Below are 54,624 nucleotides of genomic sequence, written 5' to 3'. Positions count from 1 at the left end.
AGGCGGTCTGGATCTCCTTGCCGATGAAGTCGACGTAGCGTGGAGCCAGGAACTCCTTGATGTAGCGCAGGTAGCGTTCGAAGGTCTCCTTGGGCAGATGCTCCTGTTCGAGGCGCTGCTCGAGCACGTAGAGCAGGTGCACCGGGTTGGCGGCGATCTCGTGATTGTCGAAGTTGAACACCTTCGACAGGATCTTGAAGGCAAAGCGGGTGGAGAGCCCGTCCATGCCCTCGTCGACCCCCGCGGCATCGCGATACTCCTGGATCGACTTGGCCTTGGGATCGGTGTCCTTGAGGTTCTCACCGTCGTAGACCCGCATCTTGGAGTAGATGCTGGAGTTCTCCGGCTCCTTGAGCCGCGAGAGCACCGAGAACTGCGCCAGCATGCGCAGGGTATCGGGGGCACAGGGGGCCTGATTGAGCGAGGAGTGCTCGAGCAGCTTCTTGTAGATGTTGATCTCCTCGGTCACGCGCAGGCAGTACGGTACCTTTACGATGTAGACGCGATCGAGGAAGGCCTCGTTGTTGCGGTTGTTGCGGAACGCCTGCCACTCGCTCTCGTTGGAGTGAGCCAGCACGATGCCTTCGAAGGGGATCGCGCCCATGCCCTCGGTGGGGTTGTAGTTGCCCTCCTGGGTCGCCGTCAGCAGCGGGTGCAGCACCTTGATCGGTGCCTTGAACATTTCGATGAACTCCATCAACCCCTGGTTGGCCTTGCACAGGCCGCCGGAGAAGCTGTAGGCGTCCGGGTCATCCTGGGAGTAGAGCTCGAGTTGGCGAATGTCGACCTTGCCCACCAGCGAAGAGATGTCCTGGTTGTTCTCGTCGCCCGGCTCGGTCTTGGAGATGGCGATCTGGTTGAGCCGCGAGGGGTACAGACGCACCACCTTGAACTGCGAGATGTCGCCGCCGTACTCCTTGAGGCGCTTGGCCGCCCAGGGCGACATCACGCTCTTCACATAGCGCCGCGGGATGCCGTACTCCTTCTCCAGCAGCTCGCCGTCCTCCTCGGGAGAAAACAGCCCCAGCGGCGATTCGTACACCGGCGAGCCCTTGATGGCGTAGAACGGAATATGCTCCATCAGCAGCTTGAGCCGCTCCGCCAACGACGACTTGCCGCCACCCACCGGGCCGAGCAGATAGAGGATCTGCTTGCGCTCCTCGAGCCCCTGGGCGGCGTGGCGGAAGTAGGCCACGATCTGCTCGATCGCCTCTTCCATGCCGTAGAACTCGGAAAAGGCCGGGTAGCGTCGGATCACCTTGTTGGAAAAGATTCGGGAGAGCCGCGGATCCTTGGCGGTGTCGATCACCTCGGGTTCGCCGATGGCCTTCAGCATCCGCTCGGCGGCGCTGGCGTAGGCCATGGGGTCCTCACGACACAGCTCCAGGTACTCCTGCAGGGGGATTTCCTCCTGCTGGACACGAGAGAAGCGGTTCTGCACATGGTCGAAGATGCTCATCGAAGCCTCCTGTTTGCCTTACCCCCCCAGGCCATCCAATCGGGTGGCCGCCGCGGGTTACTCATCAGCCTAGTCACTTCGGGGCGCAGTGGGCGGCAAATAATCAACGCAAGGGTAGGATAACCATGAGAACGCAGGGCATGCCAAGGGTTCGATGACGGATCGAAAGATGCTTAAACGTTATTAGGACGCAGCCCACGATCGCCCGTATCGCCATCCCAAACGCATGGCAAAGGTCATGCCTCGATGGGGCAACAGGCGCCATACGCGGGCCAAGGCATACAAGAGCGAAGAATCATGAAGGCGAGCGACAGCGAGACGGCAGGCTGCCAGTCGGCGCATCGGACAAGCGCGACCGGCAGCCAATGGAGAAGCGGGTCTATCAGCTTAGCGGTTCGACCAGACTGAGCTGTCAACGCAGCGGCTACAGCCCTGCCGCCACGCGAGTGCCCTGATCGATGGCACGCTTGGCGTCGAGCTCGGCGGCCTCATCGGCGCCACCGATCAGATGCACCGCCACGCCGGCCTCCTTGAGTGGCTCGAGAAGTTCGCGCACAGGGTCCTGGCCGGCGCAGATCACCACGCTGTCGACTTCGAGCAGACGCGGCTCTCCGCCCAGACGGATGTGCAGGCCGTCGTCGTCGATGCCCATGTATTCGCAGCCCGCCAGCGTCTCCACGTTGCGGTGGCGCAGCGACATGCGGTGCACCCAGCCGGTGGACTTGCCCAGCCCCTTGCCGGGCTTGGAGGCCTTGCGCTGCAACAGGAAGACCTGCCGCGGCGTCTCCGGCCGCTCGGGCGCACGCAGGCCGCCGCGCTCGGCGACGCCGAGGTCGACGCCCCACTCGGCGCACCAGGCGTCACGATCGAGCGAGGGATGCCCCACGTGGGTCAGCAGCTCGGCCACGTCGAAGCCGATGCCGCCGGCACCGATGATCGCTACACGCCGTCCAACCCGCTCGGGGTGCTGGATCGCCATGGGGTAGCTCATCACTTTGGGATGTTCGATGCCCGGCAGCTCGAGTCGCCGCGGGCGCACGCCGGTGGCCAGAATCACCGCGTCGAAATCGCGCAGCGTCTGCACGTCGGCCTCGACGCCCAGCCTCACCGTGACGCCCAGCTTGTCGAGCATTACCTTGAAGTAGCGCAGCGTCTCGTCGAACTCCTCCTTGCCGGGGATCTTGCGCGCCAGGTTGAACTGACCGCCCAGCTCCCCGGTGCGCTCGAACAGCACCACGCGGTGGCCGCGGCGAGCCGCAGTGAGCGCCGCCGCCAGCCCCGCCGGACCGCCACCGACCACGGCGACGTCGCACGGCGCCTCGGCCGCCTCGATGACGAGTTCGGTCTCGTGGCAGGCCTGAGGGTTGACCAGGCAGGAAGTGAGCTTGCCCTGGAAGGTATGGTCCAGACACGCCTGGTTGCAGGCGATGCAGGTGTTGATCTCGTCGTCGCGCCCTTCGGCCGCCTTGGCGACCCAGGCCGGATCGGCGAGGAAGGGGCGTGCCATGGAGACCATGTCGGCATGGCCTTCGGCCAGCACGCGCTCGGCCACCTCCGGCATGTTGATGCGGTTGGTGGTGATCAGCGGTATGGCGAGTTCGGCCTTCATGCGCCGGGTGACCTCGGTGAAGGCCGCCCGCGGCACGCTGGTGACGATGGTGGGTACGCGGGCCTCGTGCCAGCCGATGCCGGTATTGATCAGGCTGGCGCCGGCAGCCTCGATGGCACGTCCCAGGGTCACCACCTCTTCCCAGGTGCTGCCCTCTTCCACCAGGTCGATCATCGACAGGCGGAAGATGATCAGGAAGTCGTCGCCCACCGCCTGACGAATGCGCGACACGATCTCGACGGCGAAACGCATGCGGTTGTCGAAAGCTCCGCCCCAGCGGTCGTCACGATGATTGGTGCGCAGGCACAGGAACTGATTGATCAGATAGCCCTCGGAGCCCATCACCTCGACGCCGTCGTAGCCTGCCTCCCGGGCCAGCGAGGCGCAGCGCACGTAGGCCTCGATCTGGCGTTCCACCTCGGCGTCGCTGAGCTCATGCGGCACGAAGGGGTTGATTGGCGCCTGGAGCGGTGACGGCGCGACCAGCTCGGGAGAGTAGGCGTAGCGGCCGGCATGCAGGATCTGCATGCAGATGCGCCCGCCCTCGGCATGCACGGCGTCGACCACGCCGCGATGATCGGCCACCTGCTCGGCGCGCTCCAGCGTGGCCGCCCCCTGGAATACCGCCCCTTCGGGGTTGGGCGCGATGCCGCCGGTGACGATCAAGCCGACACCGGCACGGGCACGTTCGGCATAAAACGCCGCCAGGCGGGCGAAGCCGTTCGGCGCCTCTTCCAGGTTGGTATGCATGGAGCCCATCAGCACGCGGTTGGGCAGTGTCAGATGGCCCACCTCGAGCGGACGAAAAAGATGAGGATAGCGCACGCCGAACTCCTCCTTGGGTCGAGTCACGGTCAATTTCAAACAACTGTATGATAGCTGAACGACAGGCGCAAAAGAAAAAGCGGCACATACGCCGAAGGGCGAAGCGAGCCTGGCACGCCGCGGGCAACAACCGCAGCGCTGCAAGCCAGCGTGGGCCGGCGGAGGGAGTATAGTCGATACGAAAAGGCCCCGAGCCTTGGGCTCGGGGCCTGAAATCGAATGGCGGACCGGACGGGACTCGAACCCGCGACCTCCGGCGTGACAGGCCGGCATTCTAACCGACTGAACTACCGGTCCGCGTGGTGGGTGATACCGGACTCGAACCAGTGACCCCCAGCATGTGAGGCTGGTGCTCTAACCAACTGAGCTAATCACCCACGCATATCGCAACTTGCGAAAACTGCAAAACAGGCATCATGGCGGACCGGACGGGACTCGAACCCGCGACCTCCGGCGTGACAGGCCGGCATTCTAACCGACTGAACTACCGGTCCACAGCTGATGAACTGCCTGGAAACGATGGCGGACCGGACGGGACTCGAACCCGCGACCTCCGGCGTGACAGGCCGGCATTCTAACCGACTGAACTACCGGTCCGCTGCTTGCTTCCTACGTGCCCAGGTTCTAGCCATCGACCCTGCTCGGGCGCGATGGTGGGTGGTACAGGGTTCGAACCTGTGACCCCCAGCTTGTAAGGCTGGTGCTCTCCCAGCTGAGCTAACCACCCCTGGTCACGTGGCGCTGAATTCTACAGAGATCCGCTGCCTTGTCAATGCCTTTGCGGCGCCACAGGGAAGCATGGGGGTTGCCACGGGGACGCTCGCGGCGCTGAATCCGGCTACACGCCGCATCATCCGTGAATTTGCCCACTGCGTCTAATGATGGGCTTTCATGAAAGCGGCAATCGTGGCGGCACCCTCTTCGATCAACGCCGCCTGGCTTCGACCCGATGAGCGTCGCGGCGTCCAGTCATGGTCACCATCGCTGAGCCAGTGCACCTTTACATGCTCGGGCAATGCGTAGCCCTCGACCTCTTCCCGCGTGCCGAACGGGTCGCGGGTGCCCTGCACCACCAGAGTGGGACACTCGATCGACGGCCAGTGCGACAGGCGCAGGCGCTCGGGCTTGCCGGGCGGATGAAAGGGGTAGCCGCACAGCACCAGGCCGGCCACTTCCTCGCTCGCTGCCAGCAGACTGGCCACGCGTCCGCCCATCGACTTGCCCCCGAGCCACAGAGTACCCCCTTCAGGCCGTGTCAGAATGTCGCACCACTGTGACAACTCCTCTACCAGGCGGTCTATACGCGGTGGTGGTATTCGCCTGCCTTCACGCTGCATCCGCTGCATGTAAGCGAACTCGATTGCCAGGGTTTGAACGCCATGGTGCGCGAGCATCTCGCGTATCCGGCTCATATATGGAGACTGCCGGCCAGCCCCCGCGCCATGGGCGATCAGCAGGCAACCGCCGCTGCCATCACCCTTCACTTCGAGTGGTCCTATCGCTTCCACGAACCAGCTCCCGAGGCGCTCTTTCGGCGTCCATTCACGCAGTCGAGCAGAATCGATGGGCAACGCCTCTTTCGGCAAAAAGTCCGACACGCGTCAAATTCCCATACCAGTTTCACCTATATCCTTGTTTCAGTCTGTCAGACGGCTGCGCTAGAATCCGCTCTGATTTCTGACCTGAATCACCCACCCGGGAGCACCGAGTGGCAGACGCCACCACGAGTTCTCGACACGCGTTCTATGGGAACCTGACATGAGCACAGCATTAGAACACCCGACCTACAACTACAAGGTAGTTCGGCAGTTTGCGATCATGACGGTGGTGTGGGGCATCGTGGGCATGCTCATCGGTGTCATTCTTGCCGCACAGCTGATCTGGCCGCAACTCAACCTCGATCTGCCTTGGACCAGCTTCGGCCGTCTGCGCCCGCTGCACACCAACGCCGTCATTTTTGCCTTCGGCGGTTCGGCGCTCTTCGCCACTTCCTACTACGTGGTACAGCGCACCTGCCAGACGCGCCTGTTCTCCGACAAGCTGGCGGCCTTCACCTTCTGGGGCTGGCAGGCGGTGATTCTGTCGGCAGTGGTCACGCTGCCGCTGGGCTACACCACCACCAAGGAGTACGCCGAGCTCGAGTGGCCGATCAACATCCTGATCGCCGTGGTCTGGGTCAGCTACGCCATTGTCTTCCTGATGACCGTCAAGCAGCGTAAGACCTCCCACATCTACGTGGCCAACTGGTTCTTTGCCGCCTTCATCCTGACCGTGGCCGTGCTGCATATCGTCAACAATGCGGCGATCCCGGTCACCTTGATGTACTCCACCTCGATCTACGCCGGCACCATCGACGCCATGGTCCAGTGGTGGTACGGCCACAACGCGGTGGGCTTCTTCCTGACCGCCGGCTTCCTCGGCATGATGTACTACTTCGTGCCCAAGCAGGCCGAACGCCCGATCTACTCCTACCGCCTGTCGATCGTGCACTTCTGGGCCCTGATCATGATCTACATGTGGGCCGGCCCGCACCACCTGCACTACACCGCGCTGCCCGACTGGGCGCAGTCGCTGGGCATGGTGATGTCGATCATCCTGCTCGCGCCTTCCTGGGGCGGCATGATCAACGGCATGATGACCCTCTCTGGCGCCTGGCATAAGCTGCGCACCGATCCGACTCTGCGCTTCCTGGTGGTGGCCCTGTCGTTCTACGGCATGTCCACCTTCGAAGGCCCGATGATGGCCATCAAGACGGTCAACGCCCTGTCTCACTATACCGACTGGACCATCGGCCACGTGCACGCCGGCGCTCTGGGCTGGGTGGCGATGATCACCATCGGCTCCATGTACCACCTGATTCCGCGCCTGTTCGGCCGCACCGAAATGCACTCGGTCGGACTGATCGCCGTGCACTTCTGGCTCTCCACCATCGGCACCGTACTCTACATCGCTTCAATGTGGGTCAACGGCATCCTGCAGGGCCTGATGTGGCGCGCCATCAACCCCGACGGCACCTTGATGTACACCTTCATGGAATCGGTCGAGGCCAGCGGCCCCGGCTATATCGTTCGCCTGATCGGCGGTCTGTTCTGGGTCGTGGGCATGCTGATCATGGCTTACAACGTCTTCATGACCATCAAGCGCAGCGAAGCCGTCACCCAGCAGCCGATTCCGCAGTCTGCCTGAGCAACCGGGGATACCGACGCCAATGAAACACGAGATTGTCGAAAAGAACGTAGGCCTGCTCGCTGTGCTGATCCTGGTGGTGATCAGTTTCGGCGGCCTGGCCGAAATCGTACCGCTGTTCTTCCAGAAGCAGACCACGGAGCCGGTGGACGGGCTGCGCCCGCTTACCGCCCTGGAGTTGGAGGGCCGTGACATCTATCGCCGCGAAGGCTGCGTCGGCTGTCACTCGCAGATGATCCGCCCGTTCCGCGCCGAGACCGAGCGCTACGGCCACTACAGCGTCGCTGGCGAATTCATCTACGAGCACAACTTCCTGTGGGGCTCCAAGCGCACCGGCCCGGATCTGGCTCGCGTCGGCGGCCGCTACAGCGACGACTGGCACCGTGCCCACATGTACAACCCGCGCGACGTGGTACCCGGCTCGATCATGCCGGCATACCCGTGGCTGTTCGAGCGCACCCTCGACGGCCGCGACACGCCGCGCAAGATGCAGGCGCTCCGCCGGCTGGGCGTGCCCTACACCGATGAGGACATCGAGGGCGCCACGCGTGAAGTACGCGGTCAGCAGGAGATCACCGCGCTGGTGGCCTATCTGCAACAGTTGGGGACCGTGCTCGAGGGCACGCGCTGATCATGGATACCGGCACCTTTCGCGGCATCATCACCGGCATTCTGATCATCGCCTTCCTGGGCATTACCTGGTGGGCCTACTCCCGGCGACGCAAGCCGGATTTCGACGAAGCGGCCAACCTGCCCTTCGCCGAGGACGACGAGCAAAGCAACCGTGACAGCAGCGCCTCGCAGCAGCGCTCCAATCGCGCGCAGGCAAGCGAAGCCGATTCCCGCCAAGACAGGGGAGACAAAAACACATGAGCAACTTCTGGGATGACTCCCTTTCCGGGTTCTGGAGTGCGTGGATCATCGTACTGACGCTGGGCTCCATCGCCTTCGCTTTCTGGATCCTATACGCCAACCGCAAGACCGACAAGGTGCCGGATGCCGATGGCAACGTGGAAACCACCGGTCATGCCGCCGACGAGATCGAGGAGTACGACAACCCGCTGCCGCGCTGGTGGTTCCAGCTCTACGTGGCCACGGTGATTTTCAGCCTTGGCTATCTGCTGCTCTATCCCGGCCTTGGCAACTTCACCGGTCTGCTGGGCTGGACGCAGGAGGGCCAGTGGGAGCAGGAAGTGGCCCGCGCCGAGGAGCGTTTCACGCCGATCTTCGCCCAGTATCAGGAGATTCCAATCCCCGAGCTGGCGCAGGACGCCGAGGCGATGCAGGTAGCCGAGCGCATCTACTTGAACAATTGCGCGGTGTGTCACGGCGCCAACGCCCGCGGCGGCTACGGCTTCCCCAACCTGACCAACGACGATTGGCTCTACGGTGGCGAACCCGAGCAGATCATGACCTCTCTGATTCGCGGTCGTAACGGCCTGATGCCCTCGTTCCAGAGCCTGGGTGAGGGCAACATCGAGCGAGTCACTCAGCACGTACTGTCGCTGTCAGGCCTGGAACACGATGCCGAACAGGCCGAGCAGGGCGCTGCGGTCTACGCTTCGGTGTGTGCCGCCTGTCATGGTCAGGAGGGCACCGGCAACACGGCCCTGGGCGCACCCAACCTGACCAACGACATCTGGCTCTACCAGGCGCCCGGTCAGAGCGTGGCCGACTCGGTCCGCCAGACGCTGCGCAACGGCCGCAACGGGCACATGCCGGCACAGGAGGCCTACATCGGCGAAGAGCGCGTTCACCTGGTGGCGGCTTACGTCTACAGCTTGCGCTTCCGCGACTGACGTTTCCCGCCCGGGCAGGCAGTGCGACCCACCGTCGCACTGCCCTGCCAAGTGACGGGCTCTCGATACAATGAAGCCACTTCATTGCCTTCCCCATACGGGCCGCCGTCGCCCGTCGCGAGTCCGAAATGAGCGATAAGATTCCCACGCGTGATGTGACCCCGGGTCCGGTGGGGCATCATATACCCCATGCCTCGGAACAACAGGCCACGGTGCAACAGGAGATGTACGCCAAGCGGCGCCACATCTACGTGCGCGAGATCAAGGGGCTGTTCCAACGAGTGCGCCGTGTCGCCAACTGGCTGTTGATGCTGGCCTTCTTTGGCCTGCCCTGGCTCACCTGGGGCGATCGACCGCTGATCTGGTTCGATCTGCCGGGGCGCGAATTCCACATCTTCGCCGCCACCTTCTACCCGCAGGAGTTCATTCTGTTATCGTGGCTGCTGATCATCTGCGCCTTCGGCCTGTTCTTCATCACCGTTTTCGCCGGCCGGGTGTGGTGCGGCTACACCTGCCCGCAGAGCGTGTGGACCTTCCTCTACATCTGGGTGGAGCACCGCCTGGAGGGTTCGCGCAATCGGCGCATCAAGCTCGACAACCAGCCGATGAACCTCGACAAGGCCTGGCGCAAGAGCGCCAAGCACGTCGTCTGGCTGGCCATCGCACTGGCCACCGGCGTCAGCTTCGTCGGCTATTTCACCCCCATCCGCGAGCTGGTGGTCGAACTGCCCACACTCGAGGCTCACGGCTGGTCCTACTTCTGGGTCGGCTTCTTCCTGGTCTTCACCTATCTCAATGCCGGCTGGCTGCGCGAGCAGGTATGCATCTACATGTGCCCCTACGCCCGCTTCCAGTCGGTGATGTTCGATGCAAATACACTGATCGTGTCCTACGACACGACACGCGGCGAACCCAGGGGCTCGCGCAAGAAGAGCCTTAGCCATGCCGAGGCGCGCGCGGCCGGCCACGGCGACTGCATCGACTGCGATCTGTGCGTGCAGGTCTGCCCTACCGGCATCGACATCCGCAAGGGCCTGCAATACGAATGCATCACCTGTGCCGCCTGTATCGATGCCTGCGACAGCGTGATGGATCGCATGAACTATCCGCGCGGGCTGATTCGCTATACCACCGAGAACGCTCTGGAAGGCAAGCGCTCCCATATCCTGCGTCCCCGCCTGCTGGGCTACTTGGCCGCGCTCACGGTGATGGTCGGCCTGTTCGTGTGGGCGCTGGGCGACCGCATGCCGCTCAACGTGGAGGTGGAGCGCGAGCGCGGCCAGCTCTACCAGATGACCCGTGACGGGCGCATCAGCAATGTCTATACCTTGACGGTACGTAACCTCGATGACCGCGACCACACCTACCGGCTGGAGGTGAGCGGCCTGCCCGATCTGGAGCTCGACACCGAGACGCTACGGGTAGCGGCCGGCACCACCCGGCTGTTTGCGGTACAGATCACCGCCGCCCCGGAGGTGCTGACACTGCCCAGCCATCCCATCCAGCTCAACCTTCGATCCCTTGACGACGAGCGCATTACGCTCGAACGCGATACCCGCTTCATCGGTGAAGCACGGAGATGACCATGACGACCCCTTCCCCCTGGTACAAGCAGTTCTGGCCGTGGTTCCTGCTCGGCCTGCTGTTCACCTCGATCTTCGGCAGTTCGACCCTGGCCGTGATGGCGATTCGTACCGCCGACGGCCTGGTGCAGGAGGATTACTACGAGCACGGTCGCGCCATCAACATGGTGCTGGCCAAGCAGCAGCGTGCCGAGGAGCTCGACCTGGTTGCCAATCTGCGTATCGATCCCATGACCAGCGACATCATCGTCCAGCTCGACGGTGCAGAGCGCCCCGAGCGACTCTACCTGAAGCTGATCTTCCCCACCGTGGGCGACCGCGATCAGGAGATCGTGCTGGAGCACGTGCGTGAAGGTCACTACCTGGGACAGGCACCTGACAACCTGCGCTACCGCTGGTACCTGCAGCTTCACCCCAGCGCGGAGCAGCCCGAATGGCGCCTGGTCGGCGAAGGCAGCTTCCCCAGCGACGAAGAGTTCGCGCTGACGCCCGGGCTGCCGTCGCGTGGTTAATCGCCTTATCTCGCCTTGCCAAGCGCCGACATGAGCCATTCAGCCAGCGCGGCCGATACCGCCGTCGACAGCTGCTACCACTGCGGCAGCCTGGTGCCCGCCGGGGCACCATGGTCGATCACGCTCGACGAGCGTGATCACCCGCTGTGCTGCCCCGGCTGCGAGGCGGTGGCCCATGCCATCGTCGACGGCGGACTTGGAAGCTACTACCGCTTTCGCACCGAGCTGCCCGAACGTCCCGACGAGCGCCAGGCGGTCAAGGCCGAGACCTGGGCGGTCTTCGACGACCCGGGCCTGCAGCGCCAGTTCGTCCACGCCGACGGCGACCAGGTCCATGCCACCCTGGCGGTGGACGGCATCACCTGCGCCGCCTGTGCCTGGCTGATCGAGCACCGCCTCAACGACCTGGAGGGCGTCACCTCCAGCGCCGTCAATCTGAGCCACCATCGCGTCCGCGTGGCCTGGGACCCGGCACGCCTCAAGCTCTCGCGCATCCTCGCCGAGATGGCCGCCATCGGTTACAGCGCCCAACCCTACGAACCGGATGCCGCCCAGCAGCGGCTGCAGTTCGAGGAGCGCATGAACATCCGCCGACTGATCGTGGCGGCGGTGGGCATGGCTCAGGTGATGATGTTCTCGATTCCCATCTATATGACCGCCCCCGGCGAGATCAGTGAGGACTTCTACGCCCTGTTCCACTGGCTGTCGTTCGCCCTGGCCACGCCGGTGGTGTTCTTCTCGGCCATGCCCTTCTTCCGCAATGCCGTACGCGACCTGCGCACCCGGGTGCTGGGCATGGACGTACCCGTTTCCATCGCCATCGGTGGGGCCTACCTTGCCAGCGGCTATGCAGTGATTGCCGACACCGGCGAGGTGTACTTCGATTCGGTGGCGATGTTCACCTTCTTTCTACTGTTCGGGCGCTACGTGGAAGCCCGCGCACGGCGCCGCAGCGGCCACACGGGCAACATCATGGCCGGTGCCCTGCCGCTTTCGGCGGTGCGCCTGGAGGCCAACGGCGAAGAGCGCATCCTGCCAGCCAGCGAGCTCGTCGCCGGCGACCGGGTGATCGTCAAGCCCGGCCACGGGGTGCCCGCCGACGGCGTCATCGAAGAGGGCGAGTCGAGCCTCGATGAGTCGATGCTCACCGGCGAATACCTGCCGGTGACCCGGCGCGCCGGCGACAGCGTTACCGGCGGCAGTCAGAACATCGAAAGCCCGCTGATGGTTCGCGTGACCCACGCCGGCAAGGACGCCCGAGTGGCCAGCATCGTCGACCTCACCGATCGCGCCTTTGCCAGCCGTCCGCGCCTGGCCCAGCTGGCCGCACGCATGTCGCATCTGTTCGTGCTGCGTCTGCTGGTGGTGACCGTGTGCGTGACCACCGCCTGGTGGTTCATCGACCCCAGCCGCATGCTGTGGGTGATGCTCTCGGTACTGGTGGTGACCTGCCCCTGCGCCCTGGCGCTGGCCACGCCCACCGCACTTACCGCGGGGCACGGCCAGCTGCGCCGCCGGGGTATATTGATCACCCGCGCTGACGCCATCGAGTCGCTGTCACAGGTCGACCGGGTGATCTTCGACAAGACCGGCACCCTGACCTGCGGCGAGATGCAGCTCATCGACACTCGCCCCCTGGACGCAATCACCGACGAGCGGGCCCGTACCATCGCCGCCACCCTGGAAGCCCATTCGGAGCACCCCATCGCCCGTGCCTTCCGCCCCTGGCGCCAGGCCACGGTGGATGCCAGCGACAGAACCAGCCGTACCGGTCAGGGGGTCGAGGGGGTGATAGACGGCAAGCGCTGGCGCCTGGGACGCGCCGACTTCGTTGCGCCGGGTCATGCCCTGCCCCTCCCGGGGGAAGGCCAGTGGCTGCTGCTCGGCGAAGAGGGTGAGCCCCGTGCCTGGTTCGCCCTGCGCGACAGGCTGCGTGAAGACGCGGCGGAAACCGTCGCCGTACTGAAGGCCCGCGGTATCCAGGTCGAGCTGCTCTCCGGCGATACCACCGAGGCCGTGCGCGCCATGGCTGAGCACTTGGGCATCGAGACCTGGCGGGCCGGCGCCAGCCCGGAAGGCAAGCTGGCACGCATTCGCGATTGCCAGGCAGCCGGCGAGAAGGTCGCGATGATCGGCGACGGCATCAACGACGTTCCGGTGCTGGCCGGCGCCGACGTGTCAATTGCCATGAACGGCGCCACCGACCTGGCCCGCACCAGCGCCGACGCCGTGTTGCTGAGCCCGCGCCTGTTGCGTATCGTCGAGGCGATCGAGATCGCCCGTGCCACCCGACGCATCATGCGCCAGAACATGATCTGGTCGGTGTGCTACAACTTCTCGGCGCTGCCGCTGGCCGCTATCGGTATCGTGCCGCCCTGGGTCGCGGCGCTGGGCATGTCGGGTAGCTCGCTGGTGGTGGTAGGCAATGCGCTGCGGCTCAACCGCTTCCGGCTACGCCCCGCTCCGCTGCCGGCTCCCGAAGCACGACTGGTGAACGCATGACCATTCTGTACCTGCTCATTCCGCTGTCGCTGATTCTGCTCGGCCTGGCCGTGTGGGCCTTCTTCTGGGCAGTGAAGAACGATCAGTTCGAGGATCTGGAGGGCCCCGCCCACCGCATCCTCTTCGATGAGGACGAGAACGACTTGTCGCCGGAGGAGCGAGAAAGGCGCCGCCAGGCCACGCGCCGCAAGCCGTCCGAAAAGGGTGACGACGGCCCGGCGGAACACTAATGGACCCGACAGGACTCGGCCTGCCGCCGCTGCTGGCGGCGTTCGTCTTCGGCCTGCTCGGCGGTGCGCACTGCATCGGCATGTGCGGCGGCATCATGAGCGCGCTGACCTTCGCCGTGCCCCCCAGCATGCGCAGCCCCGCCCGTCTCTCGGGGCTGCTGCTCGGCTACAACCTTGGCCGCATCCTGAGCTACATGGCCGCCGGCGCCCTGGTCGCCTCGCTCGGTACCCTGGTGGCGCTGACGCCGGCAGCCCGCGCGGGTCTGCAGGCACTCGCCGCCATCATGCTGATTCTGATGGCGCTCTACATTGCCAACTGGTGGAAAGGCCTGCTCAAGGTGGAGGCGCTCGGCCGCCATCTCTGGCGCTACCTGGAGCCCTTCGGCAAGCGCCTGATGCCCGTGGTGAAGGTGCCGCAGGCCATCGCACTGGGCGCCGTCTGGGGCTGGTTGCCGTGCGGGCTGGTCTATTCGATGCTGGCCTGGAGCCTGGCCACGGCCGATCCACTGTTCGGCGCTTCGCTGATGGCGGCCTTCGGCCTCGGCACCCTGCCCTCGCTGCTGGTGACCGGCTTCGCCGCGCGTCAGCTGAGCGCCCTGATCCGGCACCCGACAACCCGAGCCCTGGCCGCACTGACCATCATCGGCTTTGCCCTGTGGCAGATTTCCATGTTGCTGCCGCTGAGTGCGCCAGGTCACTGAAGCGGCTTCTCCGGCACGCCATTCTCACGTCATTTTGACGCAGCTCAACCCGGCCGCGAGAGGGTACGGCTAGCATTGTCCCTACAGTTCGTCTTGGGAGTGCCCTCATGTCCGTCCCCGCGCCGTCCTTGCCTCGAACGATGGCCGATCCCTTCATCTGGGACGCGGCCCTGCTGCGGCGCTACGACACCCATGGGCCTCGCTACACCTCGTACCCTACCGCCCTGTCGTTCAGCTCGGACTTTACCGAGCCGGACTATCAGGCGGCGCTGGCGCGCAGCAACGCCGACGGCAGGCCGCTGTCGCTCTACGTGCACATTCCGTTCTGTCGCAAGGCCTGCCACTACTGCGCCTGTCACAAGATCGCGACCAAGGCCACCAAGGTGGCAGACCCTTACATCTCTCGCCTGGATCGCGAGATGGTGCTGATCAAGCCGCATGTGGATACGCGACGGGAAGTCGCTCAGCTGCACTGGGGCGGCGGAACGCCAACCTTCCTGAGCCTGGATCAGATGAGCGATCTGATCGACCGCCTCGATGCCCGCTTCGGCCTTTCCAGCGCTCGCGACCGTGACTATGCCATCGAGATCGACCCACGCGAGGCCGACGTCTTCACCCTGCGTCACCTACAGGCTCTGGGGTTCAACCGACTCAGTCTGGGCGTGCAGGACCTCGATCCCCGGGTGCAGCGGGCCATCAATCGGGTCCAGCCGCGCATCCTGACCGAGGCGTTGATCGATGAAGCCGACCGCCTGGGTTTCCGCTCGCTCAACCTGGATCTCATCTACGGCCTGCCGTTCCAGACCCGCGACAGCTTCGCCGCCACGCTGGAACAGGTGATCGCCATGGCCCCGGCGCGGCTATCCGTCTTCAACTATGCCCATATGCCGGAGCGCTTCGCCGCCCAGCGCAACATCAACGCCGAGGACCTGCCCGGACCCGAGGAAAAACTGGCCATGCTGCGCATCACCATTGCCATGCTGACCGCTGCGGGTTATGTGCACATCGGCATGGACCACTTCGCCAGAGCCAGCGACAGTCTTGCCATCGCCCAGCGCGAAGGCACCCTTCAGCGCAACTTCCAGGGCTACTCGAGCCATGCACAGTGCGACCTGATCGGGCTTGGCGTGTCGGCGATCTCTTGCATCGACGACGTCTACTCGCAGAATCACACCACTCTCGCTGCCTACGAGCAAGCGCTGGACGCCAGTCACCTGCCCACAGCGCGAGGCATTCGCCTCTCCTTCGACGACCGTATCAGGCGGCACGCCATCGAGCGCCTGATGTGCGACATGGAACTCGACTTCGACGAGCTGAGTGAAACCTTCGGCATCGATGCGCCGCGCTATCTGGCGGATGCCCTGGCCCGGCTCGAGATGCCCCTGCATGACGGGCTGGTCGTCTGGGATGGACCTCGCCTGATCGCCACTCCTCTGGGCCGCTTGTTGATTCGGCACCTGGCCATGGCCTTCGATGCCAGGCTGCCACGGCAGCCCGACTGCCAGTACTCCCGAATCGTTTAAGTCAGAAGAATATTTAGCAAGTTCCGCAAGGTATTGCGGCCAAAGGTCGCAAGGGGCATTTTACCTGCACCAATAATGTTCCATAATGCCTCCATGACGATGATCAAGGAGGTGGAGCATGCCGGTAAACGCGGCCAATGCACTCGGCAAGCGGCGTTCGCTGCTGCATGAAACCCGTTGCCAGAACTGCAGCCTGAGTTCACTGTGCCTGCCTCTCGCTCTGGAACTCGAGGACATGGAGCAGTTCGATGCCATCATTCGGCGTCGCTCTCCGCTGAAGAAAGGTGAGTCCCTGTTCCGCCAGGGCAGCGCCTTCAGCAGCGTCTTCGCCGTTCGCTCCGGCAGTCTCAAGCAGGTCACCACCGAGGGCTCCGGCGAGGATCAGGTCACCAACTTCTATCTGCCCAGCGAGCTGGTCGGCCTCGATGGCATCGACGAGCAGACCTATCCCGGCAGCGTGATCGCGCTCGAGACCACTACGGTGTGCGAGATTCCCTTCGACCGACTCGACCATCTCTCCGAACAGCTGCCGGAGCTGCGTGGCCAGCTCTATCGCAGCATGAGCAAGGAGCTGCGCGACGACCGCAAGATGATGCGGCTGCTGTCGCGCAAGACCGCCGACCAGCGTCTAGCCAGCTTCTTCACCAGCCTGTCGGACCGCTTCCGTCGCCGCGGCTACTCGCCCTACAGCTTCCGTCTCTCCATGTCACGGGCCGATATCGGCAACTACCTGGGGCTGGCCGTGGAGACCGTGAGCCGCATTCTCGGCCGTTTCCAGCAGCAGGGGCTGGTCGAGGTGTCGGGGCGCGAAGTGAACATTCTCAATCTCGAGGCGTTGGTGGCCCAGGCCCAAGACGATCACTGAGCCCCAAGACATCCGCGAGCAAACGCAAACCGCCCGGCCTAGGCCGGGCGGTTTGCGTTTGAGCGGGCTATCGGCTCAGCCGTCGTTCGACACGTTCAGGGCATCGATGCGCCGCTCCTGCATCCTGGCCTGCTTGGCCTCGAGTCCCGCGAAGTCGAACAGCTCGCGGTCGGCCAGCTGCGACGGCGCCACGTTGGTCACCGCCTTGAACATGGTCTCTAGGCGCCCGGGGTGCTTGCGCTCCCACTCGGCCAGCATCTCCTTGACCACCTGGCGCTGCAGGTTGGGCTGGGAGCCGCACAGGTTGCAGGGGATGATGGGAAATTCCATCAGCCTGGCGAACTCGGCGATGTCCGCCTCGCGGCAGTAGGCCAGCGGCCGGATGACGATGTTCTTGCCATCGTCGGAGAGCAGCTTAGGCGGCATGGCCTTGAGGCTGCCGCCATAGAACATATTGAGGAACAGCGTCTCGAGAATGTCCTCGCGATGGTGACCAAGCGCCACCTTGGTCGCGCCGATCTCCTCGGCGAAGCCATACAGCGAGCCACGCCGCAGGCGCGAGCAGAGCGCGCAGGTGGTCTTGCCTTCCGGCGTCTTCTCCTTGACCACCGAATAGGTGTCGCGCTCGAGAATGTAGTACTCGACACCGAGGCCTTCCAGATACTCGGGCAGCACGTGCTCGGGAAAGCCGGGCTGTTTCTGGTCGAGATTCACCGCCACCAGCGAGAAGTTGACCGGCGCATTACGCTGCAGGTTGCGCAGGATCTCGAGCAGGGTATAGCTGTCCTTGCCGCCCGACAGGCAAACCATGACCCGGTCGCCTTCGTGGATCATGCCGTAATCGATGATGGCGTTGCCCACCTGACGCCGCAGGCGTTTCTGCAGCTTGTTGAATTCGCGGCGCTGCTTGGCATCGAGCGCGGCCAGCGGCGAACTCGCTTCGCTCACCTCATCGCGCTGTTGACGTGTGTCGTCATCGACGGTGGTGGGATCGAAAATCACGGCGTCTTGCATGGTCACGGGCTGCCAGAGCATGGTGAAGGATGGGTGGCAATCCTACCATCGACACCGTCCGAAGGCGACGCCACAGCGGTGATTCAGCGGCTCATGCCTCTTGCCGTTCAGGCATTCCAACCCGCTCCAGGCGCAGGTACATCAGCGCCGTGGTCACGGCATCACCGAGCGCGGTATTGCGCCCCATCACCGGCACGTCCAGCGCCGCCGCCACCGCCTCGAAACGCTGTGAGCGAGGCTCGGGCTCCATGACGCTGCGACGCAGTTGACGATGATACAGTTGCGCCACGTCGATACCGGTGTTGGGCAGGTCGAAGCCGAAGCGAGGTCGGATCTGACGGTTGAGGATCGCCAGATCGAAGTCGAGCCGCCACCCCAGCAGCGGGCGATTGCCGATGAAGTCGAGCAATTTCACCAGGGCCTCATCAAGGCTCTCGCCATCGTCGAGATCGACGCCGCGCAAGCCGTGCACGCGGATCGAGTCGCCGGTGAGCGTGGCCGGCCGTTTCAGGCGCAGGTCAAGGGACTCGCTGGTGAGCACCCTGTCGCCGCGTACCTTGACCGCCCCGATGGAGACGGGTTCGGCGGTACGCGTATCGACGCCGGTGGTTTCGCAGTCGATGGCCACCAGTTCGTCGCCGGTATAGGGATGGAACAGCCAGCCGTACTCGCCGTCGGCATGACGGCGGCGGTCGTTGGCACGACGCAGGGCGCGAAACATGGAAACCTCCTGTTGTCCTCGGCTGCGCAACGTCCTCAGGTGTATTCGAGGTGATAGCGTTGCGACAGGCTCTGTTTGAAGTCCTTGACGATATGCAATGCCTCACGCAGCAGGTCACGCTCCAGCGACGACAGCTGCTGGACCACCACGCGGTCGGGGCTCTTGCTGTTGGGTTCGCCGTCGAGACGCTCGAGCTGTTGCTTCAGGCGCAGCTCGGTGAACAGCGACAGCGCCTCGGCGAGATCCTCGGCGACCCGCGCCTCCAGCCGTCCGTCCGCGGCCAAGGCCTCGAGCCGCTCGAGCGTCGAGGTCGGCTGGATGCGTCGCTCCAGCGCCATGGTGCGTACGCCGTGAACGATCGGAAAGATGCCGCCCTTCTTGATGTCGATCCCGTGCTGCGGCTTCTTCAACGAACCGAACAGGGTCAACGGGGTGGAGAAACGCAGTGCCGTACGCGCGAAGTAGGAGAGCAGCAGCTCATCTCGGGAGCACTGCTCGAAGAGCGACTGACGCACGCGGTCGAGCAGCGCGGGGTTGCCGGCCACCGAGTGGGAGTCGAGCATGATGGCCAGCTTCATCAGGCTGTCGCCGTCGCGCTTTTCAGCCCAGCGCGCGATGCGTTCGCGCCACTGAGAGACGCTACCCACCCACTCCGGGTTGTTGACCATGATGTTGCCGGGGCAAGGCGGGTAGCCGAGTTCGATCAAGGTCTCGGTGAGACGCTGCATCTGTTCGCCCACGTCCGGCCACTCGAGCCCATCGGCGAGAATCAGGCCGTTATCCTGATCGGTCTTGAGGATCTGCTCACCACGACCTTCGCTGCCCATCACCATCAGGCAGCTGTCGCGATGGTAGCGCTCGTCGATGAGAAAACCCCACGCCTTGGACATGATGCGCCCGTTGAGCGCCGCCAGCAGTCCCATGGCGAAGCGCAGCTTGACGCCCTGGGCCATCAGCGCCTTGACCAGCTCGGGCGTGCGCCGGCTGGCACGATACAGGGCATCGAGACTGTCCGCCTGTTCCACCTGCAGGCTCACCACGTAGCTGCGGCTGGAGAAATAGCTGAGCACGTCGGTGAGTTCGACCACGCCGATGGGGCGCTCCTGCTCCATGACCACGACCCGCTCCACCTTGAAGCGGGTCATCATGACCAGCACCTCGAACAGGTACTGACCAGGACTCACCGTCACCAGCTCGAAGTTGGCAATGGCCTGCAGCGGGCTCTCCTTCTCCAGCCCTTTCAGCACGAGCGCATTGAGCAGATCGGTCTTGGTCACCATGCCGGCACCGACGGGGCCTTCCACCAACAGGCTGTCGGCATGGCTCTCATGCAGTCTCGACACCGCCTCGGCAATGGTGGTCTCGGCAGACATGCATAGCGGCGGACGCATGCACTCGCTGACTCGGGCCAGCATGAAGCCGGCCATGGTCACGCCGCCTTCGGCGCGCTGCTCGGTCAGCAGTCGGGCCTTGTGTGCCAGCGTCTGGCGGAAGAATTCGGCAAAGGCCGGGCAGTCGTCGCACAGCTGCAGGAACAGCGCCTTGGGCAAGAGGTAACAGAGACTCTCCTGCTCGGCGCGAAAACGATAGCGGCTCTTGCCATTGAGAATGCTGATGGCGCCGAAAAGGTCGCCCGCCGTATAGTGGCCGATGCGCTCACGCGCGCCGGGCTGGGTGGTATCCAGCTCCGCCACCTCTCCCTTGTGAATAAGGAAGACGTACTCTCCCGGCTGGCCGGTCTCGAGAATGATTTCGTCGCGGTCGAAATAGGCCAGATCGATGCCATGACGAATGCGCTCCCGCCCCTCCTCATCAAGAAAGGAGAAAGGTGGTTGGGAAAGATCGACATCGACCATCTCGTTACCCCCGTGGTACGGCCACCATGCCTCGGTTCATCGCGAATACCGGGAGCGCCGGACAGCGACACCGGCAGCCGAGCGAGCCCGCAGGGAGATTGCCAGCCCGGTCGTTTCACGATACCCGGGCTTTGCCTTACACGTCCCTGTCGCCTCAAACAACGAAGCAGTGCATCTTTTCGTTGAGAACATAAGAGAAGCACTGCATGCATCCTCGAGGCAGGATAACAGCCCCGAGAATTGGGAGATAACCTAGACCAACGTCCAAAGAACTCTTTTCAGAGCGTCCGGGGGACTTTAAAAGAAAGAAGCGCTCTAACCAAAACAGCTAATAGACAAAAGTTCAATGCTAGACAATCGTCCTATCGGCAGTTCCAGCGCCATCTGAAAGCACGACCATACACCACTCCAACCAATTGAAAAACAAGAAAAATTACAAAGATACCTTTATTGCAATCTTCTCATGATACCAAAGTCTGGGATTTTATTTTTTGTGTTTATTGACCAGTATTGCTCATGAGTCATACAGGGTGATCGCACCTGGATAACGCGACTCGACTAATGGATAACTGGTCGTAGCGGGAAGCGCGGATGTACGCAGGGAGCAAAGGATCCTCGGGTGCCGACAGGCCTTCGTTCATGTACCCGACTCGACTCGCTCAGTGCAACCCCTGATGAAATTTGGCATCTCTCTGTGCGACTTCCCCAACCTTTAACAACAAGTGGAGAGCATCACTATGGCAGATGACAAGATCAATGCTGCTGAATACTGGAAGGCAAACGTACGCCTCATAACCGGATGCATGATCGTCTGGGCGTTCGTTTCCTACGGCTGCGCCATGCTGTTTCGGCCCCTGCTCTCGGGAATACCGATCGGCGGCACCGACCTCGGGTTCTGGTTCGCTCAGCAGGGCTCCATTCTCACCTTTATCGGCCTGATCTTCTTCTATGCCTGGAAGATGAACAAGCTCGACCAGAAGTTTGGCCTGGGGGAGTAAACCAGCATGAGTCAGTTTGCCATCAACCTGCTCTTCGTGGGCGGCTCGTTCGCTCTCTATATCGGCATCGCCATCTGGGCGCGAGCCGGTTCCACCAAAGACTTCTACGTCGCCGGCGGCGGCGTCCATCCGGTCACCAACGGCATGGCCACGGCGGCCGACTGGATGTCAGCGGCCTCCTTCATCTCCATGGCCGGTCTGCTGGCTTCCGGCGGCTACGCCAACTCGACCTTCCTCATGGGCTGGACTGGCGGCTACGTCATTCTGGCCATGTTGCTTGCCCCTTACCTGCGTAAGTTCGGCAAGTTCACCGTACCCGACTTCATCGGCGACCGCTTCTACAGCAAGACTGCCCGCGTGGTTGCGGTAATCTGCTTGATCGTGGCCTCGGTGACCTACGTTATCGGCCAGATGACCGGCGCCGGCGTGGCCTTCTCGCGCTTCCTCGAGGTGCCGAGCAGTACCGGTATCTGGATCGCCGCGGGCATCGTCTTCCTGTATGCGGTATTCGGCGGCATGAAAGGCATCACCTACACTCAGGTGGCCCAGTACATCGTACTGATCATCGCCTACACCATTCCCGCCGTGTTCATCGCCATGCAGCTGACCGGCAACCCCATCCCGATGTTCGGCATGTTCAGCACCCACACCGAGTCCGGCGTGCCGCTGCTGGCCAAGCTCGATGAAGTAGTAACGGCGCTGGGTTTCCGCGACTACACCGCCGACGTCGACAACAAGCTCAACATGGTACTGTTCACCCTGTCGCTGATGATCGGTACCGCCGGTCTGCCCCACGTCATCATCCGCTTCTTCACCGTACCGAAGGTGGCCGATGCACGCTGGTCCGCCGGCTGGGCACTGGTGTTCATCGCCCTGCTCTACCTGACCGCTCCCGCCGTGGGTTCCATGGCGCGCCTCAACCTGGCCACCACCATCTTCCCGGAAATGGCCGGTCAGGTTGAGAACTACGAGGAAGCACTGGCCAACCCGATCCTCTACGAGGAGCGTCCGGACTGGATCCGCACCTGGGAAGACACCGGCCTGATCACCTTCACCGATCACAACAACGACGGCCGCATCCAGATGTACAACGATGCCAACCCGGGCTTCCAGCCTATCGCCGGCGAGCTTGGCTGGGAAGGCAACGAGCTGACGGTGAACAACGACATCCTGGTACTGGCCAACCCTGAAATCGCCAACCTGCCGGGCTGGGTCATCGGTCTGATCGCGGCGGGTGGTATCGCGGCGGCCCTCTCCACCGCGGCAGGCCTGCTGCTGGCAATCTCTTCCGCCATCAGTCATGACCTGATCAAGAACACCATCAACCCGAGCATCTCCGAGAAGGGCGAAATGCTGGCGGCACGGATCTCGATGGCCGGCGCCATCCTGCTGGCGACCTACCTCGGCCTCAATCCGCCAGGATTCGCGGCCCAGGTGGTAGCACTCGCCTTCGGCATCGCCGCCGCCTCGCTGTTCCCGGTGCTGATGATGGGTATCTTCTCCACCCGCATGAACAGCAAGGGCGCCATCTGCGGCATGCTGGCCGGCCTGATTTCCACCCTGGTGTACATCTTCACCTATCTGGGCTGGTTCTTCATTCCGGGCACCAACATGCTGGCGAACGTGGAAGCCAACTGGCTGCTCGGAATCTCGCCGCTCTCCTTCGGTGCAGTGGGTGCGATGATCAACTTCGCCGTGGCCTACGCGGTATCTAGCGCCACCGAGGAGCCGCCGCAGGAGATCCAGGAACTGGTCGAAAGCGTACGCTACCCGAAAGGCGCTGGCGCAGCTACCGGCCACTAAGCCATAATCACCCCCCGGCCCTGCCCCAGGGTCGGGAACCGAACCAGATCGGGCTTCCCACCGGGAAGCCCGATTGCATTGATAAAGGTGGCGTCATGATATGGCACTTGATCGCAGCGATCTTCGCTGCCCTGGGTGCAGCGGGTATCGGCCTGCTACTGCGCGTGGCCAGCGGCAAGCGGCTGCCGAAGTGGATCATTCCGGTCTTCGCCGGGCTGGGCATGCTGGGTTATCAGATTCACTACGAATACTCCTGGCTCGACCACAAGCTGGAGCAGCTGCCACCCACAGCCCAAGTGGTCCAAACCGAGCAGGACAGCATGCCGTGGCGGCCCTGGACCTACATGTATCCGCTCACGGTGGCCTTCAGCGTGGTCGACCAGAGCAGCATGGTGCAACGCGAGGCGAACGACCTGCAGTTGGTCGAGTTCATCCTGTATCGGTTCGAGAAGGAGTACGTCGACCGCCTGAGTCATCAGCCCTATCTGATGAACTGCTCCACGGCCGAGATGGTGCCGCTGAGCGAAGAGACCCGCCAGCCCCGTACGGAGGGCATGCGCCAACTCAACGAAGGTTCACGCCTGCTCGGGGCGGTCTGCTCCCCTTGGTAGCGTGGTCGCCACGACGTCTTACGCAACGCAGCGATTCGCTCACGTAGGCATTCGTGCAGTGTTTCCATAGAATGATCTGCAGTTACCGGGGAGAGAATGCATGTTTGCCGGCTGGCTGCTGATCGCCGTTTCGCTGCTCTATATCGCCGTTTTGTTCGGCATCGCCTGGCTGGGCGACCGTAACGCACGCCAGCGCGGCTCGAGCCGCAAACGCCCGGCCATCTACATCCTGGCGCTGGCCATCTACTGCACCTCCTGGAGCTTCTACGGCGCGGTGGGCCAGGCAGCCACCGCCGGCTGGTCGTTCGCCAGCATCTACGTGGGGCCGATCCTCACCTTCCTGCTGTTCTGGCCGATACTGGCCAAGATGATTCGCGTGGCCAAGCGCCAGAACATCACCTCGATCGCCGACTTCATCGCCTCGCGTTACGGCAAGACGCAGTCGCTGGCCGCCTTTGCCAGTCTGGTGGCACTGATCGGTACGCTGCCCTATATCGCGTTGCAGCTGAAAGCCGTGGCGACCTCCTTCGCCGTACTGACGGATGCGGCCGACATCACCCACACGCCGGTGTTCGCCGATACGGCATTCTTCGTCGCCCTGGTCATGGCCGCCTTCGCTATTCTGTTCGGTACCCGCCACACCGACGCTACCGAGCACCATGAGGGCCTGATCCACGCCGTTGCCTTCGAGTCGATGGTCAAGCTGCTGGCCTTCCTGATCCTGGGCGCCTACGTCACCTGGGGCATGTTCGACGGGCTCGGCGAGCTGATGGCGCTGGCCGATACCCAACTGGAGCTGCAGCGCCAGTTGGCCGACCAGGACTTCGGCCGCGGTTTCTGGGCCCAGACGCTGCTGGCCATGCTGGCGATCTTCTGCCTGCCGCGGCAGTTCCACGTTGCCGTGGTGGAGAACACGCACCCCAGCGATGCGGCCAAGGCGCGCTGGCTGTTTCCGCTCTATCTGGTGGCGTTTGCCTTCTTCATTCTGCCCATCGCCGCCGCCGGCCTGGCCCTGTTCCCAGACGGCTCTGTGGAACCCGACACCTTCGTGCTGGCGCTGCCCATGGCCGCCGAGCAGCAGTGGCTGACCCTGCTCACCTACATCGGCGGTTTCTCGGCTGCGACCGGCATGGTGATCGTGGCCACGGTGGCGGTATCGATCATGATCTCCAACGAGATCGTGATACCGCTGCTGTTCCGTATGCGCTGGCTGGATGCCAGGCCGCGCGACTACGGCCGGCTGGTACTCAAGGCTCGCCGCATCACCATCTGCGTCATTCTGGCCCTGGCCTATGGCTTCTATCAGCTGATCGGCGAATTCACCTCGCTGGCGTCGATCGGCATGCTCTCCTTCGCCGCGGCGGCTCAGTTCGCCCCGGCCTTGATCGGCGGGCTCTACTGGAAGCGCGGCAACCGCCTGGGCGTGATCGTGGGCATGAACGCCGGCTTCGCCATCTGGGCCTACAGCCTGCTGATGCCGGCCATGATCCAGGGCGGCGTGCTGCCTGCCCACTGGCTCAGCGGCGGCCCCTTCGACCACCCCTGGCTGACGCCAACCGCGCTGTTCGGGCTCAATTTCGGCGACTCCTTCACTCACGGCGTGATGCTCTCGCTCGGCATCAATCTGTTCTGCTACATCTTCGTCTCCCAGATCACCTCGCAGCGGGTAGTCGAGCGCATTCAGGCCTCGCTGTTCGTCGACAGCGTCGAGACCCGCCAGACCTCGGTCAACCGCCCCTGGACCGGCGCCACCACGGTGGGCGATCTCAAGGTGCTGTGCGAACGCTTCCTCGGTGCCGGCCAGGTGGCCCGCGCCTTCGACGACTACGCCCGGCGCACCGGCAAGCCGCTGGAAGACGGCAACCGTGCCTCCATCGACGTGATCCAGTTCACCGAGCGTTTCCTGGCCTCAGTGCTCGGCGCCTCCTCGGCGCGCATCGTGGTCAACTCGGCGCTGCAGGGCCGCGGCATCGGCATCTCCGACGTGATCTCCATCGTCGACGAGGCCTCTCAGGTGCTGGAGTTCAACCGCGCCCTGCTGCAGGCCACCATCGAGAACATCAATCAGGGCATCAGCGTGGTCGATCAGAACATGCGCCTGGTGGTGTGGAACCAGCGCTATCTCGAGCTGTTCCGCTTTCCCGATCATCTGATCCGGGTGGGCGCGCCGATCGACAAGATCTTCCGCTACAACGCCCACAACGGGGAATACGGCCCCGGCGACCCGGAAGAGCACGTGCAACTGCTGATCGACAACATCCGCGACGGCCAGCCCCACCGCTACGTGCGCTACCGCCAGGACGGCAGCGTGCTGGAAGTACAGGGCAACCCCATGCCGGGCGGCGGTTTCGTCTATACCTACCAGGACATCACCCAGCAGAAGCGCATCGAGGAAGCGCTGATCCGCTCCGAGAACAACATCCGCATCTACACCGACAACGTGCCGGCGCTGATCGCCTACTTCGACAAGGAGTGCCGTTACCTCTTCACCAACCGTGCCTATGAGCAGGCCTTCGGCATCGACCGCAACGAGGTCATCGGCAAGCACGTCAATTCGGTCATCAGCAGCGACATGGCACTCGAACGCGAGCCCTGGATACATCGGGCCCTGGCCGGCGAGCGGGTCAGCTTCGAGGTGTCGATGCATCTCGGCGACGACCTGCGCTACATGCTGGTGACCTATACCCCGCACTTCGGCGACAGTGGCGCCATTCTCGGTTTCTTCTCGCTCTACCAGGACATCACCGAGCGGCGCCTGGCCGAGATCGCACTCAAGGAGACCAACGAGACCCTGGAGGAGCGAGTGCGTGAGCGTACCCAGGCGCTGTCGGAAGCCAACACCGCGCTGCGCCAGGAGAACCGGGTGCGGGCCGAGGCCGAGCAGGCGCTGCGCCAGGCCAAGCAGGTCGCCGAGGATGCCAACGCCTCCAAGACCCGTTTCCTGGCCGCTGCCAGCCACGACCTGCTGCAGCCACTTAACGCCGCGCGCCTGTTCACCTCGGCCCTCTCCAACGAGATGGACGCGGTGGACATGAAGCGTACCATCGGCCATATCGACAACTCGCTGCAGGCCGCCGAGGAGCTGCTCGGCACCCTGCTCGACATCTCCAAGCTCGATGCCGGCGCTCTGACGCCGCGGCGCAGCCACTTTGCCCTGGCGGACATCTTCCGGCCGCTGCGCGCCGAGTTCGAGGTGATGGCCGAAGAGCGCGGCCTCGACCTGGTGGTGGTGCCGACGCGAATCTGGGTCGACAGCGACCCGCAGATGCTGCGCCGAATCGTGCAGAACTTCCTCTCGAACGCGCTGCGCTATACCCAGGAGGGTCGCGTGCTGCTGGGCTGCCGACGCCGCGGATCACGCCTGACCATCGAGGTGTGGGACTCCGGCCCGGGCATTCCCGAATCCAAGCAGGCAGAGATCTTCCAGGAGTTCCGCCGCCTGGATCAGGCATCGCGGCACAAGGAGAGCGAAAAGGGGCTGGGCCTGGGCCTCTCCATCGCCGACCGCATGAGTCGGGTGCTCGACCATCCGATCAAGGTCTTCTCCCGCGAAGGCATCGGCACCATGTTCTCCGTCAGCGTGCCGGTGGTGGCGCCACGCAGCGAGACCGAGCGCGCTGAAGAGGCCGCCTCATCGCGCCGCGTCGGCAACAAGCTGGTCGGCACCCGCGTGCTGTGCATCGACAACGAGACACTGATTCTCGAAGGCATGAAGGCGATGCTCTCCGGCTGGGGCTGCGAGGTTTATACCGCGACCACCATCGGCGGTGCCAAGTCGGTGCTACGCAACCTCGACGGCGAGCCGGACGCCATCCTGGCCGACTACCACCTCGACAACGAAGTGACCGGCCTGATGGCGCTCGAAGCACTGAGCGAAAGACTGGAGAGCGCCGTGCCGGGCATCGTGATCACCGCCGACCGCACCGAGGAGGTGGCCGAGGTGATTCGTCGCAGCGGCTATCACCTGCTGCAGAAACCGGTACGCCCCGCCGCTCTGCGCGCCCTGCTGACCCGCACGCTGCAGGCCAGCCGGGCGGCCCGACAGGAAGGCTGACGCTTACCCAACCGTAACGCTAAAACGCAACGCCCCAAACGCAACGACCGCCGGATGCTGCCATCCGGCGGTCGTTGCATTCGGGGCTACCTGACGCTGGTCGATCAGGATTCGACCTTGGGCGGCTCGACCTCGAGCTTCTGGGCCGCGATCACCGCCTGGGTGCGGGAGTGCACGCCCAGTTTGCGCAGGATAGCGGTCACGTGGGCCTTGATGGTGGCCTCGGAGACGTTCAGCTCGTAGGCGATCTGCTTGTTGAGCAGCCCTTCGGTGAGCATGTTGAGCACGCGGAACTGCTGCGGCGTCAGCGACGCGATGGCCTCGGCGAAGCGGGTCTCCTCCTCGTTGGCATCACCCAGGGTGTCGGCCAGTTCCTTGGGCAGCCATACCTCGCCGTCGAGGATTTCGCCGACTGCCTCGGCGATCAGCTGCAGGGAGGAGGACTTGGGAATGAAGCCGGAAGCACCATAGTCGATGGCACGGCGCACCACGTGCGGCTCATCGCTACCGGAGACCACCGCCACCGGAATGTCCGGCGTCTGACCGCGCAGTTGGATCAGACCGGAAAAACCGTGAGCCCCCGGCATGTGCAGGTCGAGCAGAATCAGATCGGCATCGGGATGACGCGTCACCACTTCGCAGGTCGCCTCCATGGTATCGGCTTCGACGATCTCGGCCTGGGGTGCCAGTTGGCGCAACGCTTGGGTCAGCGCTGCGCGGAACAGCGGATGGTCATCGGCAACGATGAATTTCTGGGCAAAGGCCATGGATTCTCCTCCGGTTCCTCGAGCACGGGGCCTACGGCCGCCACACATGGGGCAATTCGATTGTTCACCGCATGTTACCCCATGCTCGGGCGCTTCCCAAGCGCACGGGGGCCGCTGTCGACGATTCATTCACCTTGCGCCCTTTCGAGCCGGTGCAGCGCAGCGGAAACGGGACAACTTCCGTTTCACATGGATACAGCAACGCCCTTGATGACGGAGAAATTCGACTCCTATCTTCAAAGACGATGGCAGACGCCAGCAGTGCCGGATTCCCGGTAAATGGAAGTACGGAGTGCATGCGGTACACAGAGTACCAGATTGCACGAATGGAACCTCAAGGAGCAGACCATGGCACAGCGTAACCAGAACCCCGGCAATTTTGCCAATGACCCGAAGAAGGCCTCTGCAGCCGGCCAGAAAGGTGGCCAGCGCAGCAGCGGCAATTTTGCCAATGACCCGCAGAAGGCCTCTGCTGCCGGCCAGAAGGGCGGCCAGCGCAGCAGCGGCAACTTCGCCAACGACCCGCAGAGGGCCTCTCAGGCCGGTCAGAAGGGCGGCCAGAACAGCGGAGGCAACTTTGCCAACGACCGCCAGAAAGCCTCTGAAGCCGGTCGCAAAGGCGGCAAGCACTAGCTCGAGCCGTTGATCCGCAAGCCGTCAGAGCTTCGCTCTGGCGGCTTTTCTCAGGCTTTTCACCATCGCGAACTGAAACTCTTATCTGCCCGCCTTCCATGCGCATGCCAAGACCTGAGCGCCATACCAAGACAAGAGCACCAGACCAAGACAGAGCGCCGTGCCCAAAGGCACGGCGCTCTGCGTCCGCGAGAGATGGATCAATCATCACATGTGATCGCGCGGTATCACCTTCTCCCAGTTCTTGGAGAAAACGCGGTAGTCGTCTTCATAGCCATCGAGCTGGGCGTGAATGTAGAAGTTGCTATCGTCGCAGCTCAGTACCGTACGCGTGTAGACCTCGACGTTCCAGTCGTCGCGCTTGAACGCACGCTCGGTATAAGTCTCACCGCGCGCCGAGGTGAAGTCGTCGTTGAAGGTGCTGTACCACTCGCGGGTGCTGCGCCTCACCTCGGTGCCAATGTCCTCGATGCGGAAATGCCCCTGGTCGTTGATCACTTCGAGCGTGGACTCCTTGGTCGCCAGGTCGCGATGCAGCAGCCAGTTGTGCTGGCTGGCCGCATAGGTGTGCACCCTCAGCGGCGGAGCTTCTTCAGGCTCCTCGAATGCCGGCAGGCGCCGATCCTCTTCCCCCGGGGTTCGCTCGGGCAGTATCAATGAGCTGCCTTCGGGGTAGATGTCGACCTGAGCCGGTTCAGGCGGCAACCAGGCAAGGGGCCAATAGGAGGTCGAGATAGACAGACGAAGCTGGTGTCCCGCCGGAAAGCGCTGAGCGATGCCATTCATCGGGATACGCACCCGATAGCGGCGATGCGGCACCAGCGGCTCGGGATCGGCGTCGCTGTTGCGATGGGAGAGATTGAGCAGACCGTAGGTCACACGAGTCGACTTGCCATCCGGCGCCACGTCCGAGAGGCGAACGGCGAGCATCGCCTGGGGCTTGTGGCTGGATATCTCGAGCTCGATCTCGGGCATACCGAAGATATCCACCGGCTCAGCCAGCTCTCGGCTACTGAAGATCAGCGAACCGCCATCCTCTTCGCGCTGGTCGCCGGGCAGGTCCGGCGTGGCAGCATAGGAGCACCACTTGCCCGCCGCCAGGCCCACGCTGAGCGGCGACTGCAGTGCCAGCGCGCTCTCCTGCCCGTTACGCTGGTGAGGCCCGCCGTAGCCTTCCCCCATGAGGATGGTATAAGGGCCCAGCCCGTAGCGTCGCTCGCTGACGTTGGCCGAGGGCCAAGCGGACTCACCGATCCAGCGTCCAGGCCGCTCTTCGTAGGAGGTATCGGGCGGCACGCTGTCCTGCTGCCAGGCACGCAGCATGGGTTCGTCCATGATCCCCGTATCCCGGCCCTTCAGCCAATGATCCCACCAGCGCAACGCCTCCTGCAGAAAACCGATGGCCGGCCCCGGCAGCCCCTGGTGCGGATATTTGTGACCCCAGGGCCCGATCAGCCCCTTGCGCGGCACCTCGAGGTGCTGCATCAGGCGCAGCACGGTATTGGTGAAGCCATCCGCCCAACCACCGATGGCGTATACCGGACATTGAATTGCCGCGTAGTCCTCGTTCACCGAACTGGTCGTCCAGTAGCTACTGCGGCGCTGGTGCTCGAGCCAAGGCTCGAGCCACAGACCGCTATTCTCCATACGGTCGAACCACATGTCGCGCCAGCGATTGCCAACGATCTGCGGATCCGGCGGCAGGCTGTTGAAGGCGAACATGACGGTGGCTTCGGAGAGGTTGTCGCCGAGCAGGCAGCCGCCCATGTAGTGCATGTTGTCGGCGTAGAGATCGTCGCTAGAGCAGATGCTGATGATTGCCTTCAGTTCAGGTGGCCGCCGAGCGGCTACCTGCAGGCTGTTGAAGCCGCCCCAGGAGATGCCCATCATGCCGACGTTGCCGTCGCACCAGGACTGCTCGGCGAGCCAGGCGATGGCATCGACGGCATCCTCCTGTTCCTGCTGGGTGTACTCATCCGTGACCACGCCATCGGAGTCGCCGCTGCCGCGCATGTCCACCCGCACGCAGACATAGCCGTGCCCAGCCATGTAGGCGTGGTTGGCGTTGTCGCGCGCGCGGGTGATGTCACGCTTGCGGTAAGGGATGTACTCCAGGATCGCCGGCATGGGCGTTCCCTCGGCTCCCTCCGGCAGCCAGATCCTGGCTGCCAGCTGAGCGCCGTCGCGCATGGGGATGAAAACGTTCTCTATCTCGCGAACCTGGTAGGGAAACGAATCCATGATGCTCATGGTTCCTCCTTGCGGGTTCATTAGATGGGTTCGATCTCGAACTCGAGCGCTTCCAGGCATGCCTTGTAGCGTTGCTCGATCTGGTCGTGATCCTCACCGGCCACGTAAAGAGTGCCCAGGCGGTAGCAGAAATTGTCCTGGTGCAGCAGCTCGCCCAGGCGAGTGCCAGGTTCCACGTCAATCCGCACCTTGGTGCCCGGAAAACGCTCGGCAAGCGCCTCGATCTCCGCTTCGCTCGGCACCCGCTTGACGATGCCGTCGCGATGTTCGTAGGGGATGTAGCACTTGGCGGCTACCGCCGCCACGCCCTGCCGGTTGGCCAGCGAAGGACGCTCGCCGAAAGCGATGTCGACCGCCACCTCGTGGTTGGACATGCCGTCGACCATGATGAATATCTCGCTATGCGACTGTGAGATACGGGTATTTACCTCGATCAGCCACAGCTTGTCCTTCTCCTCATCCCACATGAACTCGGCGTTGAAGCAGCCGTTGTCATAGCCGATGTGTTCGAGGAAGCGACGCGAGACGTCGATCATCTGGCGGTGAATACGCTCGGGCAGGTTGCTGGGGTACTCCAGCCGGTCGTAGGGGATCTCCTTGTTGACCGAGTTGGGCTGGGCAATGATGCCGTGCACGTTGAACTCGCCGCGATAGACGGTGCCTTCAGGCGCCCCCTGAACGCCCGAGACGATCTGCTCGGCGATGCAGGAATTGCCGTCCATCTTCTGGATCTGCGATGGCAGCTCGGCGTGGCGCAGCGCTTCGTTGAACGGATCGCCGAGCTTGCGGATGCCCTGACGAATCTCCTCGATCGCCGCCTGGAACTGCTCGTCGCACTCGATCTTGAAACCCAGGTGTGAAGAAAACGCCTTGACCGGCTTGAGCCAGAAGGGATAGTCAAGCGTCACCTGGGACAGGGGTTCCTCGGCGAAAGGATCGACAGCGCAGAATTCGGGCACGACCTCGGGAATGACTTTCTGCTGCTCGAGCCGACTCCAATACTTGTGTTCGCACTTGAGCACACTCTCCACCGAAGGCGCCGGAATGTCGTGTTCACGGCACAGAATGGGTACCAACACGCTGGTGGGAAAATCCCACTGCGCGACGATGGCATCGATGGAGCCGTCGAACGCTTCGAGCTTCTTGCGCGCCTGGGCCAGCAGATCGTTGAAGGAAAAATGAGGTGACTCGACGGCGTCCTTGACCGACAGCAGGCTGTGCACCTCGAACTGATCGGAGTGGCGTAAGGTTTCCAGTTCCTCGCGCTGCTGATCCTCCAGCGCCACGACAAAAATGTTCCGCTTCATCCATCTGTCTCCATGACGGTACCGTTCCGGAGCCCCAATCCCGGGACTCCCTGCTTCCTTACCCTTCACAAGATAAGGAGCCGGCGCCGAAGGTTCCACGGTCAAGACGATTCTTTACTCAAGAGCATCACGGGAAACACAACCGAACCCAAAATGACGGGTAAACCTGGCCGCGCGTCGCGCTTCCTGCTGGTGGCATTTGCACCTCGGGAGTGCGCAGCTAGGCTGAAGATGTGGCGTTGTGTCGGAAACTCAGCGGCCAAGGATGGAGCCGATGGAGAAACTCGAGGAGTACCGTCGCAAGCGCGACTTCGAGCGCACCCGCGAGCCTGCCGGCGGAGCCGACAAGGAATCGGTAACGGGCAACCTCTACGTCATGCACAAGCATGCGGCGAGCCATGACCACTTCGACCTGCGCCTGGAGCAGGACGGCGTGCTCAGGAGTTGGGCGCTGCCCAAGGGGCCGAGCCTCGAACCCGGCGAGAAGCGCCTGGCCGTGGAGGTGGAAGATCACCCGCTGGAGTACGGCGAGTTCGAAGGCGTGATCCCGGAGAAATCCTACGGCGGCGGTACCGTCATGCTGTGGGACCGCGGCACCTGGCAGCTCAAGGGCAAACCCAAGCCGGATCGGATCGACATAGAACTCGACGGCGAGCGGCTCAAGGGCAACTGGACCCTGACCCGCATGAGCGGCAAGCGCCAGGACAAGCACGGACGCAACTGGTTGATGATCAAGCGCCACGACGACCAGCCGCGCATGGACGCCTCGCTGACGGTGGATCTGGACGAAAGCGTCGTCAGCGGTCGCAGTATGGGCGAGATCGCCGATGATCGCGACGATACCTGGGGCGCCGACACACCCGAGGTTCCCGACCCCGGCGACCTCGACGGCGCGCGCAAGGCCAGGCTGCCAAAGGAGCTGAAGCCGCAGTTGGCCACCCTGGCCCGCGAGGTGCCCACCCAGGGCGAGTGGATCCACGAGATCAAGCTCGACGGCTATCGCCTGTTGGCCCGCATCGAAAAGGGCAACGTGCGCCTGATCACCCGCAACGGCAAGGACTGGACACACCGCTTTGCCGGGATCGCCCAGGCGCTCGAACCGCTACCGGTGGACTTGGCGCTGCTCGACGGTGAGGTGGTGGCCATGGGCAAGGATGGCATCAGCCGCTTCGGCGAGCTGCAGGAGGCGCTTTCCAGCGGCCGCACCTCAGCCCTGATCTACCAGCTCTTCGACCTACCCTACCTGGCAGGATACGACCTGGCCGGCGTGCCCCTGCTGCAGCGCAAACGCACCCTCGCGGCACTGCTCGAGGCGGCGGGCATGCAGTCGGGCACCGGCACCATCCGCTACTCCGACCATCTCGACGCCCAGGGCGAGGCCTTCCACGCGCGCGCCTGTCAGATGGGCCTCGAGGGCATCATCAGCAAGCGCGCCGACAGTCCCTACCAGCAGAAGCGCAGCCGCGACTGGCTGAAGGTGAAGTGCGTCAGCCACGAGGAGTTCGTGGTCGGCGGCTACACCGAGCCCGGCGGTTCGCGCAGCGGCTTCGGCTCGCTGCTGATGGGCGCCTACGGCAAGCAAGGTTTGATCTACGCCGGGCGCATCGGCACCGGCTTCAGCCATCGACTGCTCGAGCGGCTGAGCGCCACCCTGCAGGAACTCGCAGTTAAGCGCTCGCCGTTCCACGGCAGCGTACCGGACAGCCGCGCCGTGAACTGGGTGCGCCCGGAGCTGGTGATCGAGGTGGAGTTCACCGAGCGCACCCGCGACGGCCGCCTGCGCCATCCGGCCTTCCGCGGCATGCGTGAGGACCGTAATCCGGAGGAGATTCGCATGACCCCGACCAAGGAGATGGCCCCCGAAGGCACTTCGACACAGGAGCAGACACCGAGCAAACCGGCCGCACGCAAGCGCAAGGACGAAACCTCGCTGCTCGGCGTGCGCCTGACAAGCCCCGAACGGGTGCTGTTCCCCGAGCAGGGACTGACCAAGCTCGACCTGGCGCGCTTATACGAGCAGATCCATGAGTGGGTGCTGCCACACCTGGCCAGACGGCCGCTGTCATTGGTGCGCTGCCCCCAGGGGCGCAACGACGAGTGCTTCTTCCAGAAGCACCCGCGCAGCGCCATTCCCGACAGCGTGCCGCGCATCGACGTGCCGGAGAAGAAAGGCAGTGCCGAGTACGTCTACGTCGAATCCGCTGCCGACCTGATCGGCCTGGTGCAGGCCGGCGCGCTGGAGATCCATCCCTGGGGCAGCCGCATCGACCACCTCGAACAGCCCGACAATCTGGTGTTCGATCTCGACCCGGACGAAGGCATCGCCTGGCAGGAGGTCCTGCGCGTGGCCGTCACCCTGCGCGAGCGGCTGGAATCGCTAGGACTCACCCCCTTCCTGCGTACCACCGGCGGCAAGGGGCTGCACCTGGTGGTGCCGATCGAGCCCAGCGCCGAGTGGGACCGGGCCAAGGCCTTCGCCAAGGGGGTTGCCGAGGCTCACGCCAAGGACGATCCGCAGCGGCTCACCACCAACATGTCCAAGGCCAAGCGCGAGGGGCGCATCTTCATCGACTACCTGCGCAATGGCCGCGGCGCCACGGCGGTGGCCTCCTATACGGTGCGCGCGCGCCAGAACGCCCCGGTAGCGGTGCCGATCCGCTGGGACGAGCTCAACGCCGCGCTGCGGGCCGATCGCTACAACGTGCAGAACCTGCGCCGCCGGCTCTCGGCTCTGCGCGAGGACCCCTGGGCAGGCTTCAGCGAGGCGGCACGCCCGCTGGATGCCAAGCTGCTCAAGGCCGTAGGCGTGAAATGACGCTGGCCTTGTACCGGAGGGAATGACATGAGCGAAGCACCCTGGTGGCTGGAGAGCGGCCCCGAGACCTGCCAGTTCTGCCTGCGCAACTTCCACTACGAGGCAGGCTACCACTGCATCTACTGCGACCGGCCGATCTGTCCGGCCTGCGTCGCGGCACGCTTCGACACTCGTGACACGCTGTGCCCTGAATGTCACGAAGAAGAGAAGTGCCATGAAGAAGAGGCGTGCCAAGGAGGGCAGGAGTGATGGCGGCACGAGCAATGTGGAAGGGCGTGATCCGCTTCGCTGAAGTAGAGGTCCCGGTGAAACTCTACTCCGCGGTGCAGGACCGCAGCGTGCACTTCCGCCTGCTGCATGCGAAGGACCGCTCACCGGTCAAGCTGGCCATGGTCAATCCCGACACCGACGAGATCGTGCCCCACGGCGAGACCCGCCGTGCCTATCGCACCGACGAGGGTAGCCTGGTGGTGTTCGACAAGCAGGAACTCGAGGCGCTGGAGCCGGATTCGGGCCGCGACATCGAGGTGATCCGCTTCATGCCGCCGCAGGTGATCGATCATCGCTGGTACGATCGCCCCTACTACCTGGGTCCCGATGGTAGCGAGTCGCTCTATTTCGCCCTCGCCGAGGCGCTGGCAACCAGTGGTAAGGAGGGGCTGGCACGCTGGGTGATGCGAAAGAAGAGCTACGTAGGCGCCCTGCGCCTGCATCGCGGTGTACCTATGCTGATGTCGCTGCGCCACGAGGAGCAGGTAGTGCCGGTGGACGCCCTGGAACCGCCCAAGGGCAAGGCGCTGGACGCCAAGGAGCTCGACATGGCACGCCAGCTTATCAGCATGCTGGAGGCCGAGTTCGACCCCGACGAATACCACGACGAGTACCGCGAGCGGGTGCTGGAGCTGATCGAGGCCAAGCGGCGCGGCAAGAGCGTCAAGGTCACGCCGATTCGCCGCCGCGAGGCCTCCGACGACCTCTCCAAGGCGCTCGAGGCCAGCCTGAAGAAGGAGCGCAAGCGTGCCTAGCGAAAAATCCAAAGCCAAGCCCAAGGACAAGACTCCAAAGAAGAAGCGCAAGACGAAGGAGAAGAACGAATCGGCCCGGGGCGAGGAGAAGAAGCGCTTCCACCCCAGCGGCCCGCGCCCGCTGTGGTCGGGCACCATCACCTTCGGCCTAGTCAGCCTGCCGGTCAACCTCTACCCGGCCAACCGGCCCAAACCGGTGTCGCTGCGCATGGTCGACGCGCAAGGCACACCATTGGCGCGGCTGTGTACGGACATAAGGTCTGAGATATCCGGGTTAATGTGGGTTGGTGTGGGTTGATGTGCGCTGAGGCGCGGAGTGGCGCGGGCTGGACGGCGGTGGAGTGACGTAGCGCGTGGAGTGGGACGGTTTGCGACATTCGCACGAGACCTAGCTGGCTGGCCATATGAAGTGCGACGAGCGCGCGGCGCAGTTGGTCGGCGGTTAAACGGCCTGCCACGAGCGGTTAAAAGCCGTTCCAGAACCCGCACCTGATAACGCAGTAACCGTAGGCCGTAGCATTCTTCCTGGTTGCATGCCCGGCGGCGCCTGCCACCCCCTTCCTCTTCTTCGCCTTTCCCTCCCTGGTTGATGCTGCCGTTGCCGATCACCACGGTGCTGCCGTCGCCGATGACGATGTTGATCGGTGCGCGGTCCTCCCTTCCTTGCTCGTCCCCCTCTATCACCTCACTGATTTGCCTCAGTAAATCTTCGGTCATGCTGGCCCCCTGGCGTCACGTCTGCTGGTGCCGGCTCGATGGCCTGGCTTGATGCCCGCAGTTTACTTTGACGCCGCCTGCTCTCATCGGCTGAAACGCCCGCCAGCAGCGGGCTATTTCAGCGGTAGGCCGCCAGCTCTATAACGTTACTCAGGGCCTCTTCGTCCATTGCCGTGCCTTGGCGCAGCGAGAACTCATAGACGAGGCGGATGATGCGTGCCTCGGCCTTGGGCGACAGGTCGGGCCGCTTCGCGCGCAGCAGCGTGCAGACCTTCTCCGCTATTTCCTCAAGCTCGTCCAGGTTGGGTGCGGCAAACTTCCCGCTCCCCGTTGCCGGGTCTATAGCAGGCCTCTGCTGGTATGGACGTGACTGTTCCTCTACGCGCTGGGCCTCGGCCTTGGGCGCTTCACCGGTCAAGAGCCAGCCTGGGCGTACTCCGGCCGCCTTTGCCATGGCGACGATCCGAGTCGCTGTCGGGTCACTCTTCCCCTGCAGGTATCGGTAGAGGTGACTCTCGGAAATGCGAGCCCTGGCCGCAAATCCTTTCTTGCCGTACGGCTTGCTTATCTCGGATATGCGGGTTCCGATTTCGGATAGGAGAATCGGAACCGCAGTTCCGTTTTCTTTTTGCCCTTCCGATTCGCCTGAATTGTCTTTTGATTCAGCCATTTAAGCATTCCTAAAGCCGGATAGACTCATTTGTGAGAATCGGAAGTCTCACATGTGCTTGCTCGTGGCTCTCATATCCGCTAGTCTTTCCGACATGACGGATACCAAGCCCCCAAAAAAACCAGCCCTCCAGGACTGGCATGTCGCTGACATCAAGTCAGCACTCGAGAAGGCCGGATGGTCGCTTCGCTCCTTGGCAAAGCATCACGGCTACAAGTGCACGACTGTGCTTAGCGACGCGCTGCGTCGGCCCTGGCCGAAGGGTGAGCGGATCATCGCCAACGCCATCGGCGTAGATCCCGCCACCATCTGGCCAAAACGCTATGCCGTAAAGGATAGCAGTTCGCACCGTGGAGAGTCCCGAGGCCGCTCAGATGTGAGGGTCGATGCCGCATGATCGCGCTCCATTTGGATTTACTCATAAGCGTAAGCGGCTCCATGGAGCACGGCATAGGTGCTGAAACGGTGAGTTTTTGGAGTCACCTGCAGGAGAGGTCTTCCAATGACACGTAAACGCTGGAGACAGGTGCAGCCCCAGAGCATGAATCACGCCATCCGGCTGTGCCTGGATTACGCCCTTCACAAGCACAACCGCAGCGTGGCGCGCATCGGCGACCTGGTCGGTGTGAGCGAATGGGCAATACACAAGTGGGTGGCGGAAGGCTCCATGCCCAGCAAGCGCATCCGCCCGTTCGAGTTCGCATGCGGCTGTACCTTCGTTACCCAGTACATCGCCACGAGTGCGCTGAAGCTCGTGATCGATATTCCCTCCGGCCAGGCGGCCGACCAGGACTCACTCCTGGATCTGCAGAACCAGGTCAACGATGCCGTGTCGCTGTTGACCCGTTTCTATCGCGGCGAGGTAGAGGCAGCAGACGTGCTTGAGGGCACTACCCAAGCCATGAAGCAGCTGGCCGGCCACCGCGAAAACGTCATCAAGGCCAAGGCGCCAGAGCTGGAGTTGTTCGAAGGGGGCGATGAATGACCGCCCAAGATCAGCAATGGTTCACCGCCCAGGAGCTGGCCGGCTTGCCCGGTATGCCGACTAGCGAGCGAGCCATCCTTGACCGTGGCAAGGCCGGTGAGATCGAACGCCGCAAAAAGCAAAAGGGTAAGGGCTGGGAGTACTCGTTCAGCTCACTGCCGGTCGAGACCCAGGCCGCACTGCTCAAGCAGCAGAAGCCTGCACCGGCACCGATCCCGCGCCCCCGTAACAACGCTGGCCCCATCGACCGCGAGTCGCTGTGGGATTCATACGAGCGCAAGCCGCAGAGCATCAAGGATGAAGCCGCCCGCCGCCTGCAGGCGTTGCAGGGTGTCGAGCGCCTGGTGACCGGCGGCGCCAAGAAGACCGACGCCATCGTGCAGACCGCCAAGGTCTACGGCGAGAGCCGCGCGACCATGTACCGCTGGATGAAGCTGATCAAGGGGGCCGACCGTAGCGACTGGCTGGCCCTGCTGGCTCCCGGTTACACCGGGCGCACGGCCACCGCCGATTGCACCGACGAGGCCTGGGAGTACTTCAAAGCTCAGTACCTGCGCCCCGAGGCCCCGGCGATCGCCACCTGTTACGAGTTCACCCGCCAGGCAGCTGAGCAGCATGGCTGGAAGCTGCCGAGCCTGCGCACCATCAACCGCTGGGTGCAGGAGATCCCAACCACTACCCGTGTGCTGAGGCGTGAAGGCGAGGAGGCGATGATGCGCCTTTACCCCTCGCAGCGCCGCACGGTGCGCGACCTGCATGCCCTGTACTGGCTGAACGGCGACGGTTACATGCACAACGTGTTCGTCAAGTTCCCAGACGGCACGGTGACCCGCCCCAAGACATGGTTCTGGCAGGACGTTTACTCGCGGAGAATCGTCGGATTCCGCACCGATCGCACCGAGCACACCGACATGATCCGCCTGTCCCTGGGCGACGTGCTGGAGCGCTTCGGCATCCCCGAGCACATCACCATCGACAACACCCGCGCCGCCGCCAACAAGTGGATGACCGGCGGAGTTCGCACCCGCTACCGCTTCAAGGTGAAAGAAGACGACCCCATGGGCCTGCTGCCGCAGCTCGGCATCCAGATCCACTGGACCACCGTGTTCAATGGCAAGGGCCACGGCCAGGCCAAGCCTGTCGAGCGCACCTTCGGTGTCGGTGGGCTGGGTGAGTACGCCGACAAGCGCATCGAGTTCAAGGGCGCCTATACCGGCCCCAACGTCACCGCAAAACCCGAGAACTACGGCGAGACCGCCATCGACTTCGACGAATTCTGCAAGGTGCTGGCCGACGCCATCCGCCACTGGAACGCCAAGGCCGGACGCAACACCGAGATCTGCGCCGGACGCCTGAGCTTCACCGAGGCATTTGACGCCAGCTACCAGCGCAACGCCGACAAGATCCGTCGCCCCACCGCCGCGCAGCGCCGCATGTGGCTGCTGACCGCAGAGGCGGTGACGGTCCACCAGGACGGCGCCGTGGCGCTGGGCATCGGCAAGGGGGCAAGCGGGCGGAACCGCTACAGCTGCGACGCCCTGATCGACTACATCGGCCGCAAGGTCGTGGTGCGCTTCGATCCCGATCGGCTGCACGAAACGGTGCACGTCTACCAGATCGACGGCCGCTACATCGGCGAGGCCGAGTGTATCCACGCCGTCGGATTCGGCGACAGCCGCGCCGCCCGCGAGTGGGCACGCAACCGCACCCAGCGCAGCAAGGCCGCCAAGGCCCAGGCCGAGGCCGAGCAGCGCATGACCGACCTGCAAGTCGCCGAGTACCTGCCCGAGCCGACCCCCGAAGACACCGCCCCGCTGCAGACCGACGTGGTTCGCGGGAGCTTCGGCGAGCGCAAGCGAGCGGTGGGTAGCGATCTACCCCCGGAGAGTGGCGACGACGAGGAACGAGTGGCCGAGCGCTACGGCTTCGATGCCGTGATCGGGACCGCGCTCGAGCACTGGAAGAAGCAAGGGCTGTAACGAAAGCGGCCCCGGAGAGGGTGCAACTCTCCAGGGCCAAGCAACCGGGCCATACGGCCCAACTCGCAACCAGGAGTATATCGCATGACCGACAACGTGACCCAACTCGGAAACCGCTTTGATCAGCAGCTGCTCGCCGAGGTGCGCCAGGTAATGAAGTCCGAGGGGCTGAGCCAGTCCCAGGTCAGCAGCCAATCCGGCGTGAGCAAAACCCGCCTTAACCACTGGTTGGCCGAGAAGTACACCGGCTCGATAGCGCCGATCGAGACGGACCTAAAGCGCTGGCTGGAAAGCCGCCGCGCCAATGCCGACCTGCAGGAGCGCCTGCCCGGTGCCCCCGAGTGGGTGGAAACCCCCAGCGCCCGCAGCGTGATCAGTGCCCTGGCCTTCGCTCAGATGGCCGAGGCCGTCAGCGTGGTCTACGGCGGCGCCGGCGTCGGCAAGACGCTGGCCATCCGCCAGTACCGTGAGCAGGCACCCAACGTGTGGGTGGTCACCGCCACCCCGGCATCGTCCGCCCCCGGCTCGATCCTCACCCGCATCGCCCAGGTGCTGGGCATTCGGGCCAGCGGTGCGGTGCACGTCGTTGAGGCCAACATCATCGAGCGGCTGCGCGACACGCGCGGCCTGCTGGTGATCGACGAGGCCCAGCACCTGACCAGCCGCGCCCTGGACGCGGTGCGCTCGCTGCATGATGCCGCCGGCGTCGGCCTGGCCCTGGTCGGCAACGAGGTGGTCTATGCCCAGCTGACCGGCGGTAGTCGCAGCGTCGGCTTCGCCCAACTGTTCTCTCGCATCGCCAAGCGTGTGCGCCTCTCTCGCCCGCAGGCGTCGGACATCGATGCGCTGCTCGACGCCTGGTCGATCGCCAGCGCCGACGCCCGCCGCGTGTGCCACGAGATCGGCCGGCGCCCCGGCGCCCTGCGCGGCCTGTCGCAGACCCTGCGCCTTGCCAGCCTGTTCGCCAGCGGCCAGCCCGGCACCGAGCACATCCGGGCGGCCTGGAAGGATCTCGGAGGTGAAGCATGAACGCCCTAGTCCCCGGCCCTGAGCATCCCGACATGCTCGACGGCGAAACCCCGATGGCCTGCCACATCGGGGGCCTGATGGCCTACCGCCTGGAGATCGTCCCGGCGGGCATGGTCCATGTCGGTGGCGCCGTGCTGGTGCTCGCCGCCTTCAACGCCCGGCAGGCGCACCAGCTGGCAGCCGCGGATTACGCCAAGGCGACCGGCTTGAGCCCCGACAACCTGGACCTGGTCGGCATCGAGCTGCTCGATCGGCCCGCCACAGAACAAGAGAAGCGGGCCTATCTGGCCCGCCATGGGAGGGTGTGATGAAGACCTACAGCAATCCCGAGGTAGACCACTACGCCGATCGCTTCATCCTGCTCGGCCTCAAGCGGCTCGGCTACAACCTCGCGCACTACTTCGCAAACCCGCGACGCTGCGAAATGCGCGACCGCTACGACCGCCTGCGCCTGAGCCAGCACGGCATGAGCTTCGACCAGTTCCTGACCGATCCCGAGCGCGGCGAGGAATTGGCGCTGCAGGATGAACCGCCGCTGCCCAGCCAGCACGCCGCGATCCTGCGGCTGTGGGCACAGCAGGACACCGGCCTGGCCACCAAGCCCCGCCCGGCCGAACCGGCGCCCGCTGAGTGGCAGGACTGGCGCGAGCTGATCGAGCAATGGCGGCTCGAGGCCGAGCAGGCAGAGGCTGCCGTCGCGCACCTGCCCCAGCGCAACGGCACCTTCGTCGAGCCGCTGCACCATCACCGCCACCCGCGTCGCGGCGGCGCCGGGTTCGTCAAGCGAGGTGAAGCATGAGCCACCTCATCCTCTCTCACCTGCAGGCCAACGATGGCGCCACGCTCGACGAGCTGTGCGCCGTCACCGGCCTGACCGCCGAGGCGGTGCGCCACATCCTCGGCGGGCTGGTGCATAGCGCCTTCGTGATCGGTGCCGCGCGCTACAACCGCGCCCCGAAGTTCTACGCCGTGACCAGCATCGGCGCCTGCGAGTGGTGCGGCATCGTCGAGCACCGCCGCGTCGCCGGCATGTGCCCCCGGTGCCTCGACAAGAGCAGCGGCCTGGAGTCGCTGCCCAACGTTCCCATGGCCGTGCACCTGGCACGCCACGCCAACCAATCCGAAAGGAGCCAAGCATGAACGCACATACCCAGATCCCCGAGGGCTATCGCCTGGACGCCAAGGGGCGGCTGATTCCCGAGGACAGCATCAAGCCGATCGACAAAGCACGCGACGAGCTCGTCCAGGAGCTGGTGACCAAGGCCAGGGAACTCAACCGCGCCCTGGCCCAGTTCAAGGCCGCAGCCTTCGGCGACATCGAAAGCTTCGTGCAGCTCTCGGCCGAGGAGTACGGCGTCAGCCTCGGGGGCAGGAAGGGGAACGTCACCCTGGTCAGCTTCGATGGCCAGTACAAGATCCAGCGCGCCATTCAGGACTACATCACCTTCGACGAGCGCCTCGAAGCGGCTAAGGGACTGATCGACGAATGCCTGAAGGACTGGACCGATGGCGCCCGCTCCGAGATCAAGGTGATCGTCCAGGACGCCTTCCGCACCGACAAGCAAGGCAACCTGCGCACCGGCGCGGTGCTGGCCTTGCGCCGCCACGACTTCGACGACCCGCGCTGGCTCAAGGCCATGGATGCCATCGCCGACGCGGTGCAGGTGACCGGCAGCAAGTCGTACGTGCGCATCTATGAGCGTGTCGGCGACAGCGACCAGTACCGCCCGATCTCACTCGACATCGCGGGGGTGTGAGATGACCGAGCACACCATCGTCGTGCGCTTCCCCGAGGGAGCCACTCCTACCTATGGCGCCGTCACCGAGTTCCAGGGTGGGCATGTGGTTGCCGTCGACTTTGGCGGCAACCGGCTGCGCATCGAGCAGGAGCTTGCTGAGGCGCTGGACCAGGCCATGACGTCAATGCTGGACAGCGGCTATTCAAAGGATTCGGTGGTCATCCGTGCTGGCATGGCCGCCCTAGCGAAAGCCCAGGGGGTGTCATGAACGACGTCACCCAGCGTTGGAGCTCCCGCAAGTTCGCCGCCGCGATGGTCTGGCAGGCCGTCATGGTGTGGCTGCTCATCGCCGGCCACCTCCCGGTCGAGGTATTCGAGACCCTGACTTTCCTGCTGCTCGGCGGCTACATCCTGGGCAACGTCGCGCAGCACGTGCTGCTGAGGAGAAACGCATCATGAAGTCCGCAACGATCCGTGTCCGTTCTGCCATTGGTGGCTACGCCGCTTCGCTCAAGGGGAAGCGTGCCACCTGCACCTGGGGCCCGATGAAAGCCGCGCGGCGCTGTGCCGGCAAGATCGTCGGCGAAAGCAAGTACCGCTTGGAGCGCATGAAGCTGCGTGTCGGCGATAGCGAGAAGGGTGTGCTGTACCGCTTTGTTGTGCATGCCTTGGAGGAATAAGCGATGGCTACCAGGAAACCCCAGCAGATGTGCGCACTCAAGATCGGCTTCATCACGCTCCTGTTACCAGCAAGCAAGGGCATGCGGGTGATGCAGGAGCTGCAAAGCGCCGTCGAGGCCGATTGGGACTACGTGGAGCGCGGCCACCACTACACGGTCAAGGAGCGCCCCGATCTGCAACTGACCTTGATCGATGCCGAGCAGATCAGCATGCCGCATGCGGCGGCGCCTTCGCGCGGTCGCCGAGCCTCTCGACCCAGCTTGCTGGGTCATGACTAGCGAAACGCCCGCCTTCGGGTGGGCGTCTGCCGGGCGTGGTGGCCCGGCACTGATGAGCAGCCAATTGAGGTGAATCATGGATAAGTGGGGAGAGATCAAAGAGCGCTTGAGGCATTTGGGTGGGTCCGTTGATCTGCTGGCCGATGGCTACGAGCTGTCGCTGGTCAAGGCGCATGACGGCAAGAAGATCTTCGTCACCGTCTATGTGAACGGATTCGTGAAGGGCGAGTGGACAAAGGTCGAGGACGGAAAGCCAGTGCATCCCGAGGGGAGGTTCTGGCGGCCGATGAAGCGGGCGGCCTATCCCAAAAAGGTCTATGCGAGAGCGAAGCGGGCGTTTGGCAAGAAGGAAGCCGATCGCATGGTGACGCCTCGGGTGATCGGCGTTGTGCCGGACTTAGGGACCGAGGGCGCTGTGGTGGCCCACCTCAAGAAACACTTCCCCGATCTCGAGATTAAGGCCAACGAGGTGGCGTCATGAATGCCCGCCTCGCCATGACCGAGATCGGCCCGCAGCGGCTGTGCAGCAAGTGCGACGAGTGGTGGCCCGACGATGCCGAGTTCTTCTACCAGAGCAATGGCAAGAGCCGCCAGCCGTGCAAGGCCTGTTACCACCAGCTGCCGTCGGTGGTCGCCAAGGAGGAGCGCCGCCGCGCCGCGCTCAAGGCGGTGGCGTCATGACCGTCGAGCGCAAGCCCTACACGCCGACCGCCGCCGAGTGGACCGACACCCTGGACCTGCTGTGCGCGCACTGCGCCCACGCCTGGGGCTGCGATGTGCTCGAGGGCATGATCGAGATGAAGAACGGCAACGCCTGGCCAGAGGGTGGCTGGGTCACCGATCCCGGCGCTGGCGTCACCTGCCTGAGCTACCAGCCCCAGGAGCGTGAGCGCCTGTCCCGCCAGCGACTGCGGCAGGCGATGCGCAACGCCGTGCCGATGTGCTCTGGGTGCGCAGCGCAGAAGGGCAGCGAGGCATCGGTCAGCTTGCACACCCGGCGTGACTTTGCCGCAGCGGTCAAGAATCGCAGCCTGTTCGCCTGCCATGCCGGCGACAACCACGGCAAGCCGTGCGGGGGTTGGTGCAACGCTGTGCGCCACCAGGCGAAAGGGGCTCGCTCATGACCTGGCTTCACTACTTGCTCTGGTACCTGGCCATCAGCGCCATCGGCACCGTGCTGGTCGTCGCGTTCTTCATGGGTGCCGGAGGGCCGCGCCGATGATCAGTAAAGGCAAACTCGCCCAGATCCACATCGCCAAGCAGCAGCTCGGCCTGGATGACGAGGCGTACCGCGCGCTGCTGGCCCGCGCCGCCGGCGTGAGCAGCTCCAAGCAACTCGACGATCGGGGCGTGACCCTGGTGTTGAAAGAGTTCAAGCGCCTGGGCTGGGTGCCCAAGGCCCCGAAGCGCGCGGGCCGCAAACCCAACACCTTCAACAAGCATGAGGCGCTGGCCAAGATCGAGGCCCAGCTGGCCGACATGGGACTGGCCTGGGCGTATGCCGAAGCCATCGCCAAGCGGCAGACCGGCATCGAGCGCCTCGACTGGCTGCGCACCGAAAAGCAGTTCAAGGGCGTCATCGCCGCGCTGCACATCGAGCAGGAGAAGCGTGGCTACCTGGAATACATCGACCGCTGCCTGGTGGCCATGGGTGAGACCCGCGAGAACCTGCCCCGGCGTTACCGCTTGCCCCCGCGCTGGGAGCGCAATCTGCCCGTGCTCAAGGCGCTGGCCAAGGCGTTGCCCGAGCCGCCCAGGAACACCGATGAACCGGCCTTTAAGGACTGATTAACCGATGGATATCCGCTGCCCCTGCTGCCATTCGACATTCGCCCTGGAGCACGTCACCGAGGACGAGTCGCTGCGCGAGTTCATGGCGATCCTGGCCGACCTGCCGCGCGACGTATCGCGTCCGCTGGTCGCCTACGTGGGCCTGTTTCGCGGCAAGACCAGAGCGATGGCCTACGAGCGCCAGTTGCGCGTCGCCCGCGAGGCCCTGGCCCTGGCCACCGACACCAACCTAGTGGGCGCTGCGCTGTCTGACACCGTCGAGGCGATCCGCGTCAAGCGCGATACAGGCGAGGACACGCGCCCGCTGCGCAACCACAACTACCTCAAGCGCGTGGTGGAGTCGCTGGGGGCGCGTGCTGCTGCCGGCCAGGCCGTGGCGCTGCCGGTGGGTGAGGCCCCACGCAAGGCGCCCAAGGGCGTGATGGCCGCGCTGCAGGCGATGGACCGGGGGCGCCAGTCATGACCCAGCCGGCGCAGTGGTTCCGCGACGAGATCTTCAATGGCCTGGCACGGCTGCTGGTGCTGCGCCTGCCCAGCGCGCCCTGGGAGGAGGAGGCCGAGTACACCCAGCAGACCTGGATCGAGGTCTTGTGGGCGGCGCCGATCGGCTGGGACCAGGAGCGCGACACCCAACGCATCCGGGCCGCCTTCAACCGCCTGGCCGCGGGGGCCGATCGCTGGCCTGCCCCGCGCCAGATGCTGGAGCTGCTGCCCGAGCGAGCCCAGCAGCGCCGCCTGCCCAAGCCGCCGATGAGCCAGGCCAAGCGCGAGCAGAACCGCGCCCGGCTCAGGGAGATGATGGCCGAGCTGGGCATCCAGTCGACACGAGGAGACCGCAATGCTTGACGTGCGCGAGATCGAGGAGCTGCCCGAGTCGCTGGTCGAGGTCGCCGAGGCCATCGGCCTGTCTGCCACCCTGGCCCTGGTGGAGCATGCCGGCGGCGTGCGCATCTACGTGCCGGAGCGTCTGGGCGAAGAACACCGACTGGCCGAGTGGCTGGGCCGCGATGCCGCTGCCCGGCTCTCCGAGGCCTACGCTGGGGAGGAGCTGGTGGTGCCGCGCTGCGCCGACCTGCTGCGCCGCGTGCGTAACCGCATCATCCGCCACGAGCGTGCCCAGGGAGCACGCCCTGCCGAGCTGGCCCTGCGCTACCGCCTGACCGAACGCCAGGTGTTCACCATCCTCTCGCGCGAGGACGACGAAGCGCCGTCCAATCAGTACTCCCTGCTGTAGGCGAAACGCGGCTATTGCCGCCGGTCGCCTGCCGCGCTAGGCTTTATCCACCCCGCCAGACCCCCTCCGCTGAAGCCCTTCAACTAACTCGCTCCCTCTCCTGGGGATACCGTCAAGGCTCATTCGCCCCGTTGCGTTTCGCCTTATGGTCCCGACTGGAGACGGTACGATGTTTGAAAGCCTGCTCGACAAGTTCCGCGCCTTCCCCTGGCTTCTGCTGGCCCTGATCGCCACCGCCGTCGTGGCCTGGATCGCCCCCTACCAGATCGGCGTGCTGGTGTGGTCGCTGTCCAAGCTGTGCCTCGGGGCCTACCTGGGCTACTGGATCGACCGCACCATCTTCCACTACGCCCGCCCCGGCGACCTATTCGCTGTCGCCAACCGGCTGGCCTCGCGCGACCTCAACAACGGCGCCCGCCACATGAGCCACCAGGCCAGCCTGGCCGCCTTGCGTCGCGTGGGCGTGATCGCCGCCGCAATCCTGGCGCTCGGCCTGGGGGTGTAGCATGGCCGCCGATACCGCCCGCTCACTGCTGGAGGAGGGCGACCGCCTGGTCGCCCAGATCCATGCGCTGGATGACAAGCCCGACGCCGGCATGGAGCTGGCCTGCCTGTACCTGCGCCTGGAGGATGTCGTGAAGCGCGCCAGGGTGTTGCTGGGGGAGGAACGGCCATGATTTCCCAGCGCCTGCGCCAGGGTGCCGCCCGATTCGCCGAGGGCGCGGGTATCGGCGCGTTCCTGTTCGGCGTGGCGATGTGGCTGGCCTTCGGCTGGCTGCGATCGCGCACCGGTACCACGGTGCTGCTATTGGCGATCCTGGTCGTCAGCTGCCAGGCACGCGCCCAGGCCATCCCCGCCAATGCCGCCCAGTATCAGCGCGAATTGACGCGCATCGTGCAGCAGGAGTTCGGGCTGCCGGCGCCGGTGGCCATCCATGCCGGGCAGATTCACCAGGAGAGCGCCTGGCGCAGCGATGCCCGTAGTCCGGTGGGTGCCGAAGGGCTCTCCCAGTTCATGCCCGGTACCAGCCAGTGGATGGCCGAGATCTATCCCGACCTGGGGCGTGCCGCCCCGTATTCCCCCACCTGGGCCATGCGTGCCCAGGCCCGCTATAACCGCTGGCACCTGCGGCGCCTCTCCAGCGTCACCGATACCTGCGAGCGCTGGGCCTTTGCCATGAGCGCCTACAACGGCGGGCTGGGCTGGGTGCAGCGCGACCAGCGCCTGGCTAGCGCCGCCGGTGACGATCCCGCCGTGTGGTTCGGCAGTGTCGAGCGCTACACCAACCGCGCCGGCTGGGCCGAGCGCGAGAACCGCCACTACGTGCGCCACATCCTGCTGGAGCTGACGCCGCGCTACGTGCGCGCCGGCTGGCAAGGGGGCGCGCCATGCTCATGAAGCTGCTGCGCCTGGTGCCGGGCCGCGTTTGGCTGCTGCTGGCGGCTGTCGCCATCAACGGCGCGGCCTGGCTGTGGGTGTCGTATCACACCGCACAGCTGGAACGGGAGCTGTCGCAGACCCAGGCCGAGGCCGAGGTGCTGCGCAAGGGGCTGGACGCCTGGCAGGCCCGCGCCGATAGCTACCGCGACGACCTGGCCATCGCCATTGCCGAGCAGGCCCATGCCGAGCGCGCCGTGCGCGAGCTGCAGGCCGAGCTGGCCGACAGCGGCGCCCGGTACCGGGAGCTGCAGGCGCGCATTCGCCAGGCGCCCGAGCGCGACGACGGCCCGGTGGCGCCAGTGCTGCGCGACGCCCTGGAGGCGTTGCCATGAGGGTCTGGTCGCTGGCCCTGGCGCTGCTGCTGGGGGGCTGCGCCACCTCGCCCGAGCCGGTGGCCATGCCCGAACCCTTGCCCGCCCCGGTGCTGTGCGCGCTGCCGGTGGGCATGACCGAGCACCAGGTGCCGCCGGCTAAACCCGGCGGCGAGTATGCGCAGCGCGAAGTGGCGGCCTACGTCACGGCGCTGCACGAATGGGGCGCGGCCGGCTGGATGAGAGTCGCCGAGTCGCGTCAATGGAGCCAGAACTGTGTGGACAGAGCAGCAGTACGAGACGGCGGCGGCGCTGACTGAGCGGGAACGCGCCACCGCCCTGGAGCGCCATCGGGCGCAAATGGCGCGCGAGACGCCATCGCCCGATGGGCTGTGCGAGGGCTGCGGAGAGCGGATTCCGGCGCCCCGCCTGGCAGCCTGGCCCACGGCGCGGCGCTGCGTTCCGTGCCAGACGGCCCACGACAAACATGCAACACGGTACGCGAGGGGATGATGGAACAAATCGACTGGACGGCGGCGCGGTTCTTTTTCGACCTGGTCCAGGTCGCATTCATGCTGCTGGTCAGCGTGTACGTGTGGTGGACCAACAAGCACCGCGCCACCAGTAGCGCGCTGAGGGCAGTCAATACCCGCATGGACAAGATCGATCGTCATATCACCCAGGTGGAGAACCGGGTTTCCAGCCGGCCAGGGTATGGCGAGATCGACAAGCTGCGTAGCGAGCTGGCAGAGACCAATCGCGGTATGGCGCAGGTGTCGGCGCAACTGCAGAGCACCACCGCGCTGCTCAACCGCTTGCACGAGTACATGCTCCAGGAGAAGGGGAACGGACGATGAAGTACGACGACTACGAAACCGAAGGGCGGCGCCTGGCGATCCTTCGCATCCTGTCGCGCCGGACTGAGTACACCACCAACGAGTACTCGCTGTCCGACGAGCTGAAAGGTGCTTATGCCCACATCGTCAGCAAAGACCGCCTGCATGGCGACCTGGCTTGGCTGGAGGAGCAAGGCTTGGTGATCACCCAGCAGCCGCGCGCCGGCTGGATCGTCACGCTCACCGCGCGTGGCGGCGATGTCGCCAGCGGCACCGCCCAGGTGCCCGGCGTGGCGCGCCCGCGTCCGGGGGTCTGACATGGCCAAGCGATCCAAGGTGTTCGACCTGCCGCCCGAAGTGCGCGAGGAGCTGAACGAGCGCCTGGTGTCGACCGGCTTTCAGGGCTATGAGTCGCTGGCCAAGTGGCTGGACTCGCGCGGCTACAAGCTCAGCCGCTCGTCGGTGCAGCGCTACGGGCAAGATCTCCAGGAGGAGTTCGAGCTGGCCATGGGTGACGTGCGCAAGACCACCGAGATGGCCAAGGCCTTCACCGAGAGCGACGACGACGCCAAGGGCTCCCTGGTCGACGCCACTGCGCGCATCGTCCAGGAGCAGCTGCTGCGTATTACCATCGCGCTGCGCAAGGCCGAGCACGAGCCGGAGAAGGCCGCCAAATACATGGCCAGCGTGACCCATGCCCTGGCCGATATCGGCCGCATGTCGCTGGGCCAAAAGAAGTGGGCGCTGGAGGTGCGCAAGGAAGTGGCCCGCGAGGCCGCCGACAAGGCCACCGAGGTGGCGCGCCGGGGCGGCCTGTCGAAAGACATGGTCAACGACCTGCGCCGCGAGCTGCTGGGGATCGCCAAATGACCGACGTGCCCGCCAAGCTCCCCGCGACCCATGACGCCGACGCCCCGCCGCCGGTGCTGCTGGACTACCAGCAGGCGTGGATCGCCGACGACAGCCAGCTCAAGGTCAGCGAGAAGTCGCGGCGTACCGGCCTGACCTGGGCCGAGGCTGCCGACGACGTACTGATCGCCGCCGCCGCCAAGTCCGCCGGCGGCATGAACGTCTATTACATCGGCTACAACCAGGACATGGCCATCGAGTACGTCGAGGCCTGCGGCATGTGGGCGCGGGTGTTCAACCACGCCGCCAGCGCCGTCGAGGAAGGCCTGTGGGAGGACGACGGCGACGACAAGAACATCAAAACGTTCACCATCAAGTTCCCTGACAGCGGCCACCGCATCGTGGCGCTGTCCAGCCGCCCGGCGAACCTGCGCGGCAAGCAAGGCGTGGTGGTGATCGACGAGGCGGCGTTCCATGACAAGCTCGGCGAGCTGCTGAAAGCGGCGCTGGCCCTGTTGATCTGGGGCGGCCGGGTGCGCGTGATCAGCACCCACAACGGCGAGCAGAACCCGTTCAACGAGCTGGTCAACGACATCCGCGCCGGCAAGCGTCGGGGCAGCGTGCAGCGCATCAGCTTCAAGGAAGCGGTGGCCCAGGGCCTGTATCGCCGCGTGTGCCTGCGCCTGGGCAAGGAGTGGACCGCCGAGGGGGAGGCCAAGTGGATGGCCGAGGTCTACGCCTTCTACGGCGAGGCGGCAAGCGAGGAGCTGGACGTGGTGCCGTCCCAGGGTACCGGCGCCTGGCTGTCGCGAGCGCTGATCGAGGCGCGCATGGTTGACGGCCCGCCGGTGCTGCGCCTGGCCATGAAAGACGAGTTCAAGCACTGGGCCCCGCACCTGCGCGAGGCCGAGATCCGCGACTGGTGCGAGCGCGAGCTGGGGCCGCTGCTGGCCGAGCTGCCCAGCGACTGCCTGGTCAGCGTCGGCGAGGACTTCGGGCGCGTCTCCGACCTGACGGTGATCGTGCCGCTGGTGACCACCACCAACCTGGTGCGCCGGGTGCCGTTCATGGTCGAGCTGGGCAACATGCCGTTCGAGCAGCAGCGCCAGGTGCTGTTCTATCTCTGCGATCGGCTGGCCCGCTTCCACGTCGGCGCCCTGGACGCGCGCGGCAACGGCGCCTACCTGGCCGAGGTGGCCACCCAGCAGTACGGCTCCCGCATCCACGAGGTGCAGTTCACCGAGGGCTGGTACCGCGAGCACATGCCGCCGCTGAAAGCCGCGCTCGAGGACGGCGAGCTGCTGCTGCCCAAGGATGCCCACCTGCTCGACGACCTGCGCGCCATCAAGCTGATCAACGGCGTGGCCCGGCTGCCCAAGAGCACCGGCCAGCAGAACCGCCACGGCGACGCCGCCATCGCCCTGGCGCTGGCCTACTTCGCCAGCCGCCAGGACGGCGTCGAGATCGACTATCGCAGCACCGGCATCCAGCGCACCGGCTACGAGGGCGGCCGCGTCAACGATGCCGTGGGCTGGGGCGCCATCGATGGCGGCCCTGACACAGGAGGATTCTAATGGCGACCCAACGCCCCGATCGCACCGAGGTGGCCACCACGCTGGATGGCCGCGACATTACGCGCGGGTACGTCTCGCCGCTGCAGCTGCTGCAGCCCAGCGACACCGTGCTGGCCCAGCGAGGCGGGGGCGACCTGCGCCTGTACGAGGAGCTGCTGCGCGACGACCAGGTGCAGGCCACCTGGGGCCAGCGTCAGCTGGCGGTGGTCTCCGCCGAGTGGGACGTGGAGCCCGGCGGCCCGCGCCGCCAGGACAAGGCCGCCGCCGACTTCCTGCGCGAGCAGCTGCAGCGCATCCGCTTCGACCGTGCCACCAAGGGGATGCTGTACGGCGTGTTCTACGGTTATGCCGTGGCCGAGTGCATGTGGAGCCGCGACGGCCAGTACGTCACCCTGGACGCCATCAAGGTGCGCAACCGCCGTCGCTTCCGCTTCGACGGCGCCGGGCGCCTGCGCATGCTCACCGCCAGCAACCCCACCGGCGAGCTGCTGCCCGAGCGCAAGTTCTGGCACTTCGCCACCGGCGCCGACCACGACGACGAGCCCTACGGCCAGGGCCTGGGGCACTGGCTGTACTGGCCGGTGTTCTTCAAGCGCAACGGCCTGCGCCTGTGGCTGGTGTTCCTGGACAAGTTCGGCCAGCCCACCGCCAAGGGCACCTTTCCGCAGTCGGCCAGCGAGACCGAGAAGTCCAAGCTGCTGCAGGCCCTGCAGGCAGTGCACAGCGACAGCGGCGTGATCGTGCCCGAGGGTATGCAGATCGAGCTGATCGAGGCCGCACGCAGCGGTACCGCTGACTACACCTCGCTGTACGACCGCATGGACCGCGCCATCGCCAAGGTGATCCTGGGGCATACCGGCTCCAGCGAGAGCGCGCCGGGGCGCCTGGGTGGCGAGGACATGGCCGGCGACGTGCGCGACGACATCACCAAGGCCGACGCCGACGTGGTGTGCGAGTCGTTCAACCAGTCGGTGGTGCGCTGGCTGACCGAGTGGAACTTCCCCAACGCCGCGCCGCCGCGCGTGTGGCGCAAGATGGAGCAGCCCGAAGACCTCAACAAGCTGGCCGAGCGCGACGAGCGCGTCAGCCGCCTGGGCTATCGCCCCAGCCTGGGGTACGTCCAGGAGCACTACGGCGACGGCTGGGAAGTGGACAACCGCCCGCCCGCGCCCTCGCTGGGCTTCGCCGAGCGCGACGATCAGAGCGCCCGGCGACGTGCCGACATCATGGCCGATCGCCTGGAGCGTGAGGCCGAGCCGGCCATGGCCGCGCTGATGGAGCCGGTGCGCCGCCTGGTAGCCACCGCCGGCAGCATGCAGGAGATCCGCGACGGCCTGCTCAACCTCTACGAGGACATGCCCAGCGAGCAACTGGCCCAGGTGATGCAGAAAGCCATCGCCGCCGCCGAGCTGTCCGGGCGGGCCGACGTCAGCGAGGATGAGTGATGGCCGTCGAGTACAAGGATCTGCCGTTCGAGGAGGCGATCGCCTTTTTCCGCAACAAGGTCAGCCTGCCCAGCCAGCGCTGGACCGACGTGTGGAAACAGGCCCACGACAGCGCCTTCATGGTGGCCGGTGCCGCCAAGGCCGACCTGCTCAACGACCTGCGCGGGGCGGTCGACCAGGCGATCAGCGAGGGAACCACCCTTGCCCAGTTCCGCGCCCGCTTCGACGAGACCGTGGCGCGCACTGGCTGGGAGTACCGGGGCGGCCGGGGCTGGCGTACGCGGGTGATCTACGAGGCCAACCTGCGCAGCGCCTATGCCGCCGGCCGCCACGCCCAGCTCACCGATCCCGATCTGCTGCGCGTGCGCCCCTACTGGCGCTACCTGCACGGCGGCAGTGCCGACCCGCGCCCGGAAC

General features: G+C 64.8%; 61 protein-coding genes, 5 tRNA genes and 1 other RNA gene (2 of these 67 only partly in view). 52 read left to right on the top strand and 15 right to left on the bottom strand.

Annotated features, from left to right (window positions below; translation table 11 throughout):
- From HOP53_RS15775 to HOP53_RS15740, 8 genes are all read right to left on the bottom strand, one after another.
- Positions 1-1,459, bottom strand: partial view of a PrkA family serine protein kinase gene (locus tag HOP53_RS15775; protein WP_234270918.1) — the 5' portion only. The gene continues 464 nt to the left of window position 1, outside the view; 1,459 of the gene's 1,923 nt are visible here — the first part of the coding sequence; its start codon is at positions 1,457-1,459; the stop codon falls past the left edge of the window.
- A 424-nt stretch (positions 1,460-1,883) separates the two neighbouring features.
- Positions 1,884-3,920, bottom strand: coding sequence for an FAD-dependent oxidoreductase (locus tag HOP53_RS15770; RefSeq protein WP_234270917.1), 2,037 nt, complete (start codon positions 3,918-3,920; stop codon positions 1,884-1,886).
- Between the two features lie 193 nt (positions 3,921-4,113).
- Positions 4,114-4,190 (bottom strand) — tRNA-Asp (locus HOP53_RS15765).
- A gap of 3 nt (positions 4,191-4,193) precedes the next feature.
- A tRNA-Val gene (locus HOP53_RS15760) sits at positions 4,194-4,270 on the bottom strand.
- Between the two features lie 40 nt (positions 4,271-4,310).
- A tRNA-Asp gene (locus HOP53_RS15755) sits at positions 4,311-4,387 on the bottom strand.
- A gap of 26 nt (positions 4,388-4,413) precedes the next feature.
- Positions 4,414-4,490 (bottom strand) — tRNA-Asp (locus HOP53_RS15750).
- A gap of 54 nt (positions 4,491-4,544) precedes the next feature.
- Positions 4,545-4,620: transfer RNA gene (locus HOP53_RS15745), tRNA-Val, on the bottom strand.
- A gap of 148 nt (positions 4,621-4,768) precedes the next feature.
- Entirely contained in the window at positions 4,769-5,401 is a 633-nt protein-coding gene (locus tag HOP53_RS15740; protein WP_234270916.1) for an alpha/beta family hydrolase, read from the bottom strand.
- A gap of 250 nt (positions 5,402-5,651) precedes the next feature.
- Between HOP53_RS15740 and ccoN the strand changes: the two genes are divergently transcribed.
- The 11 genes from ccoN to fnr all read left to right on the top strand — a co-directional run bounded on the left by ccoN (position 5,652) and on the right by fnr (position 16,794).
- Complete coding sequence (gene ccoN / locus HOP53_RS15735) at positions 5,652-7,079, top strand: cytochrome-c oxidase, cbb3-type subunit I (RefSeq protein WP_234270915.1); 1,428 nt, start codon at positions 5,652-5,654, stop codon at positions 7,077-7,079.
- A 22-nt stretch (positions 7,080-7,101) separates the two neighbouring features.
- Positions 7,102-7,710, top strand: a complete 609-nt coding sequence (gene ccoO / locus HOP53_RS15730; protein ID WP_234270914.1) for a cytochrome-c oxidase, cbb3-type subunit II — start codon at positions 7,102-7,104, stop codon at positions 7,708-7,710.
- A 2-nt stretch (positions 7,711-7,712) separates the two neighbouring features.
- Entirely contained in the window at positions 7,713-7,952 is a 240-nt protein-coding gene (locus tag HOP53_RS15725; protein WP_234270913.1) for a cbb3-type cytochrome oxidase subunit 3, read from the top strand.
- On the top strand, positions 7,949-8,878 hold the full coding sequence (gene ccoP, locus HOP53_RS15720) for a cytochrome-c oxidase, cbb3-type subunit III (protein WP_234270912.1): 930 nt from the start codon (positions 7,949-7,951) through the stop codon (positions 8,876-8,878). Before HOP53_RS15725 ends, ccoP begins: the two co-directional genes overlap by 4 nt.
- A 128-nt stretch (positions 8,879-9,006) precedes the next feature.
- Complete coding sequence (gene ccoG / locus HOP53_RS15715) at positions 9,007-10,461, top strand: cytochrome c oxidase accessory protein CcoG (RefSeq protein WP_234270911.1); 1,455 nt, start codon at positions 9,007-9,009, stop codon at positions 10,459-10,461.
- Positions 10,458-10,973, top strand: a complete 516-nt coding sequence (locus tag HOP53_RS15710) for a FixH family protein (protein ID WP_234270910.1) — start codon at positions 10,458-10,460, stop codon at positions 10,971-10,973. The genes ccoG and HOP53_RS15710 overlap by 4 nt, the downstream gene beginning before the upstream one ends.
- Before the next feature lie 30 nt (positions 10,974-11,003).
- Entirely contained in the window at positions 11,004-13,475 is a 2,472-nt protein-coding gene (locus HOP53_RS15705; RefSeq protein WP_234270909.1) for a heavy metal translocating P-type ATPase, read from the top strand.
- Positions 13,472-13,705, top strand: coding sequence for a cbb3-type cytochrome oxidase assembly protein CcoS (gene ccoS, locus HOP53_RS15700; protein ID WP_234270908.1), 234 nt, complete (start codon positions 13,472-13,474; stop codon positions 13,703-13,705). The genes HOP53_RS15705 and ccoS overlap by 4 nt, the downstream gene beginning before the upstream one ends.
- A complete protein-coding gene (locus HOP53_RS15695) occupies positions 13,705-14,406 on the top strand; it encodes a sulfite exporter TauE/SafE family protein (RefSeq protein ID WP_234270907.1) in 702 nt (233 codons plus the stop codon). Before ccoS ends, HOP53_RS15695 begins: the two co-directional genes overlap by 1 nt.
- A gap of 107 nt (positions 14,407-14,513) precedes the next feature.
- A complete protein-coding gene (hemN, locus tag HOP53_RS15690; protein WP_234270906.1) occupies positions 14,514-15,929 on the top strand; it encodes an oxygen-independent coproporphyrinogen III oxidase in 1,416 nt (471 codons plus the stop codon).
- A gap of 118 nt (positions 15,930-16,047) precedes the next feature.
- The gene (gene fnr, locus HOP53_RS15685; RefSeq protein ID WP_086508550.1) at positions 16,048-16,794 is read left to right on the top strand and encodes a fumarate/nitrate reduction transcriptional regulator Fnr; all 747 of its coding nucleotides are present in this window, start codon (positions 16,048-16,050) and stop codon (positions 16,792-16,794) included.
- Positions 16,795-16,869: 75 nt separating this feature from the next.
- Here fnr and ttcA read toward each other — a convergent pair whose 3' ends face one another.
- The 3 genes from ttcA to HOP53_RS15670 form a co-directional block, all read right to left on the bottom strand.
- The gene (gene ttcA / locus HOP53_RS15680) at positions 16,870-17,808 is read right to left on the bottom strand and encodes a tRNA 2-thiocytidine(32) synthetase TtcA (protein WP_234270905.1); all 939 of its coding nucleotides are present in this window, start codon (positions 17,806-17,808) and stop codon (positions 16,870-16,872) included.
- Positions 17,809-17,899: 91 nt separating this feature from the next.
- Entirely contained in the window at positions 17,900-18,529 is a 630-nt protein-coding gene (locus HOP53_RS15675) for a 3'-5' exonuclease (RefSeq protein ID WP_234270904.1), read from the bottom strand.
- 35 nt (positions 18,530-18,564) lie between these two features.
- Positions 18,565-20,385 (bottom strand): DUF294 nucleotidyltransferase-like domain-containing protein, encoded by a 1,821-nt coding sequence (locus tag HOP53_RS15670; protein ID WP_234270903.1) that lies wholly within the window; start codon positions 20,383-20,385, stop codon positions 18,565-18,567.
- A 737-nt stretch (positions 20,386-21,122) separates the two neighbouring features.
- Between HOP53_RS15670 and HOP53_RS15665 the strand changes: the two genes are divergently transcribed.
- From HOP53_RS15665 to HOP53_RS15650, 4 genes are all read left to right on the top strand, one after another.
- A complete protein-coding gene (locus HOP53_RS15665; RefSeq protein ID WP_010629690.1) occupies positions 21,123-21,383 on the top strand; it encodes a DUF4212 domain-containing protein in 261 nt (86 codons plus the stop codon).
- Positions 21,384-21,389: 6 nt separating this feature from the next.
- Positions 21,390-23,186, top strand: coding sequence for a sodium:solute symporter family protein (locus HOP53_RS15660; protein ID WP_234270902.1), 1,797 nt, complete (start codon positions 21,390-21,392; stop codon positions 23,184-23,186).
- 95 nt (positions 23,187-23,281) lie between these two features.
- Positions 23,282-23,797: a hypothetical protein gene (locus tag HOP53_RS15655; protein WP_234270901.1), complete on the top strand. Its 516-nt coding sequence runs from the start codon at positions 23,282-23,284 to the stop codon at positions 23,795-23,797.
- Positions 23,798-23,897: 100 nt separating this feature from the next.
- Complete coding sequence (locus HOP53_RS15650) at positions 23,898-27,851, top strand: hybrid sensor histidine kinase/response regulator (RefSeq protein WP_234270900.1); 3,954 nt, start codon at positions 23,898-23,900, stop codon at positions 27,849-27,851.
- Positions 27,852-27,955: 104 nt separating this feature from the next.
- Here HOP53_RS15650 and HOP53_RS15645 read toward each other — a convergent pair whose 3' ends face one another.
- Positions 27,956-28,618 carry a response regulator gene (locus tag HOP53_RS15645; RefSeq protein WP_086508560.1) on the bottom strand — a complete coding sequence of 221 codons (663 nt, stop codon included), beginning with the start codon at positions 28,616-28,618 and terminating at the stop codon, positions 27,956-27,958.
- Between the two features lie 348 nt (positions 28,619-28,966).
- Here HOP53_RS15645 and HOP53_RS15640 point away from each other — a divergent pair, with 348 nt between their 5' ends.
- The gene (locus HOP53_RS15640; RefSeq protein WP_234270899.1) at positions 28,967-29,251 is read left to right on the top strand and encodes a con-10 family general stress protein; all 285 of its coding nucleotides are present in this window, start codon (positions 28,967-28,969) and stop codon (positions 29,249-29,251) included.
- Positions 29,252-29,458: 207 nt separating this feature from the next.
- Here the strand turns inward: HOP53_RS15640 and HOP53_RS15635 are convergent, their stop codons facing one another.
- Both HOP53_RS15635 and HOP53_RS15630 read right to left on the bottom strand, forming a co-directional pair.
- A complete protein-coding gene (locus HOP53_RS15635; protein ID WP_234270898.1) occupies positions 29,459-31,501 on the bottom strand; it encodes a CocE/NonD family hydrolase in 2,043 nt (680 codons plus the stop codon).
- A 20-nt stretch (positions 31,502-31,521) separates the two neighbouring features.
- Positions 31,522-32,808 (bottom strand): ATP-grasp domain-containing protein, encoded by a 1,287-nt coding sequence (locus tag HOP53_RS15630; protein ID WP_234270897.1) that lies wholly within the window; start codon positions 32,806-32,808, stop codon positions 31,522-31,524.
- A gap of 274 nt (positions 32,809-33,082) precedes the next feature.
- Between HOP53_RS15630 and ligD the strand changes: the two genes are divergently transcribed.
- The 4 genes from ligD to HOP53_RS15610 are packed head-to-tail and all read left to right on the top strand — an operon-like array spanning position 33,083 to position 36,946.
- The gene (ligD, locus tag HOP53_RS15625) at positions 33,083-35,623 is read left to right on the top strand and encodes a DNA ligase D (RefSeq protein WP_234270896.1); all 2,541 of its coding nucleotides are present in this window, start codon (positions 33,083-33,085) and stop codon (positions 35,621-35,623) included.
- A 27-nt stretch (positions 35,624-35,650) separates the two neighbouring features.
- Complete coding sequence (locus HOP53_RS15620) at positions 35,651-35,872, top strand: hypothetical protein (RefSeq protein ID WP_234270895.1); 222 nt, start codon at positions 35,651-35,653, stop codon at positions 35,870-35,872.
- Entirely contained in the window at positions 35,872-36,648 is a 777-nt protein-coding gene (gene ku, locus HOP53_RS15615; protein WP_234270894.1) for a non-homologous end joining protein Ku, read from the top strand. Before HOP53_RS15620 ends, ku begins: the two co-directional genes overlap by 1 nt.
- Positions 36,641-36,946 carry a hypothetical protein gene (locus HOP53_RS15610; protein ID WP_234270893.1) on the top strand — a complete coding sequence of 102 codons (306 nt, stop codon included), beginning with the start codon at positions 36,641-36,643 and terminating at the stop codon, positions 36,944-36,946. Before ku ends, HOP53_RS15610 begins: the two co-directional genes overlap by 8 nt.
- A gap of 537 nt (positions 36,947-37,483) precedes the next feature.
- On the opposite strand, the gene HOP53_RS15605 is transcribed toward HOP53_RS15610, so the two are convergent.
- The gene (locus HOP53_RS15605; protein WP_234270892.1) at positions 37,484-38,035 is read right to left on the bottom strand and encodes a helix-turn-helix domain-containing protein; all 552 of its coding nucleotides are present in this window, start codon (positions 38,033-38,035) and stop codon (positions 37,484-37,486) included.
- Between the two features lie 52 nt (positions 38,036-38,087).
- On the opposite strand from HOP53_RS15605, the gene HOP53_RS21740 reads away from it, so the two are divergent.
- The 32 genes from HOP53_RS21740 to HOP53_RS15455 form a co-directional block, all read left to right on the top strand.
- Positions 38,088-38,432, top strand: coding sequence for a helix-turn-helix domain-containing protein (locus HOP53_RS21740; RefSeq protein ID WP_422677617.1), 345 nt, complete (start codon positions 38,088-38,090; stop codon positions 38,430-38,432).
- A gap of 144 nt (positions 38,433-38,576) precedes the next feature.
- A complete protein-coding gene (locus HOP53_RS15600; protein WP_234270891.1) occupies positions 38,577-39,020 on the top strand; it encodes a hypothetical protein in 444 nt (147 codons plus the stop codon).
- A complete protein-coding gene (locus HOP53_RS15595) occupies positions 39,017-40,999 on the top strand; it encodes a transposase domain-containing protein (RefSeq protein ID WP_234270890.1) in 1,983 nt (660 codons plus the stop codon). Before HOP53_RS15600 ends, HOP53_RS15595 begins: the two co-directional genes overlap by 4 nt.
- Before the next feature lie 84 nt (positions 41,000-41,083).
- Positions 41,084-42,028 carry an AAA family ATPase gene (locus tag HOP53_RS15590; protein WP_234270889.1) on the top strand — a complete coding sequence of 315 codons (945 nt, stop codon included), beginning with the start codon at positions 41,084-41,086 and terminating at the stop codon, positions 42,026-42,028.
- A complete protein-coding gene (locus tag HOP53_RS15585; RefSeq protein WP_234270888.1) occupies positions 42,025-42,336 on the top strand; it encodes a hypothetical protein in 312 nt (103 codons plus the stop codon). Before HOP53_RS15590 ends, HOP53_RS15585 begins: the two co-directional genes overlap by 4 nt.
- Positions 42,336-42,827 carry a hypothetical protein gene (locus tag HOP53_RS15580; protein WP_234270887.1) on the top strand — a complete coding sequence of 164 codons (492 nt, stop codon included), beginning with the start codon at positions 42,336-42,338 and terminating at the stop codon, positions 42,825-42,827. Before HOP53_RS15585 ends, HOP53_RS15580 begins: the two co-directional genes overlap by 1 nt.
- Entirely contained in the window at positions 42,824-43,168 is a 345-nt protein-coding gene (locus HOP53_RS15575; RefSeq protein ID WP_234270886.1) for a hypothetical protein, read from the top strand. The genes HOP53_RS15580 and HOP53_RS15575 overlap by 4 nt, the downstream gene beginning before the upstream one ends.
- Positions 43,165-43,785 (top strand): DUF3164 family protein, encoded by a 621-nt coding sequence (locus tag HOP53_RS15570; protein ID WP_234270885.1) that lies wholly within the window; start codon positions 43,165-43,167, stop codon positions 43,783-43,785. Before HOP53_RS15575 ends, HOP53_RS15570 begins: the two co-directional genes overlap by 4 nt.
- A gap of 1 nt (position 43,786) precedes the next feature.
- A complete protein-coding gene (locus HOP53_RS15565; protein ID WP_234270884.1) occupies positions 43,787-44,035 on the top strand; it encodes a hypothetical protein in 249 nt (82 codons plus the stop codon).
- Positions 44,032-44,226 carry a hypothetical protein gene (locus HOP53_RS15560; protein ID WP_234270883.1) on the top strand — a complete coding sequence of 65 codons (195 nt, stop codon included), beginning with the start codon at positions 44,032-44,034 and terminating at the stop codon, positions 44,224-44,226. Before HOP53_RS15565 ends, HOP53_RS15560 begins: the two co-directional genes overlap by 4 nt.
- A complete protein-coding gene (locus tag HOP53_RS15555) occupies positions 44,223-44,447 on the top strand; it encodes a hypothetical protein (protein ID WP_234270882.1) in 225 nt (74 codons plus the stop codon). The genes HOP53_RS15560 and HOP53_RS15555 overlap by 4 nt, the downstream gene beginning before the upstream one ends.
- A gap of 3 nt (positions 44,448-44,450) precedes the next feature.
- Complete coding sequence (locus HOP53_RS15550; protein ID WP_234270881.1) at positions 44,451-44,726, top strand: hypothetical protein; 276 nt, start codon at positions 44,451-44,453, stop codon at positions 44,724-44,726.
- An RNA gene (locus tag HOP53_RS15545) (hammerhead ribozyme type II) lies at positions 44,724-44,792 on the top strand. Before HOP53_RS15550 ends, HOP53_RS15545 begins: the two co-directional genes overlap by 3 nt.
- Before the next feature lie 10 nt (positions 44,793-44,802).
- On the top strand, positions 44,803-45,207 hold the full coding sequence (locus HOP53_RS15540) for a hypothetical protein (protein ID WP_234270880.1): 405 nt from the start codon (positions 44,803-44,805) through the stop codon (positions 45,205-45,207).
- Positions 45,204-45,407, top strand: coding sequence for a hypothetical protein (locus tag HOP53_RS15535; protein ID WP_234270879.1), 204 nt, complete (start codon positions 45,204-45,206; stop codon positions 45,405-45,407). Before HOP53_RS15540 ends, HOP53_RS15535 begins: the two co-directional genes overlap by 4 nt.
- Positions 45,404-45,850, top strand: a complete 447-nt coding sequence (locus HOP53_RS15530; protein ID WP_234270878.1) for a hypothetical protein — start codon at positions 45,404-45,406, stop codon at positions 45,848-45,850. Before HOP53_RS15535 ends, HOP53_RS15530 begins: the two co-directional genes overlap by 4 nt.
- 94 nt (positions 45,851-45,944) lie before the next feature.
- Complete coding sequence (locus HOP53_RS15525; protein WP_234270877.1) at positions 45,945-46,514, top strand: regulatory protein GemA; 570 nt, start codon at positions 45,945-45,947, stop codon at positions 46,512-46,514.
- Positions 46,515-46,521: 7 nt separating this feature from the next.
- Positions 46,522-46,980, top strand: coding sequence for a hypothetical protein (locus HOP53_RS15520; RefSeq protein ID WP_234270876.1), 459 nt, complete (start codon positions 46,522-46,524; stop codon positions 46,978-46,980).
- Positions 46,977-47,363 carry a hypothetical protein gene (locus tag HOP53_RS15515; protein WP_234270875.1) on the top strand — a complete coding sequence of 129 codons (387 nt, stop codon included), beginning with the start codon at positions 46,977-46,979 and terminating at the stop codon, positions 47,361-47,363. Before HOP53_RS15520 ends, HOP53_RS15515 begins: the two co-directional genes overlap by 4 nt.
- Positions 47,356-47,751: a Mor transcription activator family protein gene (locus HOP53_RS15510; RefSeq protein ID WP_234270874.1), complete on the top strand. Its 396-nt coding sequence runs from the start codon at positions 47,356-47,358 to the stop codon at positions 47,749-47,751. Before HOP53_RS15515 ends, HOP53_RS15510 begins: the two co-directional genes overlap by 8 nt.
- Before the next feature lie 169 nt (positions 47,752-47,920).
- Positions 47,921-48,256, top strand: coding sequence for a putative holin (locus tag HOP53_RS15505; protein ID WP_234270873.1), 336 nt, complete (start codon positions 47,921-47,923; stop codon positions 48,254-48,256).
- 1 nt (position 48,257) lies between these two features.
- The gene (locus tag HOP53_RS15500; protein ID WP_234270872.1) at positions 48,258-48,428 is read left to right on the top strand and encodes a hypothetical protein; all 171 of its coding nucleotides are present in this window, start codon (positions 48,258-48,260) and stop codon (positions 48,426-48,428) included.
- Positions 48,425-49,150, top strand: a complete 726-nt coding sequence (locus tag HOP53_RS15495; protein WP_234270871.1) for a transglycosylase SLT domain-containing protein — start codon at positions 48,425-48,427, stop codon at positions 49,148-49,150. The genes HOP53_RS15500 and HOP53_RS15495 overlap by 4 nt, the downstream gene beginning before the upstream one ends.
- On the top strand, positions 49,141-49,524 hold the full coding sequence (locus tag HOP53_RS15490; RefSeq protein ID WP_234270870.1) for a hypothetical protein: 384 nt from the start codon (positions 49,141-49,143) through the stop codon (positions 49,522-49,524). The genes HOP53_RS15495 and HOP53_RS15490 overlap by 10 nt, the downstream gene beginning before the upstream one ends.
- Positions 49,521-49,823 carry a hypothetical protein gene (locus tag HOP53_RS15485; RefSeq protein WP_234270869.1) on the top strand — a complete coding sequence of 101 codons (303 nt, stop codon included), beginning with the start codon at positions 49,521-49,523 and terminating at the stop codon, positions 49,821-49,823. Before HOP53_RS15490 ends, HOP53_RS15485 begins: the two co-directional genes overlap by 4 nt.
- 40 nt (positions 49,824-49,863) lie before the next feature.
- Positions 49,864-50,016, top strand: a complete 153-nt coding sequence (locus tag HOP53_RS21735; protein WP_422677622.1) for a TraR/DksA family transcriptional regulator — start codon at positions 49,864-49,866, stop codon at positions 50,014-50,016.
- Positions 50,016-50,360 carry a DUF2730 family protein gene (locus HOP53_RS15480; protein ID WP_234270868.1) on the top strand — a complete coding sequence of 115 codons (345 nt, stop codon included), beginning with the start codon at positions 50,016-50,018 and terminating at the stop codon, positions 50,358-50,360. Before HOP53_RS21735 ends, HOP53_RS15480 begins: the two co-directional genes overlap by 1 nt.
- Complete coding sequence (locus HOP53_RS15475; protein ID WP_234270867.1) at positions 50,357-50,656, top strand: VpaChn25_0724 family phage protein; 300 nt, start codon at positions 50,357-50,359, stop codon at positions 50,654-50,656. The genes HOP53_RS15480 and HOP53_RS15475 overlap by 4 nt, the downstream gene beginning before the upstream one ends.
- Before the next feature lies 1 nt (position 50,657).
- Positions 50,658-51,209, top strand: coding sequence for a DUF3486 family protein (locus HOP53_RS15470; protein ID WP_234270866.1), 552 nt, complete (start codon positions 50,658-50,660; stop codon positions 51,207-51,209).
- Entirely contained in the window at positions 51,206-52,762 is a 1,557-nt protein-coding gene (locus HOP53_RS15465; RefSeq protein ID WP_234270865.1) for a hypothetical protein, read from the top strand. The genes HOP53_RS15470 and HOP53_RS15465 overlap by 4 nt, the downstream gene beginning before the upstream one ends.
- A complete protein-coding gene (locus HOP53_RS15460) occupies positions 52,762-54,207 on the top strand; it encodes a DUF935 domain-containing protein (RefSeq protein WP_234270864.1) in 1,446 nt (481 codons plus the stop codon). The genes HOP53_RS15465 and HOP53_RS15460 overlap by 1 nt, the downstream gene beginning before the upstream one ends.
- Positions 54,207-54,624: the 5' portion of a phage head morphogenesis protein gene (locus HOP53_RS15455; protein ID WP_234270863.1), read on the top strand. The gene runs 374 nt beyond the window's last position; only the first 418 of its 792 coding nucleotides appear in the window; its start codon is at positions 54,207-54,209; the stop codon falls past the right edge of the window. The genes HOP53_RS15460 and HOP53_RS15455 overlap by 1 nt, the downstream gene beginning before the upstream one ends.

The organism is Billgrantia ethanolica, from assembly GCF_021404305.1.
Classification (GTDB): Bacteria; Pseudomonadota; Gammaproteobacteria; order Pseudomonadales; family Halomonadaceae; genus Halomonas; species Halomonas ethanolica.
This window is presented reverse-complemented; position numbering and strand designations above follow the sequence as displayed.

Bases quoted from the DNA above. Each gene is read 5' to 3' on its own strand.
- ccoN (WP_234270915.1), top strand. From the start codon at position 5,652: ATGAGCACAGCATTAGAACACCCGACCTACAACTACAAGGTAGTTCGG.
- ccoO (WP_234270914.1), top strand. From the start codon at position 7,102: ATGAAACACGAGATTGTCGAAAAGAACGTAGGCCTGCTCGCTGTGCTG.
- HOP53_RS15725 (WP_234270913.1), top strand. From the start codon at position 7,713: ATGGATACCGGCACCTTTCGCGGCATCATCACCGGCATTCTGATCATC.
- ccoP (WP_234270912.1), top strand. From the start codon at position 7,949: ATGAGCAACTTCTGGGATGACTCCCTTTCCGGGTTCTGGAGTGCGTGG.
- ccoG (WP_234270911.1), top strand. From the start codon at position 9,007: ATGAGCGATAAGATTCCCACGCGTGATGTGACCCCGGGTCCGGTGGGG.
- HOP53_RS15710 (WP_234270910.1), top strand. From the start codon at position 10,458: ATGACCATGACGACCCCTTCCCCCTGGTACAAGCAGTTCTGGCCGTGG.
- HOP53_RS15705 (WP_234270909.1), top strand. From the start codon at position 11,004: ATGAGCCATTCAGCCAGCGCGGCCGATACCGCCGTCGACAGCTGCTAC.
- ccoS (WP_234270908.1), top strand. From the start codon at position 13,472: ATGACCATTCTGTACCTGCTCATTCCGCTGTCGCTGATTCTGCTCGGC.
- HOP53_RS15695 (WP_234270907.1), top strand. From the start codon at position 13,705: ATGGACCCGACAGGACTCGGCCTGCCGCCGCTGCTGGCGGCGTTCGTC.
- hemN (WP_234270906.1), top strand. From the start codon at position 14,514: ATGTCCGTCCCCGCGCCGTCCTTGCCTCGAACGATGGCCGATCCCTTC.
- fnr (WP_086508550.1), top strand. From the start codon at position 16,048: ATGCCGGTAAACGCGGCCAATGCACTCGGCAAGCGGCGTTCGCTGCTG.
- ttcA (WP_234270905.1), bottom strand. From the start codon at position 17,808: ATGCAAGACGCCGTGATTTTCGATCCCACCACCGTCGATGACGACACA.
- HOP53_RS15675 (WP_234270904.1), bottom strand. From the start codon at position 18,529: ATGTTTCGCGCCCTGCGTCGTGCCAACGACCGCCGCCGTCATGCCGAC.
- HOP53_RS15670 (WP_234270903.1), bottom strand. From the start codon at position 20,385: ATGGTCGATGTCGATCTTTCCCAACCACCTTTCTCCTTTCTTGATGAG.
- HOP53_RS15665 (WP_010629690.1), top strand. From the start codon at position 21,123: ATGGCAGATGACAAGATCAATGCTGCTGAATACTGGAAGGCAAACGTA.
- HOP53_RS15660 (WP_234270902.1), top strand. From the start codon at position 21,390: ATGAGTCAGTTTGCCATCAACCTGCTCTTCGTGGGCGGCTCGTTCGCT.
- HOP53_RS15655 (WP_234270901.1), top strand. From the start codon at position 23,282: ATGATATGGCACTTGATCGCAGCGATCTTCGCTGCCCTGGGTGCAGCG.
- HOP53_RS15650 (WP_234270900.1), top strand. From the start codon at position 23,898: ATGTTTGCCGGCTGGCTGCTGATCGCCGTTTCGCTGCTCTATATCGCC.
- HOP53_RS15645 (WP_086508560.1), bottom strand. From the start codon at position 28,618: ATGGCCTTTGCCCAGAAATTCATCGTTGCCGATGACCATCCGCTGTTC.
- HOP53_RS15640 (WP_234270899.1), top strand. From the start codon at position 28,967: ATGGCACAGCGTAACCAGAACCCCGGCAATTTTGCCAATGACCCGAAG.
- HOP53_RS15635 (WP_234270898.1), bottom strand. From the start codon at position 31,501: ATGAGCATCATGGATTCGTTTCCCTACCAGGTTCGCGAGATAGAGAAC.
- HOP53_RS15630 (WP_234270897.1), bottom strand. From the start codon at position 32,808: ATGAAGCGGAACATTTTTGTCGTGGCGCTGGAGGATCAGCAGCGCGAG.
- ligD (WP_234270896.1), top strand. From the start codon at position 33,083: ATGGAGAAACTCGAGGAGTACCGTCGCAAGCGCGACTTCGAGCGCACC.
- HOP53_RS15620 (WP_234270895.1), top strand. From the start codon at position 35,651: ATGAGCGAAGCACCCTGGTGGCTGGAGAGCGGCCCCGAGACCTGCCAG.
- ku (WP_234270894.1), top strand. From the start codon at position 35,872: ATGGCGGCACGAGCAATGTGGAAGGGCGTGATCCGCTTCGCTGAAGTA.
- HOP53_RS15605 (WP_234270892.1), bottom strand. From the start codon at position 38,035: ATGGCTGAATCAAAAGACAATTCAGGCGAATCGGAAGGGCAAAAAGAA.
- HOP53_RS21740 (WP_422677617.1), top strand. From the start codon at position 38,088: ATGTGCTTGCTCGTGGCTCTCATATCCGCTAGTCTTTCCGACATGACG.
- HOP53_RS15600 (WP_234270891.1), top strand. From the start codon at position 38,577: ATGAATCACGCCATCCGGCTGTGCCTGGATTACGCCCTTCACAAGCAC.
- HOP53_RS15595 (WP_234270890.1), top strand. From the start codon at position 39,017: ATGACCGCCCAAGATCAGCAATGGTTCACCGCCCAGGAGCTGGCCGGC.
- HOP53_RS15590 (WP_234270889.1), top strand. From the start codon at position 41,084: ATGACCGACAACGTGACCCAACTCGGAAACCGCTTTGATCAGCAGCTG.
- HOP53_RS15585 (WP_234270888.1), top strand. From the start codon at position 42,025: ATGAACGCCCTAGTCCCCGGCCCTGAGCATCCCGACATGCTCGACGGC.
- HOP53_RS15580 (WP_234270887.1), top strand. From the start codon at position 42,336: ATGAAGACCTACAGCAATCCCGAGGTAGACCACTACGCCGATCGCTTC.
- HOP53_RS15575 (WP_234270886.1), top strand. From the start codon at position 42,824: ATGAGCCACCTCATCCTCTCTCACCTGCAGGCCAACGATGGCGCCACG.
- HOP53_RS15570 (WP_234270885.1), top strand. From the start codon at position 43,165: ATGAACGCACATACCCAGATCCCCGAGGGCTATCGCCTGGACGCCAAG.
- HOP53_RS15565 (WP_234270884.1), top strand. From the start codon at position 43,787: ATGACCGAGCACACCATCGTCGTGCGCTTCCCCGAGGGAGCCACTCCT.
- HOP53_RS15560 (WP_234270883.1), top strand. From the start codon at position 44,032: ATGAACGACGTCACCCAGCGTTGGAGCTCCCGCAAGTTCGCCGCCGCG.
- HOP53_RS15555 (WP_234270882.1), top strand. From the start codon at position 44,223: ATGAAGTCCGCAACGATCCGTGTCCGTTCTGCCATTGGTGGCTACGCC.
- HOP53_RS15550 (WP_234270881.1), top strand. From the start codon at position 44,451: ATGGCTACCAGGAAACCCCAGCAGATGTGCGCACTCAAGATCGGCTTC.
- HOP53_RS15540 (WP_234270880.1), top strand. From the start codon at position 44,803: ATGGATAAGTGGGGAGAGATCAAAGAGCGCTTGAGGCATTTGGGTGGG.
- HOP53_RS15535 (WP_234270879.1), top strand. From the start codon at position 45,204: ATGAATGCCCGCCTCGCCATGACCGAGATCGGCCCGCAGCGGCTGTGC.
- HOP53_RS15530 (WP_234270878.1), top strand. From the start codon at position 45,404: ATGACCGTCGAGCGCAAGCCCTACACGCCGACCGCCGCCGAGTGGACC.
- HOP53_RS15525 (WP_234270877.1), top strand. From the start codon at position 45,945: ATGATCAGTAAAGGCAAACTCGCCCAGATCCACATCGCCAAGCAGCAG.
- HOP53_RS15520 (WP_234270876.1), top strand. From the start codon at position 46,522: ATGGATATCCGCTGCCCCTGCTGCCATTCGACATTCGCCCTGGAGCAC.
- HOP53_RS15515 (WP_234270875.1), top strand. From the start codon at position 46,977: ATGACCCAGCCGGCGCAGTGGTTCCGCGACGAGATCTTCAATGGCCTG.
- HOP53_RS15510 (WP_234270874.1), top strand. From the start codon at position 47,356: ATGCTTGACGTGCGCGAGATCGAGGAGCTGCCCGAGTCGCTGGTCGAG.
- HOP53_RS15505 (WP_234270873.1), top strand. From the start codon at position 47,921: ATGTTTGAAAGCCTGCTCGACAAGTTCCGCGCCTTCCCCTGGCTTCTG.
- HOP53_RS15500 (WP_234270872.1), top strand. From the start codon at position 48,258: ATGGCCGCCGATACCGCCCGCTCACTGCTGGAGGAGGGCGACCGCCTG.
- HOP53_RS15495 (WP_234270871.1), top strand. From the start codon at position 48,425: ATGATTTCCCAGCGCCTGCGCCAGGGTGCCGCCCGATTCGCCGAGGGC.
- HOP53_RS15490 (WP_234270870.1), top strand. From the start codon at position 49,141: ATGCTCATGAAGCTGCTGCGCCTGGTGCCGGGCCGCGTTTGGCTGCTG.
- HOP53_RS15485 (WP_234270869.1), top strand. From the start codon at position 49,521: ATGAGGGTCTGGTCGCTGGCCCTGGCGCTGCTGCTGGGGGGCTGCGCC.
- HOP53_RS21735 (WP_422677622.1), top strand. From the start codon at position 49,864: ATGGCGCGCGAGACGCCATCGCCCGATGGGCTGTGCGAGGGCTGCGGA.
- HOP53_RS15480 (WP_234270868.1), top strand. From the start codon at position 50,016: ATGGAACAAATCGACTGGACGGCGGCGCGGTTCTTTTTCGACCTGGTC.
- HOP53_RS15475 (WP_234270867.1), top strand. From the start codon at position 50,357: ATGAAGTACGACGACTACGAAACCGAAGGGCGGCGCCTGGCGATCCTT.
- HOP53_RS15470 (WP_234270866.1), top strand. From the start codon at position 50,658: ATGGCCAAGCGATCCAAGGTGTTCGACCTGCCGCCCGAAGTGCGCGAG.
- HOP53_RS15465 (WP_234270865.1), top strand. From the start codon at position 51,206: ATGACCGACGTGCCCGCCAAGCTCCCCGCGACCCATGACGCCGACGCC.
- HOP53_RS15460 (WP_234270864.1), top strand. From the start codon at position 52,762: ATGGCGACCCAACGCCCCGATCGCACCGAGGTGGCCACCACGCTGGAT.